Annotated in this window: 54 protein-coding genes (1 of these 54 only partly in view); 23 read left to right on the forward strand and 31 right to left on the reverse strand. The window is 50.0% G+C overall.

Annotated elements, in window-relative coordinates; all coding sequences use genetic code 11:
- Positions 1–31 precede the first annotated feature (31 nt).
- Positions 32–232, reverse strand: a complete 201-nt coding sequence (locus tag P2W84_RS01500; protein ID WP_276088327.1) for a hypothetical protein — start codon at positions 230–232, stop codon at positions 32–34.
- A gap of 22 nt (positions 233–254) precedes the next feature.
- Positions 255–449, reverse strand: a complete 195-nt coding sequence (locus tag P2W84_RS01505; RefSeq protein WP_276088328.1) for a hypothetical protein — start codon at positions 447–449, stop codon at positions 255–257.
- Positions 450–664: 215 nt separating this feature from the next.
- On the opposite strand from P2W84_RS01505, the gene P2W84_RS01510 reads away from it, so the two are divergent.
- On the forward strand, positions 665–3,427 hold the full coding sequence (locus tag P2W84_RS01510; protein ID WP_276088329.1) for a family 78 glycoside hydrolase catalytic domain: 2,763 nt from the start codon (positions 665–667) through the stop codon (positions 3,425–3,427).
- On the opposite strand, the gene P2W84_RS01515 is transcribed toward P2W84_RS01510, so the two are convergent.
- On the reverse strand, positions 3,420–3,935 hold the full coding sequence (locus tag P2W84_RS01515; RefSeq protein WP_276088330.1) for a GNAT family N-acetyltransferase: 516 nt from the start codon (positions 3,933–3,935) through the stop codon (positions 3,420–3,422). The genes P2W84_RS01510 and P2W84_RS01515 overlap by 8 nt on opposite strands.
- 304 nt (positions 3,936–4,239) lie before the next feature.
- On the opposite strand from P2W84_RS01515, the gene P2W84_RS01520 reads away from it, so the two are divergent.
- Positions 4,240–5,316, forward strand: a complete 1,077-nt coding sequence (locus P2W84_RS01520; protein WP_276088331.1) for an ionic transporter y4hA — start codon at positions 4,240–4,242, stop codon at positions 5,314–5,316.
- A gap of 45 nt (positions 5,317–5,361) precedes the next feature.
- Here the strand turns inward: P2W84_RS01520 and P2W84_RS01525 are convergent, their stop codons facing one another.
- Positions 5,362–10,011: a glycoside hydrolase family 44 protein gene (locus P2W84_RS01525; protein WP_276088332.1), complete on the reverse strand. Its 4,650-nt coding sequence runs from the start codon at positions 10,009–10,011 to the stop codon at positions 5,362–5,364.
- 182 nt (positions 10,012–10,193) lie between these two features.
- On the opposite strand from P2W84_RS01525, the gene P2W84_RS01530 reads away from it, so the two are divergent.
- A complete protein-coding gene (locus tag P2W84_RS01530; protein ID WP_276088333.1) occupies positions 10,194–11,258 on the forward strand; it encodes a histidine kinase in 1,065 nt (354 codons plus the stop codon).
- Positions 11,255–11,974, forward strand: coding sequence for a LytTR family DNA-binding domain-containing protein (locus tag P2W84_RS01535; protein ID WP_276088334.1), 720 nt, complete (start codon positions 11,255–11,257; stop codon positions 11,972–11,974). The genes P2W84_RS01530 and P2W84_RS01535 overlap by 4 nt, the downstream gene beginning before the upstream one ends.
- Here the strand turns inward: P2W84_RS01535 and porV are convergent, their stop codons facing one another.
- The 4 genes from porV to P2W84_RS01555 all read right to left on the reverse strand — a co-directional run bounded on the left by porV (position 11,975) and on the right by P2W84_RS01555 (position 13,912).
- On the reverse strand, positions 11,975–13,021 hold the full coding sequence (gene porV, locus P2W84_RS01540) for a type IX secretion system outer membrane channel protein PorV (RefSeq protein ID WP_276088335.1): 1,047 nt from the start codon (positions 13,019–13,021) through the stop codon (positions 11,975–11,977).
- 148 nt (positions 13,022–13,169) lie between these two features.
- Positions 13,170–13,391, reverse strand: a complete 222-nt coding sequence (locus P2W84_RS01545; protein ID WP_276088336.1) for a hypothetical protein — start codon at positions 13,389–13,391, stop codon at positions 13,170–13,172.
- Positions 13,370–13,633 carry a DUF2383 domain-containing protein gene (locus P2W84_RS01550; protein WP_276088337.1) on the reverse strand — a complete coding sequence of 88 codons (264 nt, stop codon included), beginning with the start codon at positions 13,631–13,633 and terminating at the stop codon, positions 13,370–13,372. Before P2W84_RS01550 ends, P2W84_RS01545 begins: the two co-directional genes overlap by 22 nt.
- Before the next feature lie 21 nt (positions 13,634–13,654).
- Positions 13,655–13,912: a hypothetical protein gene (locus tag P2W84_RS01555; protein ID WP_276088338.1), complete on the reverse strand. Its 258-nt coding sequence runs from the start codon at positions 13,910–13,912 to the stop codon at positions 13,655–13,657.
- A 137-nt stretch (positions 13,913–14,049) separates the two neighbouring features.
- On the opposite strand from P2W84_RS01555, the gene P2W84_RS01560 reads away from it, so the two are divergent.
- Positions 14,050–14,244, forward strand: coding sequence for a hypothetical protein (locus tag P2W84_RS01560; RefSeq protein ID WP_276088339.1), 195 nt, complete (start codon positions 14,050–14,052; stop codon positions 14,242–14,244).
- Here the strand turns inward: P2W84_RS01560 and P2W84_RS01565 are convergent.
- The 3 genes from P2W84_RS01565 to P2W84_RS01575 are packed head-to-tail and all read right to left on the reverse strand — an operon-like array spanning position 14,241 to position 16,691.
- A complete protein-coding gene (locus P2W84_RS01565; RefSeq protein WP_276088340.1) occupies positions 14,241–14,894 on the reverse strand; it encodes a YceH family protein in 654 nt (217 codons plus the stop codon). The two genes, P2W84_RS01560 and P2W84_RS01565, sit on opposite strands and share 4 nt — an antisense overlap.
- 11 nt (positions 14,895–14,905) lie before the next feature.
- Positions 14,906–15,907: an L-glyceraldehyde 3-phosphate reductase gene (mgrA, locus tag P2W84_RS01570; RefSeq protein WP_276088341.1), complete on the reverse strand. Its 1,002-nt coding sequence runs from the start codon at positions 15,905–15,907 to the stop codon at positions 14,906–14,908.
- Between the two features lie 13 nt (positions 15,908–15,920).
- Complete coding sequence (locus tag P2W84_RS01575; RefSeq protein ID WP_276088342.1) at positions 15,921–16,691, reverse strand: queuosine precursor transporter; 771 nt, start codon at positions 16,689–16,691, stop codon at positions 15,921–15,923.
- A 65-nt stretch (positions 16,692–16,756) separates the two neighbouring features.
- On the opposite strand from P2W84_RS01575, the gene P2W84_RS01580 reads away from it, so the two are divergent.
- Genes P2W84_RS01580 through P2W84_RS01605 form a run of 6 tightly spaced genes read left to right on the forward strand, consistent with a single transcriptional unit; the run spans position 16,757 to position 23,230 of the window.
- Complete coding sequence (locus tag P2W84_RS01580; RefSeq protein ID WP_276088343.1) at positions 16,757–17,902, forward strand: methionine aminotransferase; 1,146 nt, start codon at positions 16,757–16,759, stop codon at positions 17,900–17,902.
- Positions 17,903–17,923: 21 nt separating this feature from the next.
- Positions 17,924–18,727 carry a nitrilase family protein gene (locus P2W84_RS01585; RefSeq protein WP_276088344.1) on the forward strand — a complete coding sequence of 268 codons (804 nt, stop codon included), beginning with the start codon at positions 17,924–17,926 and terminating at the stop codon, positions 18,725–18,727.
- Positions 18,724–19,746, forward strand: a complete 1,023-nt coding sequence (locus P2W84_RS01590; protein WP_276088345.1) for a N(4)-(beta-N-acetylglucosaminyl)-L-asparaginase — start codon at positions 18,724–18,726, stop codon at positions 19,744–19,746. The genes P2W84_RS01585 and P2W84_RS01590 overlap by 4 nt, the downstream gene beginning before the upstream one ends.
- Before the next feature lie 18 nt (positions 19,747–19,764).
- On the forward strand, positions 19,765–20,505 hold the full coding sequence (locus tag P2W84_RS01595; protein WP_276088346.1) for a copper homeostasis protein CutC: 741 nt from the start codon (positions 19,765–19,767) through the stop codon (positions 20,503–20,505).
- A 42-nt stretch (positions 20,506–20,547) separates the two neighbouring features.
- A complete protein-coding gene (lepA, locus tag P2W84_RS01600; protein WP_276088347.1) occupies positions 20,548–22,335 on the forward strand; it encodes a translation elongation factor 4 in 1,788 nt (595 codons plus the stop codon).
- A gap of 13 nt (positions 22,336–22,348) precedes the next feature.
- Positions 22,349–23,230, forward strand: a complete 882-nt coding sequence (locus P2W84_RS01605) for a tetrahydrofolate dehydrogenase/cyclohydrolase catalytic domain-containing protein (RefSeq protein ID WP_276088348.1) — start codon at positions 22,349–22,351, stop codon at positions 23,228–23,230.
- A 21-nt stretch (positions 23,231–23,251) separates the two neighbouring features.
- Here P2W84_RS01605 and P2W84_RS01610 read toward each other — a convergent pair whose 3' ends face one another.
- Positions 23,252–23,581 carry a Rieske (2Fe-2S) protein gene (locus P2W84_RS01610; RefSeq protein ID WP_276088349.1) on the reverse strand — a complete coding sequence of 110 codons (330 nt, stop codon included), beginning with the start codon at positions 23,579–23,581 and terminating at the stop codon, positions 23,252–23,254.
- An 85-nt stretch (positions 23,582–23,666) separates the two neighbouring features.
- On the opposite strand from P2W84_RS01610, the gene P2W84_RS01615 reads away from it, so the two are divergent.
- Both P2W84_RS01615 and P2W84_RS01620 read left to right on the forward strand, forming a co-directional pair.
- Positions 23,667–24,290: a 7-carboxy-7-deazaguanine synthase QueE gene (locus tag P2W84_RS01615; protein ID WP_276088350.1), complete on the forward strand. Its 624-nt coding sequence runs from the start codon at positions 23,667–23,669 to the stop codon at positions 24,288–24,290.
- Between the two features lie 71 nt (positions 24,291–24,361).
- The gene (locus tag P2W84_RS01620) at positions 24,362–26,263 is read left to right on the forward strand and encodes an OmpA family protein (RefSeq protein WP_276088351.1); all 1,902 of its coding nucleotides are present in this window, start codon (positions 24,362–24,364) and stop codon (positions 26,261–26,263) included.
- Between the two features lie 10 nt (positions 26,264–26,273).
- Here the strand turns inward: P2W84_RS01620 and kdsA are convergent, their stop codons facing one another.
- Both kdsA and recQ read right to left on the reverse strand, forming a co-directional pair.
- On the reverse strand, positions 26,274–27,089 hold the full coding sequence (kdsA, locus tag P2W84_RS01625; protein WP_276088352.1) for a 3-deoxy-8-phosphooctulonate synthase: 816 nt from the start codon (positions 27,087–27,089) through the stop codon (positions 26,274–26,276).
- 24 nt (positions 27,090–27,113) lie between these two features.
- Positions 27,114–29,303, reverse strand: a complete 2,190-nt coding sequence (gene recQ / locus P2W84_RS01630) for a DNA helicase RecQ (protein WP_276088353.1) — start codon at positions 29,301–29,303, stop codon at positions 27,114–27,116.
- 90 nt (positions 29,304–29,393) lie between these two features.
- Between recQ and P2W84_RS01635 the strand changes: the two genes are divergently transcribed.
- Positions 29,394–30,359, forward strand: a complete 966-nt coding sequence (locus tag P2W84_RS01635; RefSeq protein WP_276088354.1) for a KpsF/GutQ family sugar-phosphate isomerase — start codon at positions 29,394–29,396, stop codon at positions 30,357–30,359.
- Positions 30,360–30,374: 15 nt separating this feature from the next.
- A complete protein-coding gene (locus tag P2W84_RS01640) occupies positions 30,375–31,466 on the forward strand; it encodes a mannose-1-phosphate guanylyltransferase (protein WP_276088355.1) in 1,092 nt (363 codons plus the stop codon).
- Between the two features lie 20 nt (positions 31,467–31,486).
- Here P2W84_RS01640 and rlmB read toward each other — a convergent pair whose 3' ends face one another.
- On the reverse strand, positions 31,487–32,254 hold the full coding sequence (rlmB, locus tag P2W84_RS01645) for a 23S rRNA (guanosine(2251)-2'-O)-methyltransferase RlmB (RefSeq protein ID WP_276089026.1): 768 nt from the start codon (positions 32,252–32,254) through the stop codon (positions 31,487–31,489).
- A 171-nt stretch (positions 32,255–32,425) separates the two neighbouring features.
- On the opposite strand from rlmB, the gene dnaB reads away from it, so the two are divergent.
- Complete coding sequence (dnaB, locus tag P2W84_RS01650; RefSeq protein WP_276088356.1) at positions 32,426–33,997, forward strand: replicative DNA helicase; 1,572 nt, start codon at positions 32,426–32,428, stop codon at positions 33,995–33,997.
- 5 nt (positions 33,998–34,002) lie between these two features.
- Here the strand turns inward: dnaB and chrA are convergent, their stop codons facing one another.
- Together chrA and P2W84_RS01660 are read right to left on the reverse strand one after the other, a co-directional pair.
- Positions 34,003–35,208, reverse strand: coding sequence for a chromate efflux transporter (gene chrA, locus P2W84_RS01655; RefSeq protein ID WP_276088357.1), 1,206 nt, complete (start codon positions 35,206–35,208; stop codon positions 34,003–34,005).
- A gap of 3 nt (positions 35,209–35,211) precedes the next feature.
- On the reverse strand, positions 35,212–35,547 hold the full coding sequence (locus tag P2W84_RS01660) for a tetratricopeptide repeat protein (RefSeq protein WP_276088358.1): 336 nt from the start codon (positions 35,545–35,547) through the stop codon (positions 35,212–35,214).
- A 54-nt stretch (positions 35,548–35,601) separates the two neighbouring features.
- On the opposite strand from P2W84_RS01660, the gene P2W84_RS01665 reads away from it, so the two are divergent.
- The 4 genes from P2W84_RS01665 to P2W84_RS01680 are packed head-to-tail and all read left to right on the forward strand — an operon-like array spanning position 35,602 to position 39,356.
- Positions 35,602–36,339 (forward strand): electron transfer flavoprotein subunit beta/FixA family protein, encoded by a 738-nt coding sequence (locus P2W84_RS01665; protein WP_276088359.1) that lies wholly within the window; start codon positions 35,602–35,604, stop codon positions 36,337–36,339.
- A 36-nt stretch (positions 36,340–36,375) separates the two neighbouring features.
- The gene (locus P2W84_RS01670) at positions 36,376–37,344 is read left to right on the forward strand and encodes an electron transfer flavoprotein subunit alpha/FixB family protein (protein ID WP_276088360.1); all 969 of its coding nucleotides are present in this window, start codon (positions 36,376–36,378) and stop codon (positions 37,342–37,344) included.
- Positions 37,344–37,961 carry a bifunctional nuclease family protein gene (locus P2W84_RS01675; RefSeq protein WP_276088361.1) on the forward strand — a complete coding sequence of 206 codons (618 nt, stop codon included), beginning with the start codon at positions 37,344–37,346 and terminating at the stop codon, positions 37,959–37,961. Before P2W84_RS01670 ends, P2W84_RS01675 begins: the two co-directional genes overlap by 1 nt.
- A 3-nt stretch (positions 37,962–37,964) precedes the next feature.
- On the forward strand, positions 37,965–39,356 hold the full coding sequence (locus tag P2W84_RS01680; protein WP_276088362.1) for a nucleoside permease: 1,392 nt from the start codon (positions 37,965–37,967) through the stop codon (positions 39,354–39,356).
- Positions 39,357–39,416: 60 nt separating this feature from the next.
- Here P2W84_RS01680 and P2W84_RS01685 read toward each other — a convergent pair whose 3' ends face one another.
- The 13 genes from P2W84_RS01685 to P2W84_RS01745 all read right to left on the reverse strand — a co-directional run bounded on the left by P2W84_RS01685 (position 39,417) and on the right by P2W84_RS01745 (position 52,814).
- Positions 39,417–40,703 (reverse strand): citrate synthase, encoded by a 1,287-nt coding sequence (locus P2W84_RS01685; protein ID WP_276088363.1) that lies wholly within the window; start codon positions 40,701–40,703, stop codon positions 39,417–39,419.
- A gap of 114 nt (positions 40,704–40,817) precedes the next feature.
- Entirely contained in the window at positions 40,818–41,381 is a 564-nt protein-coding gene (locus tag P2W84_RS01690; protein ID WP_276088364.1) for a DUF3347 domain-containing protein, read from the reverse strand.
- Positions 41,382–41,498: 117 nt separating this feature from the next.
- A complete protein-coding gene (locus P2W84_RS01695) occupies positions 41,499–42,008 on the reverse strand; it encodes an outer membrane beta-barrel protein (RefSeq protein WP_276088365.1) in 510 nt (169 codons plus the stop codon).
- Between the two features lie 54 nt (positions 42,009–42,062).
- Positions 42,063–42,992 carry a tRNA (adenosine(37)-N6)-dimethylallyltransferase MiaA gene (gene miaA / locus P2W84_RS01700; protein ID WP_276088366.1) on the reverse strand — a complete coding sequence of 310 codons (930 nt, stop codon included), beginning with the start codon at positions 42,990–42,992 and terminating at the stop codon, positions 42,063–42,065.
- 1 nt (position 42,993) lies between these two features.
- Complete coding sequence (locus P2W84_RS01705) at positions 42,994–43,869, reverse strand: hypothetical protein (RefSeq protein ID WP_276088367.1); 876 nt, start codon at positions 43,867–43,869, stop codon at positions 42,994–42,996.
- The gene (locus tag P2W84_RS01710; RefSeq protein ID WP_276088368.1) at positions 43,866–44,258 is read right to left on the reverse strand and encodes a hypothetical protein; all 393 of its coding nucleotides are present in this window, start codon (positions 44,256–44,258) and stop codon (positions 43,866–43,868) included. The genes P2W84_RS01705 and P2W84_RS01710 overlap by 4 nt, the downstream gene beginning before the upstream one ends.
- Before the next feature lie 32 nt (positions 44,259–44,290).
- Positions 44,291–45,406, reverse strand: a complete 1,116-nt coding sequence (locus tag P2W84_RS01715) for an MBL fold metallo-hydrolase (RefSeq protein ID WP_276088369.1) — start codon at positions 45,404–45,406, stop codon at positions 44,291–44,293.
- A 3-nt stretch (positions 45,407–45,409) separates the two neighbouring features.
- On the reverse strand, positions 45,410–47,281 hold the full coding sequence (locus P2W84_RS01720; protein ID WP_276088370.1) for a DNA topoisomerase 3: 1,872 nt from the start codon (positions 47,279–47,281) through the stop codon (positions 45,410–45,412).
- Positions 47,282–47,320: 39 nt separating this feature from the next.
- Positions 47,321–48,220 (reverse strand): histone deacetylase, encoded by a 900-nt coding sequence (locus tag P2W84_RS01725; RefSeq protein WP_276088371.1) that lies wholly within the window; start codon positions 48,218–48,220, stop codon positions 47,321–47,323.
- A gap of 19 nt (positions 48,221–48,239) precedes the next feature.
- Entirely contained in the window at positions 48,240–49,100 is an 861-nt protein-coding gene (locus P2W84_RS01730) for a bestrophin family ion channel (RefSeq protein WP_276088372.1), read from the reverse strand.
- Between the two features lie 45 nt (positions 49,101–49,145).
- Entirely contained in the window at positions 49,146–49,769 is a 624-nt protein-coding gene (locus tag P2W84_RS01735; RefSeq protein ID WP_276088373.1) for a DNA-3-methyladenine glycosylase, read from the reverse strand.
- A gap of 46 nt (positions 49,770–49,815) precedes the next feature.
- The gene (locus tag P2W84_RS01740) at positions 49,816–52,182 is read right to left on the reverse strand and encodes an ABC transporter permease (RefSeq protein WP_276088374.1); all 2,367 of its coding nucleotides are present in this window, start codon (positions 52,180–52,182) and stop codon (positions 49,816–49,818) included.
- 155 nt (positions 52,183–52,337) lie between these two features.
- Complete coding sequence (locus tag P2W84_RS01745; RefSeq protein ID WP_276089027.1) at positions 52,338–52,814, reverse strand: GAF domain-containing protein; 477 nt, start codon at positions 52,812–52,814, stop codon at positions 52,338–52,340.
- A 349-nt stretch (positions 52,815–53,163) separates the two neighbouring features.
- Here P2W84_RS01745 and P2W84_RS01750 point away from each other — a divergent pair, with 349 nt between their 5' ends.
- The 3 genes from P2W84_RS01750 to P2W84_RS01760 all read left to right on the forward strand — a co-directional run bounded on the left by P2W84_RS01750 (position 53,164) and on the right by P2W84_RS01760 (position 56,576).
- Complete coding sequence (locus P2W84_RS01750) at positions 53,164–55,347, forward strand: S46 family peptidase (RefSeq protein ID WP_276088375.1); 2,184 nt, start codon at positions 53,164–53,166, stop codon at positions 55,345–55,347.
- Positions 55,348–55,383: 36 nt separating this feature from the next.
- Positions 55,384–55,635 carry a hypothetical protein gene (locus P2W84_RS01755; protein ID WP_276088376.1) on the forward strand — a complete coding sequence of 84 codons (252 nt, stop codon included), beginning with the start codon at positions 55,384–55,386 and terminating at the stop codon, positions 55,633–55,635.
- Positions 55,636–55,982: 347 nt separating this feature from the next.
- Positions 55,983–56,576 carry a hypothetical protein gene (locus P2W84_RS01760; RefSeq protein WP_276088377.1) on the forward strand — a complete coding sequence of 198 codons (594 nt, stop codon included), beginning with the start codon at positions 55,983–55,985 and terminating at the stop codon, positions 56,574–56,576.
- A gap of 20 nt (positions 56,577–56,596) precedes the next feature.
- On the opposite strand, the gene P2W84_RS01765 is transcribed toward P2W84_RS01760, so the two are convergent.
- Positions 56,597–57,671: the 3' portion of a glycosyltransferase family 2 protein gene (locus P2W84_RS01765; protein ID WP_276088378.1), read on the reverse strand. It continues 92 nt past the right edge of the window; only the last 1,075 of its 1,167 coding nucleotides appear in the window; its start codon lies off the right edge, out of view; the stop codon is at positions 56,597–56,599.

Here is a 57,671-nt window from a genome sequence, read left to right on the forward strand (position 1 = left end):
GGGTGAGCCCCCTCCATTCTTCAGAGTCTGATTAGCAGCCCCCGCAACTGAAGTCCATATTGGAATCAATCGTCTTCCCGTTATCATCCCTCGTCTGAGTATAAGTATCAGAGCAATTGCTGATGTGGGTAGCAGATGTACATACGGTGTGTGTGCTGGCCAACCTTCCACCATTGATTTTGCACGATTTAAGATCAATTCTCTTTTCAAATAGGTTTTTGTTCGTTTTCATAAGATTTCTGGTTAATGTTTGCTTAAGGACAAGTGTAATCTGTACAGGTCTGGATAGTACTGCCACTATCGGTCTTGATGGTAGTTTTGGTGTCTGTACAGTTGTTGGTGTGGGTAGATGTAGAGGTTTCGGTATGTGTACCGGCAAGCCTTCCGCCAAACACCTGGGCGCATTTCAGGTCGATGCGCTTTTCAAATAGAGATTTGTTGTGTTTCATTTACATGAACTTGGTTACAATTCCGTCAACTTTCCCTGACGTTTGGGATGTTTTGTACCGCTGAGTTCAAGCGTAGACCATCAAAATTAGATGACCTTAGATCAACTAACAAATTTATTTCACAATTGTGTGATAAAATTTAAAATAGTCAGCTGTTCCGCATAAAAAACGTTTTTTATGTATTTTGCAGCTGTACACACCATTGACCTAACCAAATGAGACCAATCCTTTCTTTCCTTGCGCTGCTGATCTTTGTTGGCAATACCGCGCTTTGCGCAATATCCGCGATCCATTCCGGGGACAAAATTACTTTTCAGGTACCGGAAGCAGCGATCGGAAATCTTAAGTGCGACCAACTGGCCGAGCCTCTTGCAATCGACAACCCCGAGCCGGGACTCAGCTGGCAAATGACTGCTGAACTACCTGGCAAAAGACAGACAGCCTACCAAATCCTGGCAGCCAGCAGCCTCGAATTATTAAGACAGAACAAAGGCGATTACTGGAACAGTGGAAAGGTTCATTCCGCACGTTCGGTGCAGATCAGGTATCAGGGTAAGCCACTAGCTTCACGGACTAAACTTTACTGGAAAGTAATGGTATGGGATGAAAAGGACAAGCCGCTGGGATGGAGCTCTACGGCTTCCTGGTCTATGGGGTTGCTCAATGCCAGTGACTGGAAGGCAAAATGGATCGGGGCGACTCAGGAAGACCCCTATCCTGATTCCGCCATAACCTTTCCGGCACCGTATTTCCGTAAGGAATTCAGCACCAGCAAAAAGATAAGAAAGGCCATCGCCTATATCAGCGGGCTTGGTTTTTACGAACTGCGCATCAATGGAAAAAAGATAGGTGATCAGGTATTGGCACCCGCGGTGACCAACTATGACAAAAGGCCGCTGAAAAAATTGCTTTATCCTTATGACGACCAATCGGCGCAGCGGGTATTCTACAATTGCTTTGATGTAACAGTCGATTTATCCGGGGTTAATCCTGCAAAGGCAGGCACTTCTGCCAGGAACAACGTGATCGGTATTCTGCTTGGCAATGGCTGGTATAACCAGCGTGACCGCACCGTAGAAGGAAAAATGTGGTATGGACTACCCAGGCTTATCTTTCAGCTGGAGCTCACTTATACAGACGGAAGTAAACAGACCATCGTTTCAGATCCGACCTGGAAAACGACTACTGGCCCACTGCTGAAAGACGGCATCTTTTCAGGCGAAAGATACGATGCAAGGTTTGACCTGGGTGCGTGGGATAAGCCGGGCTACGTGGACAAGCAATGGCATCGGGCTGTACAGGTACGCCCTCCCTCAGGCAGACTGCAGGCACAGACCGCACCCTTTGATAAGGTTATCAGGATACTGCAACCTGTTTTTAAAGGACAGAAAGACTCCGTGTACCGCTATCACCTGAATGAAACGGTTTCCGGATGGGCGGTGATCAGGGTAAAAGGCCCGGCGGGAAGCAGCCTTAAGATCAGGTACATCAGTGAGGAAGGCGAAGATTACGGCCAGCAGGATGTTTATATCCTGAAGGGCGGAGCAACCGAAAGATGGAGTCCCAGGTTTACCTGGCACGCCTTCAGAAAGATTGAAATCATTGCAAAAGGGGTTAGCCTTGACCAGGGAAGCCTGGTGATTGAAGACGTACACACCGCAGCCGAAGGCAATGGTACCTTTGAATGCTCCAATCCCTTTTTTAACAAGATCTATTCGGCGTACCTCAGGACCCAGCGGGCAAATTTCCATGGGAGTCTCAGCAGTGATTGCCCGCACCGGGAAAGGCTGGGCTATACCGGCGACGGGCAGGTCATCATGGAAAGCTCTATGTACGCATTCGACCTGTTCGGGTTTTACCGGAAGTGGCTGGACGACATAGATGATGCTCGCAACCGGAAGACGGGTTTCGTAACCCACACTGCCCCCTTTGGTGGTGGTGGTGGCGGCCCGGCATGGGGCTCGGCCTACGTGATCATGCCCTGGCTTTATTTTAACTACTATGGCGACACTACCCTGCTTCAAAAGCATTACATGGGTATGAAGCAATGGGTAAACTACCTGGAGACCCGGACAAACGAAAAGGGCCTTGTCTATAAAGAAGAGCCCGATGGCTGGTGTCTCGGAGACTGGTGTACGCCTGCAGATATCAAGATTCCTGAGCCTTTAGTGAACACGGCCTATTTCTATCATGTGACCGATCTTATGGGTAAAATTGCAGCGGTACTGGGTAAGGCAGATGACCAGGCCAGGCTTGCGGCACTGGCAGCAAAGATCAGAGACAATTTCAATAAGGCTTATTATGACCCCGCAAAACACACTTACTGGGAAGGAAGGCAAGGGTCTGATGTGTTCGCCCTGGCTTTCGGACTGGTACCGGAAGCGGACTACGGCCTTGTCTTCAATTCCTTAGTGAAACACCTTGAAAACACAGGTTACCATTTCGATACCGGGATACTGGCCACCCCGCTCCTGTTGAAAGTACTTTCCGACAACGACAGGGACGATATAGCGTTCAGGCTGATGGATCAGCGGGATTTCCCTGGTTTCGGATACCTGCTTGACGATAAGAACAGTACACTGTGGGAATCCTGGAACGGTGACGGTTCTCATAGCCACCCCATGTTCGGCAGCGTCATAAAATGGTTTTTTTCGGGCCTTGGGGGGATACAGCCGGATGTCCGGCATGCAGGTATGCAGCATTTCACCATTGCTCCCAAAACCATTTCCAGCCTGGATTATTGCAGGTCGTCTTACCATAGCCTGTACGGAACGATCCGTTCAGAATGGAAAAGAGCGGCTGACGGAACACTACACATACTGGCATCCATCCCTGCAAATACGACTGCCACCTATGTCCTTCCTGCGGGATTAAAAACAGCAACAGACGAAGCAGGAAGGGCTATTCCTGTCAGTAATACGGACGGAAAAAGCACCATCAGGTTAATGCCGGGGATCCGTCAGCTGGTGCTCAGATAATCCGGCCCGTAAGCTCGAAGCAACGGAGCTCGCCCTGATCGGAACGAATGGAACCGGTAAAAGTGAACTGGAGTTTTCCAAGCAGGTGCTCTGAGCGGGCATTACCAGGGGAAACGATCGCATAGACTTTTTCCGGTGAAGATGCTGCAATATGTAACAGGAATGCCTGTGTGGCCTCAAGTGCATAACCATTGCCATAATGGTCCGGATGCAGCGCATATCCGATATCGGGAGCATCAAGGTAGTCGCGCTGAAGAAAGCTGAGGAGGCCCACAGGCTGACGACTCTCCAGGAGCCTGATGGCAAAGCAGCCGAGATCAGCTTCATTACCCGCGTTCAGCTTCTCGCGGATATAAGCCGCAGCCCGGTCAATGTCGCTGACATCGCGCGGGCCGATATGCCGCAGCCATCCTTCGGAATTGAGCAGCTCAAGGATAAAAGGCGCATCGCCGGGACCGAAATGGTCAATGTATAGTCTTGATGTACAAAGTGGTATCAGTTTTTTCATAAGATGAATTCCGGAAAAGGTAAATATAGCAAGACGCCACATCTGCCGGTATCAAAATATCATCAATTAGATTATTCCTACAAAGTAAAAAGCACCGCAAATAAAAAATTGTAACAAAAATTTGGTAGTTACATTTTAACCTCCTAGATTTGACCCTTGAGAGCGTTAATTTGAAACGGGGATTGGCCGCCTGGCTGAGCCCCGTTTCCTTTTTATCCCCTTTTCGCTTTTCCTTCAGGAGATTTCAACAAAACGGATCTGCCGTCTGTTCACTATATTTAACGCGGATCAAAAAATTGCAGACATGACACAACCCGGACTTCCTAAATGGACCATCATTGCCCCGATTGCTGCCTGGATATCTTTTGCCCTGCTCCAGTTTAATCTGGGAGACGCCTACAAGATCATCCTTGTATTTACACTGATCTCATCCGTATTGGCTGCCGTACACCACGCAGAGGTTGTTGCGCATTACGTCGGCGAGCCTTTCGGTACGCTTATACTTGCACTGGCCATTACCGTTATTGAAGTAGCGCTGATCGTTTCACTGATGCTTTCAGGTGGTGAGGAAACGCTATCCCTGGCCAGGGATACAGTGCTTGCCGCGGTGATGATCATCCTTACCGGAATTATAGGCCTGTGTATCTGTGCAGGAGCAGCCAGGTTTAAGGAACAGCGTTTTACCCTTCAGGGTACCGGGTCCGCACTGATCGCCCTGAACGCGATACTTGTCCTTACTCTTATACTTCCCAATTATACGACCAGTGAGCAGGGTCCGGTATACAGTTCCGGTCAGCTCATCTTTGTATCTGTGATCTCCCTGGTGATCTATGGTACATTTGTATTTGTACAATCCGTGCGGCACAGGGATTATTTCCTGCCGCAGGATGCAGAGAATGAGGAAAGCCATGCACCCCAGCCTTCGGGAAAGACCGCCTTATCCAGCCTGGTCTTGCTGGTGTTCTGCCTGGCCATCGTGGTGCTGCTCGCAAAGAAACTATCACCGGACATTGAAGGGATCGTGCTCAGGATCGGCGCACCAGAATCGCTTGTGGGCGTGATCATTGCGCTTGTTGTGTTACTTCCTGAAGGTATGGCTGCGTTTAAAGCAGCAAGAAAGAACAGGCTTCAGACCAGCCTAAACCTGGCACTGGGATCGGCGCTGGCCAGCATCGGCCTCACCATTCCCGCCGTAGCGGTAGTTTCAGTAATTACGGGACTTAAAATTACACTCGGTATAGACAGTAAGGCACTGGTATTGCTCATCCTGTCACAATTTACAGTGATGTGGGCGCTGGCGACCGGCAAGACCAATATCCTGCAGGGCGTAGTACTCATGGTCATCTTTTTTGCTTACCTGTTTACCATTATTGCACCATAAAAAAAGGACAGCCGCAGCTGTCCTTTTTTTATCTAATGGAACATCTTAGTATTCGTTTACCATAAGTTGTTTAGATACCGGTTCAGGGCCATCGGTATTCAGCAGGTATACGCCCTGTCTCAGGTTGGCCATGCTGATGCTCAGCTCACCCTTTGCATCCCTGATCACCGATCTCCAGATCACCTTTCCGAAGATGTCACGCAGGACTATATTCCTTGAAGCTGCCTTTTTAAATTCATATTTTATCCTGGTTTCTCCTCCTGTCATCACCGGGTTCGGATAAATGGTAAGCGGCGAAATGACCTGGCGCCCCTTTGACAGGCTCACCTCAAACAGGGTCTCACATCCGCTGGCCGCGTCTGTAACCTTCACGGAATAACGCCCGGGAGGAACATCATACAGATCCCTGGTAGTCGAACCCTCAGACCACTGGTAAATATAGACCCCACTTCCGCCACTGATGACCAGGCTGATCGCACCGTCAGCAGCAATGGCCCTGACCACCGGCGGGCTTGCCGTTCCGCCTACAGTTACCTTCTGGCTCCAGTTAAAGCCCTGGTCTGCCAGCACCTTAATGGTATAGGTACCTGGCTTAAGGTTGCTGAATTCAGGATGATTAAGACCTGAAGGATTGGCTTTACCATTGATGTAATAATTGGCCTGTGTCCTGGCATTTATATTGCTCACAACAATTCTGCCATTTGCAGCGCAGGCAGCATCAGTGGTCGCTACCTCTGCGTAAGGATTGAACACCACACCGGTAAACGAACTGGCGCAGCCGGTCGCTGCATCGGTTACGACAACAGAATATGTGCCGTCTGGAACCTCCCAGAGGTTTTGTGTCTCAGACCCATCGGACCATTTGTAAATATAGATCCCGCTGCCACCGGTAACCTTAAGATCAATGTTGTGCCCCCTGATCGTAGCCTTGATCACCGGTGCGGAAGCCGTTCCCGCGACCTTTACCTTCTGCTGGAAAACGTAACCTCCGTCAGCAGTGATCTTCAGCGTGTAGCTGCCAGGTTTCAGGTTTCTGAAGACCGGGTCAGATGCCCCCGCCGGATTAATTACATTGTTGAGATAACACCTGGTGTTCTTTAAGCCGGAAGGCAGGTTGACGACACTGATCACACCGTTGGCACCGCATGCCGCGTCGGTAACTTTCACTTCAGTTTTTCCCGTGCAGGCGAGTGCTTTCAGGGTAACTTCCTCCATGTACACAAAGTCATTCATCCCCGTAATGCGAATGGTATATTTTCCAGGCGCCAGACCGGAAAAGGAGGCATTACCTGCGCCTGCGGGGTTAACCGTCCCATTAATATAATAATTAAAGGGGCCTGCAGGCTCCGAGATGGAAGCCACGGTGATCTTCCCGGTATTGCCACACTGCGCATCGGTAGTCTCCAACCTTACATCGGCTACAGAACTGCCCGTTGCGGTAATGTCGTCGAGCCTGAAGTCAAGTTTGGTGGCACCCAGTTGATTGGACAACAGGCCAAAGCGTGTCATCTGGGTTGTATTCATGTCCTTATTGGTAAACAGGTCTTTCAGCGGGATCCTGACCAGCTGATACTGGCCTGTGTAACTGCTGATGTAGCCTCCGCCCTTCAGGCTCAGCGAAGGTGTGCTCTGAATATTGGCATCCTTCATGTAGACCTGCATATCGAAATGTGCCGACGGTGGGGTTACCTTAATATAGAACTCCAGATAGCGCTTTGCACTTAAGTCCATCAGTGCTGCGTTCTCTGTACCCTCGTTCCAGTCCCAGGTTGCAGCGGCGAATCCATTGTCCATCTGGTCCATGTGTACATTCATGCTGATGGGGCCTTCATTTCCTCCTGTGGATTCGACCGTCGCTACCGTATTCTTATTGGTCTCAATGTGTTTTCCGGTATTTTTGGTATCGCCGTCCCACAGCACCAGTTTTCCGGCAACCTCCTCTATTTTATAGGTTACATTTTTGTCTGAAGCATTCTCGGCAGCATCTGAGGCCGTTAATGTGATCTTCTTTGGCCCGTGGGACACACCTTGAGGAATGGTATAGGTATAGCTGAATTTACCTCCGGACCCGGTCATGACCTGCCGGTTTGGTCCTTTCAGTTCGGAAAGGTCCAGGCTCACTTCTTTCAGGTCTCCGTCCGGATCGCCCACGTCGGCATTTAGCGTCACCTTGGTTACGCCATCTGCATATCCGGAGTTCCTTGAAAGGCTGAAGCTGCTGATCACCGGTTCTTTATATGGATGAGAATAAGGCAAAGCCCTGATGTCATCTACCCATACGTCAAATCCCTTGCTCGCGGTATTCACAGAGAAATTGAACTGCCAGACCTGGTCCATCCTGATCTCCGAGCCAAGCGTCAGGTCGGATACGGGAATCTTTACCCGGGTATAACCGTCGGGATTAAATGAGGAAACATAACCTCCTGCTTTCAGGAAAACAGTGTTTGAGGTATTCAGCTGCGCCGACGCATCCCTGATACTGAACTCAATATCGGAAGTCGACGGTGCATTGGATTTGAGGTAAAATTCAATGTATCCGTAATCGCTCAGGTCCCGCGCATCTACAGGATTGTCGTTTTCCGAGAGTCTGAAGGTCATGACACTGTATTTGCTCGCTTCATGGATGAAGTGCATATACAGGCTGCCAGGGGCAACATTCCCGCCGGAAGTCCGCTTTTCAATTTTCATTGTCGCCGCCTGGCGATCTTCGCTGTCATAAAACCGGTCTCCTCTCCCTTTAGCAATGGCATCTCCGTCCCAGATTAAGGTTGAACTGGTTTTCTTGATGACCCGGTAATTCACCGTGGACTCGGTAGTCCGGTTGGTGGCATCAACCGCCGTAAGTTTGATGTCCTTAAGACCGGAGGTCGCTCCGTCGGGAACCGTATAATGCAGCGTATAAAGATGGCTGGCCGCATCTTTTAATTGTAAGACGGCTTTAACAGGTCCGCCTACGCCACTAAGGTCTGCGGTTACACTGCTGATGTTGTTATCGCCATCTGTAACTGTGGCATTAATATCAAAACTGGCCGTGCCATCTGAATATCCTGCCGCCGGATATACCGTTGCCGTCTCAAAATCCGGATAGATGGACAGGTCTTCCTCCGTGAGGAGAATATGGCACACGGTCAGCGCCGGTATGGTATACTCAAACTCATTATTTGTAATGACCCGGATGTTCTTCAGCTGCCGCATGGTTGTCCCTTTACCATCGAAGGCCCAGACACGTGCACTTCTGAAATGCCGGTCGCTGTTGACCTTGACCCTGGCAACTATGGTCTGGTCCTGGTTTTTGTTCATCGCGATCAGGTGGGTACGGCTTTCATCCGCAGATTCCACCGATGCGTGCACCGAGGAATTGGTAATGTCGCTGGTTTCCGAACTGATGGAAATGTCGCCGAATTTACCGCCCTTACCGTCATAATTCAGGTAGGCGTCGAAGCCGGACCGGATATATCCGTCCACACCGCCCCAGTAGGTAGCCAGGTAAAGCCCCTGCTTTCCGAATATACCCAGTGCATCTGCCTGTGCGATACCTCCGGAGGGGTGTCCGTAGCCCATATAGCTGTACTCGGTAATGGCCAGTTTCGTACCCGGATAATAGGTGTTGATCTGGCTTTTCATCTTAGGGATAAAGGGCAGGAACTGTTCGCGTTTCCAACCATCCTGACCGATCCAGGTATCTTCAACATAGGTCGAGTCCCATAGCGACCGGGTCATCTCCATCCGGGCGGCGTTTGTCGCATAGTCCGTGCTGTTGTTAAATGGGCTGACCCCATCGTTCCGGCCCTGTGGGTACCAATGCACATCCAGTACATCCAGGAGGCGCTTGCCTACCTGGGGATCTGCCGCCTTTTCCTTCATTTTGGCCAGGTAGTAGTTTAGGAAGGTAGGGTATTTTCCCTGGTTCACTTCATCCCAGTCGGGCGCAAACTGCAAGGTCTCAAACTCTGCCACGCCCCAGGAAGCCGGGCCAAAGACCTCTGCCGTCGGGTCCATTTCCTTGATCCGGCCCGCCAGTTCGAAGGACCTGTCCATCAGGTACTTCACAGGAGTATGCTCCGGTCCCCATAACCGGGGATGCGAATCGAACCATATACCCGGTTCATTATCCAGTGCATAGCCCTTTACACCGGTAGCCGTATTGCTCTTACCAAAATTGGCAATGAGGAAATTAATCTCCTCATCTGTATAGACGGTCTTGTCATTCAGATTGGGCGTAAGGCTAAAGGGCCCGGGTTTCCGGTAAACTATGGAATTCCAGCGGCTCGAGGGTGCGATCTGGGCGGAGTCAACCCTGCCGTTCTTATCTGCCGTAACATATTTGGCCATAGGCAGCGTAACGAGGGAATAAGCGCCCTGCCGAACAGACGTCTCCTGAAAGAATTTTAAAGCTGCCCCCGGTTCGTTATAACGATCCTCAGGTACCCCCTGCTGCCAGGGCACATAGTTATCACTTTCATTGTACCAGTCACGCCCGGCATTGGAAGCATTATTCTCCCAGTTGTAGTTTGTGATTCGGTTCCCGCCCAGACGTTTGGCCCTGGCATGCGGATAATTGTCGTTGGTTCCATAGATCAGCGGGCTGATGGCTTTTCTGTTTTTCTTTGCGTCGATCGTAAAATTGACGGGGATCTGTGCGACAGCACCTATGCTGCCGAGCAGCAACATAAAGACAGCGTAGCGTTTTATCATGATATTCGTTGGTTACAGTCCGCAAAGCTGCCGGCAGCAGGTTGTAATCGGAAATATCTGCGACACAGCGCACAGATTAGCAAACAGATATCCATCCCTGCCACACCAACGCAGTTTATCTACGAAAATTAACCGTTTATCGACGAAAGGCCTTTTAGTAAGCAATCTGGTTATATTTGTGCATGCGGGTGAAGGTTCACGTTCTCTTCTGGGTGCTTTGCACACTTGTGCTAACCATGGTTTACCGGATCGGTATTCCCGACTATCTGGTGTCCTTTAAGGTCATTATGATGTTCATGCCCGTTTATATTTTTTATTTCTATATCACGGCCTATTTTGTCATTCCCAGGTACCTGTTCACCAGGAAATACGTGAAATTCGCCCTGGCGTTTCTAACCTGCATGCTCATCAGTGTTACGGCGTTCCGGCTGATTGAGATCTGCTTTGCAGACCCATACATCTATCAGTTTATCCTGAAAAATGATCCCGGATTTGTATGGCACAAGCTGGAAGGAAGTTTTACAACGCAGTTATTAAAACCCGCCTATATTGTTTCCGCATTCGAGCAGAGTAACATCATCATCTGGATCGCCATCTCACTGAAGTTCTATAAGATGTGGCATGAAAAGCGCCAGGTTGCCCTGCAGGCAGAGCTCAACTTCCTGAAGGGCCAGATCCATCCGCACTTTCTTTTCAATACGCTCAATAATCTTTACGCGCTTACGCTGAAGCAATCAGGACAGGCATCATCGGTCGTGCTCGGCCTTTCCGATATCCTCCGCTATATGCTTTATGAATGCCGGACGGAGGCTGTTGCCCTTTTAAGGGACGTAGAGATCCTGGAAAGTTATGCGAGCCTGGAAAAGATCAGGTATGAAGACCGGCTTGACCTGACCATGAGCATTACGGGTAACCTGAACAACTATCTTATCGCTCCGCTGCTGATGCTTCCCCTGGTCGAAAACGCTTTCAAACACGGCATCAGTGAAATGATGACAGATGCCTGGATCAACATTGACCTGCAGGTGAAGGCATCGAAGCTGACATTAAAGGTATCTAACAGCAAACCTCCTCAAATCTACCGGGACGATGCGGGGCATTATGGCAAGATCGGATTGAAAAATGTAAGGAAACGACTGGAACTTTTATATCCGGATGCCCATAAGCTGAATGTATACGATGAGGAAGATATGTTTGTGACTATATTGGAACTGAAACTGAACAACCACTTAAAGACATCAGAATGAAGATAAAAACGCTGATCGTTGACGATGAACCACACGCCATTGAAGTAATAGAACAATATGTGCAGCATTTCCCGGAGCTAGAGATCGTTGCAAAATGTACCAATGCGATACAGGCTTTTCAGTTACTGCAGCAAAGTAAGGTTGACCTGATGTTCCTGGATATTAAAATGCCCGGACTGATCGGCACGGACCTGATCAGGAGCCTGAAACATCCGCCAAAGGTAGTCTTTACCACTGCCTACCAGGAATACGCACTGGAGGGGTTCGATCTCAATGCAGTGGACTATCTGCTCAAACCAGTATCGTTTAACCGTTTCCTGAAAGCCGTAGACAAGGTATTTGAACTTTACAAGATCAATCCGGACAAAACCGTGGTTGCCGGACAGCCGTCAAAAGCCAGCGATCATGTGTTCCTTTACCTCCGCGTGGAACGTAAAATGGTGAAGATCAATGTTGACGATATTTACTGGATTGAAAGCCTGAAAGACTATGTTAAGGTCGTACTGAAGGAAAAAGTACTGATCAGCAAGCAAAAGATCAGTCTGCTGAAGGAACTGCTGCCAGAGGATAACTTTTTACAGATTCACCGTTCTTTTATCGTAGCCATCGATAAGATAGATAGTTATAATGCCTATTCCATTGAGTTACTGGGCAAGGAACTGCCGATCGGCAGGAATTACAAGGCAGAATCACATAAGAAGCTGAAAGCAATGTAATCAGTCCTTCCGACCTGCTATATAAAAACTTAATGTAAACCGCAATGTATTGGCCAGTGCATTACTTCTGCTGCCAGCCAGATAAGAAACGTCAAACCTGAAGTTGCCATACTTCAGCCCGGCTCCGGTACTGAAATAACGGTTTTCGCCCTTCAGCGGGTTCTGGTAATGATAGCCACCCCTTAAGAAAAAATCGTCTGCGTAGCTGTATTCTGCCCCAGCCGAAAAGGAGATTTCTTTAAGTTCCTCGGAAAACCCACCAGGGGCATCGCTGAATGAGCTGAAAATCCCGGACACTACGGACTGGTCTTTTTGCGGGTAAGCGGGCACAAGCAATTTACTGATATCTGCCGCCAGGGTAAACTTGCCGGACGGACTGGTATAAAACGTATTGGCGACACCCAATCTGAGATTAGCGGGAAGAAAGTACTTTTCTGCAGTACTGCTGGTATAACCGATCTTAGGACCAAGATTGGAGATATGCATACCAAATGCCAGTTCAGCGTCGTAGCCCAGAATAACCGTCCCTTGTTTATAGTACGCTGATACATCAGCTGCAAAAGTACGTACGGGGCCTGACTGGGATGCCCGTGACGGCGCTATGGTCCCCGACTGGATATAACGCAGTGAAGCACCTAGTGCAAAACCTGTCCCGAAGCTCCGCGCAATGGTAAGGTCAGCGGAAAACTCACCGGGATTAAAGGTACCCATACCCTGTCCAGATTCATCGCTCAGGTCTACCTCCCCCAGCCCGAAATACTTAACTGAAGCGCCGGCAACATATTGATCATTCAATCGATGATAACCACTCATTGAAGCAATATTGATATCTTTTGAATAGTTGCTGAGCCAGGGAATATAGGAAAGTGCCAGGGCCGATCTTTGTCCGGCAAATGCAAGCTTGGCGGCATTCATAAAGGCAGAGCTGACATCACCTGGTGTGGCTACACCCGTTTCCGCCATGGCCGCACTGCGTGCATCTGGGATAATGTTCAGGAATGGCACGGCTGTTTGCTGTGCAGATACAGCGCCTGTACAGCTTGCCATTAATAACATGGAGATTAATTTTTTCCGCCCGGACATGTGCTTCTTCTGAGCTGCAAAACTACCGGGTATCTGTGCCAAATACCAGTATTTGATCTATAAGACGCAGTTATGGCGACAGAAAGAGGTTTATAAAGGACAAAATGCAGAATTAGCCTTCCCTTTGCCCGATCTGCTGATACCAGGCCTGTATTTCACGGAGGGCATCGGCTATACCCGCACGCTGTGTTTTCAGCAGGTCAAGGTGATCGGCATGGGTAAGCGGGTCAACCAGCAACTGATCGTATTTATCCAGCGCTTCCTGTTCACCAGTCGCCACAGAACTCAATATGGCCAGGTCTTCATTACCACTCAACGCCTGCCTGATTTCCATCCAGCCCCGGTGCAGGGCGCCCAGCACTCCCCTTTTTCATTTTCCGAACTACCTCCGTGCTGCTGTATGTGTTCTTTGAGCTCCATTGCGTACCCGGCCCTCTGGGCAGAATACTTCAGGAATATCCCTTTCAGTTCGATAGTGTCGGTATGCGCACTTGCGGCCTCATAACCTTCCTTCCCATCATTGAGGATATTGACCAGTCCTTTGAGTTCACTGATGATGGTTGTGTCATTTTCCATGGTATTCTTGCGGGTTAACCGTTATCTCCTAATGATCCTTTCCCTGTCATCTTCCTTACTGTCCCTTTCATTGCCAAGATCTGGTGAGGGCACACTGGTATCGTTGATATAATCAGTATTCGTGATGTCCTTCTGCTGATCGTTCATATTCTCCACAGGCGGTTGCTTACTGCTGTCCTGCTTTTCAGTAGCACTGTTAAAACGGGGCATATTTAAATCCTGGGGCCTGTCGACAGGATAATTCTCCGTTCCCGGCTTTGGTGTTTTTTTTTGTTCCATAATTTCAAAACATCCCTTCAGGTGAAAAGTTTTAGCGGGCCCTACAGCCATAGCTTTGTCAAATACCCCAGGATGCTTGCAGTATCTTTGAAATAAGGATTACTTTTGACCATATTATTCAAATAGTCAACAGATAAATGAAAACAGCATTATCTCCGATACTGCCCCTGCTGCTCCTTTTCGCTGCATGTAACGAGCCTAAAATGAGGCTCAGGGTACCAGACAATAATGCCGGGACCACAACTTCTCAGGAAACTGTCGTGACGGCAGATACGCTGAAGGTAAAGAGTACGGCAAAGAAAGACAAGTCGATCCTTGCCGTAAAAGACTAACCCATCAGCTCTTTAAGTAGTTTTCCGAACTCTTCTTTCAGCTTTGCCAGTTCTTCTTCGACAACGGCTAACCGCTGTTCGACGTCACTTGCGGGCCTGGTGTAGCCCTCATCCTCCTGGTCTTCCTGCGAAAGGTCAGGCATGCCTGAAAGCAAGTGTGCATACCTGGCTTCCTTCTGACCGGCCCGCCTGGGAAGCTGTACGACATAAGGAAATTCAGGGGCCGCCAGTTTTTCAAGTACATCCTGTACTTCTTCCAGTGAATCAAACTCATAGAGCCTGCCCGAATTGGTGTTCAGTTCTCCGGGAGTCTGTGCGCCCCTGAGCATAAGCAGACAGATCACGGCCACTTCTGCGGGCAGTACCGGATAGACAATGGCAAAGTTATGCTTGTATTTTATGGCCCGGCTGGAGCCACCGGTAGCGGTAGAGACCAGGCCCTTGCGCTTAAGGGTGTCCAGGGTGAGGGTAACCGTCTGGTCATCGTACTGGACTACCGGCTTTCTTGATGTCTTCTGATTACAGGCCACCGTTATGGCATTGATGGTCATCGGGTAGTATTCCGGCGTGGTCCTGGCCTTCTCCATCAGCACGCCCAATACCCGGGTTTCCTCGGCGGTCAGTGACGGTAATGCTTTTTGTTCTTCCATTTTTGTGATGGCTATATCGCTCCTGAATTCAGTATCTGTTCTATTTGTTCCAGCTCTTCTGTACTGAAACTTGTATTGTCCAGGCATTTCAGCGAGTCGGCCAGTTGTTCAGGCCTGCTGGCACCTACAAGCACTGAGGTGATCCGGCGGTCACGCAATATCCAGGACAAAGCCATTTGCGCCAGTTTCTGGCCGCGGCTTTCCGCAAGTGCATTTAAGCGGTTGATCTGGGCGATCCGCTCAGGAGTGACCTGATCTGCCTGCAGGAAACCATGAGACTTGGCTGCCCTGGAGTCTGCCGGTATGCCTTTGAGGTATTTATCTGTCAGCAGACCCTGGGCCAGCGGCGAGAATGGAATACAGCCTACCCCTTCCTGATCAAGCAGGTCGAGCAAGCCGTTTTCTACCCAGCGCTCATACATCGAGTATTTGGGCTGATGGATCAGGCAGGGTGTTCCCAGTTCTTTCAGGATACTGATGGCCCTGGCTGCTTCCTCGGGCTGATAATTGGATATCCCTGCATAAAGCGCCTTTCCCTGTCGAACGATCAGGTCAAGCGCAGCCATGGTTTCCTCCAGTGGCGTATGCGGATCTGGCCGGTGATGGTAAAAGATGTCCACATAATCGAGTTCCATACGCTTAAGGCTCTGGTCCAGGCTGGAAACCAGGTACTTCTTTGAACCCCAGTCGCCGTACGGACCTTCCCACATGGTATAACCCGCTTTTGATGAAATGATCATTTCATCCCGGTAGCCACGGAAATCACGTTTCAGCAATTTACCGAAGTTTTCCTCAGCCGATCCCGGTGGCGGGCCGTAATTATTTGCAAGATCAAAATGGGTGATGCCGCTGTCAAACGCAAGTTTCAGAATGTTGGCGCTGTTTTCCAACTGGTCTACATGGCCAAAGTTGTGCCACAGGCCAAGTGAAACAGCCGGCAGCTTGATGCCACTATTTCCGCAGCGACGGTATTCCATATGCTGGTACCGCGAAGTTGAAGGTATATAAGACATATAAAGTATTAGGTTATTTAATGCTGGCCATCTGTATCATGCGCTGTGCCAGGTCTTTGCCAAGATAGCTGTCGATAATGCCATGTACCAGGTAAAGGATCGGTGTCATGAGGATGGCCACAATGAATTTGTAAGTATAATTGACCAGGCCGATGGCTGCGACCATCTGCCAGCTCCAGTGATATTGCGGATTAAGGTAAAAAGCAATGAAAATGACCACAAAGCTGTCGATGCACTGAGAAACGAGTGTGGAACCGGTGGCGCGGAGCCAGAGCGCTCGTTCACCGGTGATCTTCTTGATGCGGTGAAAGATAAGCACATCGGCGACCTGACCGGTAATGAAGGCAACAATGGAACCTACAATAATCCACATACCCTGTCCGAAGACACCTGCAAATGCATTGTTCATATTGATGGGCGCCCCGTTGATTTCCTGGTTGATCCAGAAATCTGACGGCGTAAGCTGCATGGCACCACCCACGACAAGAAAGGCATATGAGATCAGCACAGCGGTGAGCAAAGACAGGTAACGTACTTGTCTGACCCCGAAATATTCATTAATGATATCTGTCATAATGAAGATAATAGGCCAGGTGAGCACACCTGCGGACATGTTAAAGGAAAGGTTGGGCACGCCCAGTAAACTGATATCAAACTTCCTGATACCCAGTGTACCTTCTACAGTGAATATCTTAACGCCGATGAATTCGGACAAGATGGCATTGGCAACAAAAAAACTACCCAGCACAAGCAGCAGCCTGCTTTCTTTCGTTTTAAAAGTCATAGCAGCTGAAATTATTAAAATATTCTGATATAACCGGATAATTATTATTTCTATTTTCGTCGTTAATGATCACTATGCTATCCAAATTACCCGGAGTTGCCACCACTATTTTCACCGTAATGTCCAGACTGGCCGAAGACCATCAGGCCATCAACCTGTCTCAGGGCTTCCCCGATTATGACTGCGACCCTTTGCTGGTTGAGGCCGTTTCGGATGCTATGCGCAGCGGGGCCAATCAGTACGCACCGATGACCGGTTTACCGGTGCTAAGGGAGCTCATTGCAGAGAAGACAAAACGTCTGTACGGCGCGCACTACCACCCGGAAAAGGAAGTTACCATTACCGCGGGAGGTACCCAGGCCATATTTACTGCGCTCAGTTCCTGTATCGGCCCCGGTGACGAGGTAATCATTTTTGAACCAGCCTATGACAGCTACGCACCTGCGGTCAGGTTACTGGGCGGACTGGTAAAACCCTATGAGCTGACACCCCCCGATTATCAGATCGACTGGGATATGGTCAAGAAGCTGTTTTCGGTCAACACCAAGATGATCATCCTCAACAGTCCGCAAAATCCGACCGGATGTATCTTGTCGAAAGAAGATGCCGCGCAACTGATACGGCTGACCATGGGCACAGATATACTTATTCTAAGTGACGAAGTCTATGAGCACCTGATCTATGACGGGCAGCAGCACCACAGCATGGCGCTGTACCCCGAACTTCGTGAAAGAAGCTTCATTGTGGCCTCCTTCGGTAAACTGCTGCACACTACCGGCTGGAAGCTCGGTTACTGCCTGGCACCTGAGCAACTGATGAGGGAATTCCGGAAGGTACATCAGTTCAATGTATTCAGTGTGAATACGCCCATGCAGGCCGGAATCGCAGCATATCTTAAAGACCCTTCCGTATACGCGGGACTTTCCGGATTTTTCCAGCAAAAGAGAGATTTGTTCAGGGCTATGCTTGCGGAAACCAGGTTTAAATTGCTACCTTGCCAGGGGTCTTACTTCCAGTGTGTAAGTTATGGCCACCTGAATGAACTGAAAGACAAGGAAATGGCTACCATACTGGTGAAGGAACACGGAGTGGCCAGCATACCGGTTTCGGCCTTTTATACGAAGGGTACAGACCATCAGGTATTGCGTTTTTGTTTTGCTAAAAAGCAAGAAACACTGGAAAAGGCCGTTGAAAGATTAATGAAATTTTAATTATCCTTTTAATCTGATTGTATGGAACAGCCGAACTACCTGAACATCAGCAACCTCAAGATCACTATATTTCAGGCTTACCTGTTCTGGGAAAATACAGACAAGAATTTACAGAACCTGGGCCTGAGGTTGTCTATGGGCATCAAGGAAAAGACCGATCTGATCATACTGCCCGAAATGTTCAATACCGGGTTCAGCATGAATGCAGAAGGGCTCGCTGAAGAGATGAATGGAAAGACCATGCAGTGGATGCAGGATACGGCACGCAAATACGATTGTGTAGTTACAGGAAGTCTAATCATCCGTGAAGATGGCCATTTCTATAACAGGATGATCTGGATGCTTCCTGATGGCACTTACAGTACTTACGACAAACGCCACCTCTTTGGCCTTGGCGGTGAAGACAAAGTTTATACTGCAGGGAAAGATAAAGTCACCGTAGACCTCAGGGGCTGGAAGATCAGGCTGGGTATCTGCTATGACCTTCGTTTCCCGGTATGGCTGCGAAACCAGGATAATGAATACGATCTGCTGCTGCTCATCGCCAGCTGGCCGGATAAACGCTCGGCGCACTGGAATGCACTGATCCCGGCAAGAGCAATTGAGAACCAGAGCTACGTCATCGGGGCCAATCGCGTCGGGCATGATGGCAAGGAAGTGTACCACAGCGGACATTCCCAATGCATTGACCCAATGGGAAAAACAATATATTATAAACCTGAAGACGAAGACCTTTATACCTTCAGCATCAATTATGAAGAACTGGTAAGGACCAGACGGAGCTTTCCCTTCCTGAAGGATGCCGACCAATTTGAACTCAAATGATCAACCGTAGAAAATTCATTAAAACCGGGACTGCCTCTGCCGCTCTTCTGGCCGTAGGCGGCAGCAGCGTATCGGGCACCGTATTGTCCCGAGCAGGGTCTCCTATCGTCATTTCTACCTGGGATTTCGGCATTCCGGCCAACCAGGAAGCCTGGAAAGTACTTTCGGCGGGCGGACGTGCACTGGATGCCGTTGAAAAAGGTGTACGTATACCCGAGGGCAATCCCCTCATACAGACCGTGGGTTATGGCGGTCTCCCGGACCGGGACGGCCACGTGACCCTGGATGCCTGTATCATGGACGAATCAGGCAATTGTGGTTCCGTAGCGGGAATAGAATACATTAAGCACCCGATCTCTGTAGCCAGACTGGTCATGGAGAGAACGCCGCATGTCATGCTGGTCGGCGAAGGTGCGCTGCAATTTGCCCTGGAGAACGGGTTTCAAAAGGAAAATCTGCTGACGCAGGAAAGTGAAAAAGCCTGGAAGGAATGGCTGAAAACTGCGAAGTACGAACCAGTGATGAACATTGAGAACAGGCTATACGATAAGGCTGCGCCAAGACAGCTGCCGGGAAACCAGTATAACCACGATACGATCGGTATGCTCGCCCTGGATGCCAGTGGAAATCTTTCCGGTGCCTGCACCACAAGCGGTATGGCCTATAAGCTTCACGGCCGCGTAGGCGACAGCCCGATCATTGGTGCGGGGCTCTATGTAGATAACGAAGTTGGCGGGGCTACTTCCACTGGTGTGGGTGAAGAAGTCATCCGCAATGTCGGCAGCTTCCTGGTCGTCGAGCTGATGCGCCAGGGCTATAGCCCAGAGGCGGCGTGTAAGGAAGCAGTAATGCGCATCATCAGGAAGAAACCCGAAACCGCAAAAAAGATACAGGTAGGCTTTCTGGCCTTGAACAAAAAGGGCGAATACGGAGCTTATGCGATACAGAAGGGATTTAGCTATGCAGTCTGCAATGCCAGACGGAGCGACCTGCTGATTGACGGAAAAAGCCATTATTAGAACTGAAACGAGAGAGATATGATCACGATGGAAGTTTGTGCAAATTCGCTGCGTTCTGCCTTTGCGGCGCAGGAAGGTGGTGCGGTACGTGTAGAATTATGCGACAACCTGCCGGAAGGCGGCACCACACCCAGTTATGCACAGATCAAGATGGCCGTAAAATCGCTCCGCATCCAGGTCTATCCGATCATCAGGCCCAGAGGTGGTGATTTCCTTTACAATGAGCTTGAGTTTGAACTCATGAAGGAAGATGTGCGTGTATGCAGGGAGCTTGGCTGCCAGGGCATCGTGATCGGCATCCTGAAAGCAGACGGATCTGTAGACAGTGAGCGTTGTGCAGAACTCATTGGTCTTGCCGGAAATATGGGTGTGACCTTTCACAGGGCATTCGACATGAGCAGCGATCTGAACAAAGCCCTTGAGGACATCATCGACCTGGGCTGCGAAAGAATACTCAGCTCAGGCGGCGAAGCTTCCGCATGGAAAGGTTCGGCAGTACTCTACGACCTGGTAAAACAGGCAGCAGGCCGTATCAGCATTATGCCGGGAGCGGGTATTTCGACCGGCAATATCAAGGAGATCATCAGCCATACCGGTTCTACCGAATTTCATGCCTCAGCACGAAGTGCAGTTCAAAGCGCCATGAAGTTCAGAAATCCCAGGCTCAGCATGGGCAGCCTTGCAGACGAGTTCAGCTATGACCTGACGGACCCGCGGATCGTCCGCGAGCTCATCACTCTTGCGAACGACACCAAATAATTCCCGAAAATAATCCGCTCAAAGTCTTATCTTTGGCCGAAAATGAAGAATATACGTAATTTCTGCATAATTGCACATATTGACCACGGTAAGAGTACCCTTGCAGACCGTCTGCTGGAGTACACCAAGACCATTTCCCAGCGGGAGGCGCAGGCCCAGCTGCTGGACAATATGGACCTGGAACGCGAACGGGGCATTACCATAAAAAGCCACGCCATTCAGATGAACTATACATTGAACGGCGAGCAATATGTACTTAACCTCATCGATACGCCGGGACACGTCGACTTTTCCTATGAAGTCTCCCGTTCTATTGCGGCCTGCGAAGGCGCATTACTGATCGTGGATGCCTCACAGGGTATACAAGCCCAGACCATCTCTAATCTTTACCTGGCCCTGGAACACGATCTGGAGATCATTCCGATCCTGAACAAAATGGACCTCCCCGGTGCCATGCCGGAGGAAGTTAAAGACCAGATCATTGACCTGATCGGCTGCAAACGGGAAGAGATCATTCCTGCTTCGGGCAAGACCGGAATGGGTGTACCGGAGATTCTACAGGCGATTACAGAACGCATCCCTGCTCCTGCAGGAAACCCTGAAGCTCCGCTGCAGGCGCTGATCTTCGACTCTGTGTTCAACTCTTTCAGGGGCATTATCGCTTATTATAAAGTGACCAATGGCGAAATACGTAAGGGCGATAAAGTGAAGTTCATCAATACCGGCAAGGAATACCTTGCTGACGAAGTAGGTGTGCTGAAGCTGGACATGCTCCCTAAGGATGTCGTCAGGACCGGTGACGTGGGTTATATCATTTCAGGTATTAAAGAAGCTAGAGAAGTAAAAGTAGGCGATACCATTACCAATGTGGCCCGTCCTTCTCTTGAAGCCATACAGGGTTTTGAAGAGGTAAAACCCATGGTATTTGCCGGTATCTACCCGGTAGATACCGAAGATTACGAGGAGTTGCGCGAAAGCATGCACAAGTTGCAACTGAACGATGCCTCTATCGTATTTGAGCCCGAGAGTTCTGCAGCGCTTGGCTTCGGCTTCCGTTGCGGCTTCCTGGGCATGCTGCACATGGAGATCATCCAGGAACGTCTGGAGCGCGAGTTTGACATGACGGTAATTACCACCGTTCCGAACGTGTCTTACAAGGCCTATAGTACAAAGGGCGACGAAATCATTGTGAACAACCCTTCGGACATGCCCGATCCAAGCAAGATGGAATATGTAGAGGAGCCTTACATCAAGGCAAACATCATTACCAAAGCCGAGTTTACAGGCCCGGTAATGAGTCTTTGCATCCAGAAGCGCGGTGTGATCGTCAACCAGTCTTACCTTACTTCCGACCGGGTAGAACTAGTCTTCGAAATGCCCATGGGCGAGATCGTATTCGATTTCTATGACAAGCTGAAAACCATTTCAAAAGGCTATGCCTCTTTTGACTACCATCCTATCGGTTACCGCAGGTCTGATCTGGTAAAACTGGACATCAGGTTAAATGACGAGCCTGTAGACGCATTAAGTTCGCTGATCCACCGCAGCAATGCTTATGATTTCGGCAAAAAGATCTGTGAAAAGCTGAAGGAACTGCTGCCCCGTCAGCAATTTGAGATCAAGATACAGGCTTCCATCGGGGCTAAAGTAATTGCCAGGGAAACCATCAGCGCCCTGCGCAAGGACGTAACCGCAAAATGTTACGGTGGCGATATCTCCCGTAAGCGTAAACTCCTTGAAAAACAGAAAAAAGGTAAAAAACGTATGCGCCAGGTGGGTAACGTAGAGATCCCGCAAACTGCATTTATGGCCGTATTGAAGTTAGATTAACCAAATTATTATCATGCAATTGTTAGACGGAAAATTCGTATCAGAGAAGATAAAACAGGATATTGCTGCTGAAGCGGCTGAATTTCTTACGTCATCCGGCAGAAAACCCCATTTAGTGGCTATCCTGGTGGGTAACGACGGCGGAAGTGAAACCTATGTGGCCAGCAAGATGAAAAACTGTGAAAAGGTAGGCTTTCAGTCCTCTCTGATCAGGTACGATAATTCCGTGACCGAGGCTGAACTGCTGGCCAAGGTAGAGGAGATCAATAATGATACAGGTGTAGACGGCCTGATCGTACAATTACCGCTTCCCAAGCACATCGATCCGGAGAAGGTCACCGAAAAAATAGACTACCGCAAAGATGTGGACGGCTTTCATCCCGTCAACCTCGGCCGTATGATGCGCAACCTGCCCTGCTTTATCCCTGCCACCCCTTATGGTATTATGCTGATGCTTCAGGCTTACGGCATAGATACCGCAGGAAAGCACTGCGTAGTTGTAGGCCGCAGCAATATTGTGGGCAGTCCGATGAGCATACTGATGGGCCGCAATGCCAATCCCGGCAACTGCACAGTAACGCTGACCCACAGCAAAACCATAAACCTGAAGGAAATGTGCCTGCAGGCAGATATCCTCATTGCGGCTATCGGACGTAAAAACTACATCACCGCAGATATGGTAAAACCGGGGGCTATTGTCATTGATGTAGGCATGAACAGGGAAACTTCAGCGACGACTAAATCAGGCTATAAACTTTATGGGGACGTAGACTTTGAACATGTAGCACCAATAGCTTCCTGGATCACTCCTGTTCCCGGCGGGGTTGGCCTGATGACCATTGTAGGCCTGCTCAAAAATACTTTAGCTTCGGCAAAGGGCGAAATTTACGCTTAGCCATATTCAGCAATTTTCCGGTTATCCGAACAGACGCTTCAGAAAACCTTCCCTGAGACCTATGTAAACCCCGTCAGTCCGCTGTTCTACGGGATAGATATGGACATAGTCGCCCTGTCCTGATGCGCCCCGGCCGGTTTGCAGGTTATATTCCCAGCGATGTACAGGACAGATCAAATGACCATTTTTACACCAGCCTCCGCTTAAGGTGCCCCCGGCATGCGGGCAGGTATTCTGTGTAGCGAACAGCTGCTCCTGGTGCCTGATCAGGCAAATCTTCCTGCCGCCTGCGCTTACCTGCATGACAAACTCCCCGTCCGGAAGCGGCTTATCTATTTTGTGCCATTTCATTGATCTTCATCGGCTGGTCATTAAAAACACCCAAGATAGGGATTTGACTGGTCCTTGCATTATTTTATTTAAATTTGCGCCGCATATGGCACATCAGATACCGGAAGACGGCACATTGCTCCCCCTGATGGAGGAGTTTTATACGATACAGGGAGAAGGTTTCAATACCGGAAAGGCTGCTTACTTTATCCGCCTGGGCGGATGTGACGTCGGATGTCATTGGTGTGATGTTAAGGAGAGCTGGGACGCGGAACTCCACCCGCTGACCCCTGCAGACCACATTGCAGAAAAAGCCGCCTCTTATCCGGGAAAGGCTGTTGTGATCACAGGTGGCGAACCGCTGATCTATAACCTTGGCTACCTGACTGCCAGGCTCCGGGAACGGAATATACAGACCTTTATTGAAACTTCAGGCGCCTACCCGCTTTCGGGTACCTGGGACTGGATCTGTCTGTCACCAAAAAAGTTCAAGGCCCCCAGACCCGATATCGCTCCCTTTGCCAACGAACTCAAAGTAATCGTTTTTAACAAAAGCGACTTCGAATGGGCGGAAAAATATGCAGAAATGGTATCACCGGGGTGCAAACTCTACCTGCAGCCAGAGTGGTCCAAATCCAGGGCTGTAACTCCGCTGATCATTGACTATGTCATGGCCAATCCCAAATGGGAGATATCCCTGCAAACCCATAAATTCCTGAACATCCCCTGATTCCCGGTTAATTTCCGTAAATAGTTTCTATTTCTCACTATATTTAACCTGCATGGTTAATATCAGTGTCCATGAAGAAACTCATCTATCTGTTACTTGCATTTTGCGCAACCTGGACAACTGTCAGTGCGCAGACTTCGGCCATTAAAAAGGCGCAGGGCAGCTTTAACAAGGCGCAGACCTACCTGCGCAATGACCAGCTTAAGGAAGCAGCGGAAGCACTGGACGAAACGGTTAAAGCCGATCCTGCTTTTCAATATGCATATATCCAGCTTGGCGATATCCACAGAAGGCTGAAAGCCTTTGCACAGGCCAAATCTGCCTATCAAAATGCCATAAACCTAAACCCTGAAGGCGATCCCAGGATGTTTTACGGAATGGCTGAAGCATGCATCTTCACAGGCAGTTATCCCGAAGCACTGGAAAATACCAACCGGTTTCTGTCGAAGTACAAAGGTAAAGACCCGGATTTCCTGAAGAAGGCAGAAAAATACCGGAAAGATAGTGAGTTTGCTGTTTTGGCGATAAAATCCCCCTTACCTTATGAGCCGGTAAACCTTGGTCCGGACATCAATTCGGCATACCGCGAATATTTTCCCTCACTGACCGCAGATGGAGCACAAATGATCTTCAGCCGTACCGTCGATGGCAATGAAGACTTTTTTACTTCATTTAAAAAAAATGGTACCTGGGACAAACCGGTGCCCTTAAGCGACCAGATCAATACCAGTAAATTCAACGAAGGCGCACAGTCCCTGTCTGCAGACGGCAAATACCTGTTCTTTACCGGCTGTAACCGACCGGACGGTCTTGGTCGCTGTGACATCTATGTAAGCCAGAAAACGGCTAAAGGCTGGGGCGAGCCTTTTAACCTTGGGACACCATTGAATAGTGTCTACTGGGACGCTCAACCCTCTGTAAGTCCTGACGGAAATACCTTATACTTTGTAAGTAACCGGCCAGGAGGACTTGGCGGCTATGACATCTGGAAAAGCACGCTCAAAAGCGACGGTTACTGGGATCAGCCGGTAAACCTGGGGCCAGAGATCAATACCCCAGGTGATGAACAGACCCCATTCCTGCATCCCGATGGCCATACGCTTTATTTCTCTTCAGACGGCTGGCCGGGCATGGGTAACAAAGACATCTTTCTGAGCCGCCTGGACAACTCCGGTAAATGGGGAAAACCGGTAAACCTTGGCTATCCGATCAATACCTTCAACGAGGAGACAGGGCTTATTGTCAGTCCAGAAGGCACGGATGCCTTCTTTTCTTCAAACCTGAAGGGCGGTTACGGAGACCTGGATATTTACAGTTTCAAAATGCCGGAGACCATCAGGCCGGTTCCCATTGTTTATGTAAAGGGCACAATTAAAGACAAGACAAGCAGGCAGCCGCTTGAAGCAGATATCCGGATCAGCAATCTAAATACAAAGACAACGGTTTATCAGAACTTCACAGATGCAAGCGATGGCAGCTTCCTCGCCGTAATGCCTACCGGTGCTGCCTATGCCTTTAACGCAGTGGCCCCGGGCTATCTTTTTTACTCGGAAAACTACCCGCTAAGCTCGGCAGGCAGCCGGGAAAAACCATCCATCCTGGAAATCTATCTTGAAAAACTGAAGCCCGGCAGCAACGTCATCATGAAGAATATATTTTTTGACACCAATGCCTATCAGTTGCTGCCTTATTCAGAATCAGAATTAGACATTCTGATCAGTTTATTGAAGCAAAACCCCGGCCTGCGCATTGAAATACAAGGACATACGGACAACGTGGGTAAAGAAGAAGACAACCGCAAACTTTCCATGATGCGGGCAAGATCCGTCTACGAATACCTCATTGCCAGGAAAATCCTCCCCGACAGGCTTACTTACAAAGGCCTTGGGGAAAGCGTACCCGTCGCTACAAACGATACCGAGGCCGGCAGGAAGCTGAACCGCAGGACTTCATTCGTCGTAACCGGTATTTAACCGGAAGTAATTAAATCACGGCCTGCCTGATGCGTACCAGTCTGGTCAGTAAATCTTCCAGCAGATCCAGGTGCAGCATATTTGCACCGTCCGACTTCGCATTGGCAGGGTCCGGATGGGTTTCAATGAACAGGCCATCTGCGCCTACCGCGATCGCAGCCTTCGCAATGGTTGCGATCAGTTCGGGCTTACCTCCTGTAACACCGCTGCTCTGGTTAGGCTGCTGCAGTGAATGGGTACAGTCCATCACTACGGGCACATTGAAATTCTGCATTTCAGGCAGCCCCCTGTAATCAACGATCAGGTCCTGATACCCAAAGGTATTTCCTCTGTCGGTCAGGATCACCCTGTCATTACCCGCCTCAACAATTTTCTCAACCGCGAACTTCATAGAACCCGCAGAAAGGAACTGGCCTTTCTTTACGTTGACCACCTTGCCTGTCTTCGCCGCTGCAATAAGCAGGTCAGTTTGCCTGCAGAGAAACGCGGGTATCTGTAACACATCCACATAAGCCGCCGCCATTTCCGCCTCCCCGCTTTCATGAATATCCGTCACCGTAGGCACCCCGAAAGTAGTGCCTACCTTTTCCAGTATCTTCAGTGCTATTTCATCACCGATGCCGGTAAAGGAACTCCCTTTCGAACGGTTGGCCTTCCGGTAAGAGCCCTTGAAAATATAGGGTATATTCAGTTTGTCAGTGATCGCTACGATCTTCTCTGCAATGCGCAGCGCGATCTCCTCGCCTTCAATCGCACATGGACCGGCCATCAGAAAGAAATTGCCGGAATCCCGGTGCCTCAGTTTATCTATAGAAAAATTGATCATGATTATCAGTTTAAAAACCGCCCGTCAATTACCCAGCTCGGACATAAATTTAATACGCATCAGCTGGATCTCCTCTCTCGAATAATCCGCTTCTCCCAGCTCCTTCAGTGCCTCATCAATGGAATCGCTTTCAGCAGACTGAAAGTAATCGAACACCTCATCCTGTCTGTCCTCGTCGATCATTTCATCTACAAAATAGGTCAGGTTCAGTTTCGTGCCTGAATTGACAATCGCTTCCACTTCCTTAAGGATGTCGTCATAGGTAATGCCCTTAGATCTCGCAATATCCTCCAGCCCGATCTTGCGGTCTATATTCTGGATAATGGACACCTTCAGCTGCGATTTATTGGCCTGGGTCTTCACGATCAGGTCAATCGGACGCTCAATGTCATTGTCTTCCACATACTTCTTGATGAGTTCCAGGAAAGGTCCCCCGAATTTCACCGCTTTGCCATTCCCTACTCCCGAGATTTGCTTCAGTTCATCATTGGTAATCGGATAATGCGTACACATCTCCTCCAGCGAGGGGTCCTGAAAGACCACAAAGGGAGGTACCCCCTTTTGCTTTGCGATCTTCTTCCTGAGGTCCTTCAGCAATTGCAACAATTGCGTATCCAGGGCGCCAGGTCCCTGCTTTACATCATCCTGGTCGTCTTCATTGCCGTTTTCAATGGGTTCATTCAGTACAAACTTCAGGTTATAAGGACTCTCCAGGAATTCCCTGCCTGCATTGGTCAGTCCCAGCAGGCCATAATTATCGATGTCCTTATACAGGAAGTTATTCAATACTGCCTGACGGATCAGCGAACGCCAGTAGTTTTCGCCCTCCACTGCGCCAAAGCCAAATTCAGACAACTTCCCGTGCTCATAAGCTACGGTTTGCGCCGTCTCCAGGCCAAGCACGACATTAAGTACGTGAGTATCGTCAAATTTCTCCCCCAGCTTCTGTACCAGCCGCAACAACAAGTTCAGCGAGTCCTCCGCCTCAAACTGCTTCTTTGGTTTGCGACAGTTATCACACATGGAATTACAGCCCGTCTCATTAAAGTTTTCACCGAAATAATGCAGTATCTGTTTCCTCCTGCACACTGCGGACTCCGCATAATCGATCACCTCCTTCAGTATCTGTGTACCGATCTCCCTTTCTGAAACCGGCTTATCCTTCATGAATTTGGCCAGCTTATCGATATCCTTCTGGGTATAGAAAGCGATACAGGTACCTTCACCTCCATCCCGTCCGGCCCGGCCCGTTTCCTGGTAATATCCTTCCATACTTTTGGGTACATCATGGTGGATCACAAACCGTACATCCGGTTTGTCTATACCCATACCAAAGGCAATGGTCGCCACGATCACCTCCACATCCTCCATCAGGAACTTGTCCTGTGTTTCTGCACGTACCTTCGGTTCCAGTCCGGCGTGATAAGGCAAGGCCTTGATCCCGTTCAGGTTCAGCGTATCTGCTACTTCCTCTACCTTTTTCCGGCTGAGACAATAGATGATCCCCGATTTTCCGGTATTTGACTTGATATACCTGATGATCTCCTTAATTACATCCCGCTTCGGGCGGATCTCATAAAACAGGTTTGGGCGGTTAAATGACGACTTAAACAGGGTGGCATCTGTCATCTGCAGGTTCTTAATGATGTCCTGCTGCACCTTAGGCGTAGCAGTAGCCGTAAGCGCAATGATCGGGATCTCACTGCCCAGGCCATGGATCACCTGTCTGATCTTCCGGTATTCCGGCCGGAAATCATGGCCCCATTCCGAGATACAATGCGCTTCATCAACTGCTACAAAAGAGATTTTAATCAGTTTGAGAAATTCAAGATTGTCCTGTTTGGACAAGGACTCGGGCGCCACATACAGCAGCTTGGTCTGTCCGCTGAGCAGGTCTGTCTTTACCTGATTGATTTCAGATTTATTGAGTGACGAGTTCAGGAAATGGGCAATACTGTCGTTACCCCCGAAGGCCCTGAGCTGGTCCACCTGGTTTTTCATCAGGGCGATCAGCGGCGATATCACGATCGCGGTACCCGCTTCCATCAATGCCGGTAACTGATAGCAAATGGATTTTCCCCCGCCTGTTGGCATGATGACAAACGTATTCCTCTTTTCAAGAATGTTCGTAATGATGGCTTCCTGGTCCCCCTTAAAGTTATCAAACCCGAAAAAAGTTTGCAGGTTGTCAAACAACGACTTTTTCACATCCATTTTGTGTATAAAATATTCAGTGCTGTTTTTTACTTCAAAATAACATAATTTTGCAGAATTACAATGCATCAATATACTAAATAATTCTATTTGAAAAGTAAAAAATCGATCATAGACACCGCCCTCCGCACCCTTCGGTTGGAAGCTGAGGCCATCAATGGCCTGGCCGGCAAAATAAATGACGACTTTGTCCGGATCGTGGAACTGATCATTGCAAACAAGGGCAGAGTGATCGTAACGGGCATTGGAAAAAGCGCCATCATCGCCCAGAAAATCGTAGCTACTTTCAACAGCACCGGCACGCCGGCCAGTTTTATGCATGCAGCAGATGCTGTCCATGGCGACCTGGGCATGATCCAGAAGGACGACATCGTCATCTGCATATCTAAAAGCGGTAATACACCGGAGATCAAACTGCTTTCCCCACTGCTCAAACAGTCCGGCAACATCATGATCGGCATGGTCGGACAACCCGACTCCGACCTGGGGAGACAGGCAGATTATATTCTGAATACCCATGTGGAAAAAGAGGCCTGCCCGCACAACCTGGCCCCGACCACCAGCACTACGGCTCAGTTGGCCATGGGCGACGCACTCGCTGTCTGCCTGCTCAATGCCCGCAATTTCAACGAAGCCGATTTCGCACGTTATCATCCGGGCGGTTCACTGGGAAGACGGCTCTATCTGAAGGCCGGCGATATCGCACTCAGAAACCAGAAGCCGGGCATCCACCCCGACGCCTCTGTAAAAGATGTCATTGTAGAGATCAGTCAAAACCGTTTAGGCGCAGTTGTTGTTATTGAGCACGATATTATCCTCGGGATAATTACCGATGGTGACATTAGACGAATGCTGGAAAAATATACTAACTTGACCGACATCAAAGCGAGCGACCTGATGAGTGCCAGGCCAAAGACCGTAGACCGGGAAATGCTGGCCGCAGAGGCCCTGGAACTGATTAAAGCCAATAACATCACCCAGCTTCCGGTGACAGAGGGCGGCAGGTATTTTGGTATGATACATTTACACGACCTTCTTCAGGAAGGGATAATATAAAAGGACTGATCAAATATGAACAAGAACAATTATGCGCTGATCATGGCCGGAGGAGTCGGCAGCCGTTTCTGGCCAGTGAGCAGAACAGAATTCCCGAAACAATTCATCGATTTCTTTGGAGTAGGTAAAACACTCATTCAGAGTACCTATGAACGCTTTTTAAAGATATGCCCTCCTGAAAACATCTTTATCGTCACCAACGAGATCTATACCGATATTATCAAAGAGCAGCTTCCTGCCATCAGTGATAACCAGATCCTTGCGGAGCCCATCATGCGGAATACCGCACCCTGTATTTCTTACGGATCAATGAAGATTGCCCAGCTCAATCCTGATGCGACCATCGTGGTCGCTCCTTCCGACCATACCATTACCAACCAGGACGCCTTTGTTGAGGCTATCGAACATTCACTGCAGGCCGCTGCACAAAATGACGTACTGATTACCCTGGGGATCAAGCCCAGCCGTCCGGATACCGGCTATGGTTATATCCAGTATACAGACAATACGCTTAAATCCGATCACCTGATCCATAAGGTCAAGACCTTTACGGAAAAACCAAACCTGGAACTGGCCAAGTCTTTCCTGCAGAGCGGCGATTTTCTCTGGAACGCGGGTATATTCATCTGGTCTGCCAGATCGATCAACAAAGCTTTTCAAAAGCATCTGCCTGATATGCATGAGATCTTCTACCAGGGCAACTCTGTATTCAATACCACATTGGAACAGGAATTTATCGGCGCTGCCTATCAGCAATGCACCAATATTTCGATAGACTTCGGTATCATGGAAAAGGCAGAAAACGTTTACGTCCTGCCTGCCGATTTCGGATGGTCGGACCTGGGCACATGGGCGTCGATCTATGACCTGGCAGAGCACGACTATGTCGGCAATGCGGTGATACCTTCAGAAAAAGTGATGATGTTCAATTCTTCGAACTGTATGGTCAATGTTCCTAAAGACAAGCTGGTGATTCTGCAGGACCTGCATGACTATATTGTCGTAGAGGCCAGCAATACCCTGCTCATCTGCCCGCGTTCTTCAGAACAAAGCATTAAGCAGATCGTAGCCGACGTAAAATCAAAATTCGGCACCCAGTACATCTGAGAGAAAGGCTGTGATTTCTTCTACCGGATCCTTTGTCTGATCGCTTCATACAAGATTACCCCGGCTGAAACCGATACATTCAGTGAACTGATGTCTCCGACCATCGGGATTTTCGCCAGATGGTTCGCCATCCGCATGATCTCATTGGAAATACCCTCGTCCTCCGCGCCCATGACGATCGCTGTAGGCAGTGTGTAATCCGGCGCATAGATCAGATCATCCGTCTTTTCTGTACAGGCAACGATCTGCAAACCACATTCCTGCAGGAAAAGGGCCGTCTTGTGCAAATTATGGTGTCTGCAGACCGGGATGGAAAACAAAGCCCCTGCGGAAGTCTTGATGGCATCCGCGTTGATCTGGGCAGAATTCTTTACCGGCACGACAATCGCATGCACCCCTGCACAAGCTGCCGTACGGGCGATCGCCCCCATATTTCTGACATCAGTTACCCCGTCCAGCACCAGGATCAGCGGCGTCTCGCCTCTTTCATAGATGACGGGGATTATATCTTCTACCCGCTGGTAGGTGATTGGTGAAATGACCGCGATGGCACCTTGATGGTTTTTCTGGGTCATCCTGTTCAGCTTCTCCACAGGTACATGGTTCACAGGGATGTCCGTATCCTTCAGCATTGCCTTCAATTCAAGGATCAGGGGCCCGGCAAGCCCCCGCTGAATGTAAATACTCTCTACATCCCTACCCGCCCTGATCGCCTCTATAACGGCCCTGATGCCAAATATAAACTCGTTCGATTCCCTTTGCCGCTGCGGCCTTCTGGTGTGTTCCATCATCATTAATCTGAGCGGTAAAATTAACCCAAAAACCCGAGGTTATCCACATCACGCTGTTGGAAAATTTACCAAAAACATGAAAACAAATCCGGTTCGCCGATAACCTTACCTGAAACATGTTCATAAAGATTATAAAAGACGACCCGATTTTTACCTAATTTTGTTGACATGAGTTTTGAAAACGGAAATCAGGGACAAGAAAGAACAAGCTTCAGCGCGCGCAAGAACAGACTGGCAAATACAATGACCACCGCAGGCAAAATACCGCCTCAGGCCACTGATCTTGAAGAAGCCGTACTAGGTGCGCTGATGCTGGAAAAAGATGCCCTTTCTACCGTAATCGATATCCTCAAGCCTGAAATGTTCTATCATGAAGGGCACAAAAAGATATTTGAGGCGATCCAGGGGCTTTTTCAGAAATCCAAGCCGGTCGACATCCTGACCGTCACCTCAGAACTACGTACCTTGGGCCAGCTGGAGCTGATCGGCGGCGCCTTCTATATCACCAACCTGACCAACCGTGTCGCCTCAGCAGCCAATATCGAGTTTCACGCACGCATCATTTCCCAGAAATACATCCAGCGGGAGCTGATTCGTATTTCGTCCGAGATCATCACCAGTGCCTACGAGGACACCACTGATATCTTCGACCTGCTTGACCATGCGGAGAAAAACCTTTTCGACATCGCCCAGAACAACCTGAGACGCGATACCCAGAAAATGGATGAGATCATCAAGCAGTCTCTGGCCACGCTCGAAGAACTGCGCAGCAAGACCGATGGCCTTACAGGGGTACCATCCGGTTTTACTGACCTTGACCGGATCACCGGCGGCTGGCAGGCCTCCGACCTGGTGATCATCGCGGCACGTCCGGCAATGGGTAAGACCGCCTTCGTGCTCAGTTGCGCCCGCAATGCCGCCGTAGACTTTAAAAGGGCAGTCGTGGTCTTCTCTCTCGAGATGTCTTCCGTACAGCTCGTCAACCGTCTCATTTCCGGGGAGACCGAGATCGAACAGGAAAAGATCCGCAAGGGCAACCTGGCCGAATGGGAATGGCAGCAGCTCCACAGCAAGATCGGCAGGCTTACCGAAGCCCCGCTCCTGATCGACGATACCCCCGCCCTGAACATCTTTGAGTTCCGTGCCAAATGCCGCAGGTTGAAAGCGCAGTACGATCTGCAGCTGATCATCATCGACTACCTGCAGCTCATGCACGGTAAGGGTGAAGGTGGCGGCGGCAACCGGGAGCAGGAGATCGGCAGCATTTCCAGGGCGCTGAAATCCGTTGCCAAGGAACTTAACGTACCGGTACTTGCCCTGTCCCAGCTGAGCCGTGCGGTGGAAAGCCGGCCAGGCGCCAACGGCAAAAGGCCCATGCTCTCCGATTTGCGTGAATCCGGTTCCATCGAGCAGGATGCCGATATGGTACTGTTCCTTTACCGGCCGGAATATTACGGCATCACCGAAGACGAACAGGGCCGCTCACAGGCCGGCGTCGGCGAAGTCATTATTGCCAAGCACAGGAACGGTGAGACCGGTATCGTCCCGCTGCGCTTTATCGGAAAGTATGTGAAGTTCACCGACCTTGAAGACAATTTCTCTGCACCAGGCGGTTCATTCGGGATAGACAGCCCCGGAGCCGGCATGATGCCGTCCCAGAATTTCGACCGGCCCGCCGGTAACGTCATCATCAAGCCGTCCCGCATGGATGACATCAACGACGAAGACGCGCCGTTCTAAGTTCATCACACGAAATAACCCAGTAAGATCCCTGCGACCACGATCACAGGCGGGCTGATCCTGGTAAAATTCAGGACCAGGAACGTAACCACCATAATGCCTATGGACATCAGGTTCAGCCCCACCGGCAGCAGCAGCAGGATAAACGCCGCAATGATAAAGCCTACGCTCACGGCATTGATCCCTGAAAGGGAATTTTTGATCCTCGTCAGCTTTTTCAGGTCCTCCCAGAAAGGCACAATGAACAGTACAAGGATCAGCCCCGGTAAATTAATGCCCAGAACAGCGACCGCGCCGCCCAGCGCCTGGCCCCAGACCCCATAGCCAAAATTTTTCATACTCAGCGCCCCGATGTAGCTCGTAAAGGAAAATGTAGGCCCGGGCAAAGCCTGCTGCAGGGCAAAACCAGAGAGAAATCCGGAAGCATGCAAATACTGCTTCATCTGTACAAACTCGGTGAACATGAGCGGCACCAGGACCTGCCCGCCACCAAAGATAAAGATCCCGTTGCGGTAAAAGTTTTCAAACAGCCTGATCGGCAAACTGAAAGGCGATGTCCTGTTGATCACGGCACCCAGCAGCGCCAGGAACAACAGCACACCAAAGAAATAGACCAGTTTCTTCCTGTTGATATTGGCAAACAGCTTTCCCCTCAATTCCGTTTCCTCCCTCGGGGATTCCAGGGAAGAAGAAACCATACCTCCCATCAGAATGGCAAGTGGGAAAACATAAGCGTTCCTCAACACCAGTGTACAGATCACCGCAGCGACCGCCAGAAATACCGACAACTGCGATACCAGGACCCGCTTTGACAGGTTATAGGCACCGAAGGCGACAATACCCAGGGCCACCGGCTGCATATACTCCAATACCTCAATGAATTTTTCCTTATGGTCCAATCTTGCATAGCTTATCGCCGCAAAGGTCATTGCCGCAGCGGATGGCAGTATCCAGATCAGGAAAGTAACGATGGACAACCGCAGCCCGCCTACCTTATAGGCAATGCCGACCAGTGTTTGCGTAGATGCCGGACCAGGCAGCAACTGAGCCAGTGCATTCAGTTCAAGCAATTCCTCTTCACTCACATACCGGTTGTTCCTGACAAAATACTTCAGCAACAGTCCCAGGTGTGCCTGCGCCCCTCCAAAGGCTGTAAACGTAAAGATGATCACGTCCCTGAGAAAAAGCAGCTGTTTCTTCCTGCCGTGCATGGCTCAGTCGTCTTCGTAATCCAATCCTGCAGCACTGTTATAGGCACCCTGAAGTTCAGAAAGAGCATGCATATCGCGTTTTTCGCGGGCTGCCGCCATTCCCTGCTGATAAATACCGATGGCCTCCTCCTTATCGCCGGTCTTTTCCAGCAGCTTGCCCAGGTGATAATAAGTGCCCACATAAGCAGGGTGTTGCTCAACCAGTTTCCGGTAGTAGGCAAAAGCCTGTTCAACCTCTCCCGAAGTATTGTATTCCGTAGCGATGGCATACAGTACAAAAGGGTCATTCGGGTCGCTTTCCAAAAACTCCAGTAACTTGATCAATCGGGTATTTTGCATTTTTTTAACCTGCTTTTTTAATTAGATTTGCAAAAAGACTTAATAATATTATACATGAAAATATTAGTTTGTATCAGTAACGTGCCCGACACAACCACAAAAATAACCTTTACCGGCGATAATACCCAATTCAATACCGCCGGTGTCCAATATATCGTCAATCCTTATGATGAAATCGCGCTTTCACGTGCCATCGAGCTCTGCGAAGGCGGTAAAGGTACCGTTACTGTGATCAATGTCGGAGAAAGCCAGACCGAGCCCACCATCCGCAAGGCCCTGGCCATCGGTGCTGACGAAGCCGTAAGGATCAATGCTGCACCGAGAGATGCTTATTTTACCGCATACCAGATCGCTGAATATGCCAAGACCGCAGATTTTGACATGATCCTTTGCGGACGCGAATCCATTGATTATAACGGAGCCCAGGTAGCCGCCATGATCGGAGAGTTCCTTGGCATCCCATCCATATCGATCATCAAGAAACTGGAGTATGACGGCAGCACAGCGACACTGGAACGCGAGATCGAAGGCGGAAAGGAAGTGATCTCCGTTTCCGGAAAATTCGTGGCCAGCTGTTCCGAAGGCACCGCAGAGCCTAAGATCCCCAACATGCGTGGCATTATGAGCGCCCGTACCAAACCGCTTTCCGTAGCCGATGCGAAGGAAATTGAGCAACTCAGCAGCATCCTGCACTTCGAGACGCCGCCGCCGCGCGGCACGGTGAAGCTTGTTCCTGCCGAAGAGACCGCAAAGCTGGTCGACCTGCTGCACAATGAAGCAAAAGTGATCTAAGGTACCCTGTCTATTCTTTAACATTAAAAACAACGTATGTCAGTCCTAGTATATGTAGAACAAGTAGAAGGAAAGTTCAAGAAATCTGTTTTTGAGGCCGTTTCCTACGCCAAAGCCGTCGCAGACCAGCAAAATACCAACCTTACAGCAATATCCATCGGCAACGTCGCAGAAAGCGAGCTCAAAACACTCGGTCAGTACGGTGCATCCAGAGTACTGAACGTGGGCAGCGAACAGCTTCAGCAGTTCGTTAACCAGGCCTATGCTTCCGTCATCGCAGAGGCGGCCCAAAAAGAAGGTGCCGCAATCGTGGTACTCTCCAATTCCTTCTCAGGCAAGGGCCTGGCACCGCGCATCGCCGTGAAGCTCAGGGCGGGCCTTGCCGACGGCGTTACCAGTCTTCCGAAAACAGACAATGGCTTCACCGTAACCAGGACAGCTTTCTCGGGAAAGGCCTTCGCTACCGTATCCCTGACCTCAGCAGTGAAAGTCATTTCCCTTAGTCCCAATGCTTTCGGTGTAAAGGAATCCCCGGCAGACGCCATCATTGAAAACTTCACGCCGGACGTAAAAGAAAGTGACTTCTCCGCAGTAGTGAAAGATATTGTGCGGGCAACCGATAAAGTATCCCTGCCCGATGCAGAGATCGTCGTTTCCGGCGGACGCGGCCTGAAAGGTCCTGAGAACTGGGGCATGATCGAGGAACTTGCAGCCCTTTTAGGTGCAGCGACGGCCTGTTCAAAACCTGTATCTGACGCAGACTGGAGGCCCCATTCCGAGCACGTAGGCCAGACCGGTATCGCCATCAGCCCCAACCTGTATATCGCCATAGGCATATCCGGTGCCATACAGCACCTTGCAGGCGTCAGTTCATCAAAGGTGATCGTAGTGATCAATAAAGACCCAGAAGCACCATTCTTCAAGGTAGCCGATTACGGCATCGTAGGCGATGCCTTTGAAGTAGTCCCCAAGTTAATCGAGGCAGTAAAGGCACATAAGGCTTAATGAAAAAAGTTAAACTGGACATCGTTGGCTTATCCTACAGCCAGACCCAATCCGGGGCATATGCACTGGTGCTGGGTGAAGTAAACGGAAGGAGAAGACTGCCTATCATCATTGGCGCCTTCGAAGCGCAGGCCATTGCCATCGAGATCGAAAAGATGACCCCAAGCCGCCCGCTCACACATGATCTTTTTAAGACCTTTGCTCAAAGTTACCATATTGAAATACAGGAGGTCCTGATTTATAACCTTGTTGAAGGCGTATTCTTTGCCAAACTGATCTGCACCGACGGGAATACGACCCAGGAGATCGATGCCCGTACTTCGGACGCCATTGCGCTCGCCGTACGCTTCAACTCTGCCATTTACACCTACGAATTCATCCTGTCCTCTGCAGGCATCGTCATTGAAGGTAACGACTTTCTTTTCCTGGAGAACATAGACAACATCACCAAGGAGCAGGGATCGGAAGACATTTCCACCAATATACCGGGTGGCTCCAACTACAGATCACTCAGTCTGGAAGAACTCAATCAAAAGCTTCAGGAAGCCATCGCTGAAGAGGCTTACGAAAAGGCTGCAAGGATAAGGGACGAGATCAGTAAGCGCAACTCAGCCTGACGCATGAACAACCTGAAGATCCGTCTGACACTGATGAGCTTTCTCCAGTTCTTTGTCTGGGGGGCCTGGCTGCTCACCATCGCCAATTACTGGTTCGGTACCCGGCAGTGGGACGGCACCCAGTTCGGGGCGGTATTCGCCACCATGGGCTTCGCTTCCCTGGTCATGCCTACGCTCACCGGTATCATTGCCGACAAATGGGTAAACGCAGAAATCCTTTACGGCATTCTGCACATCCTGTATGCCGCAGTATTGTTCTATTTGCCGGAAGTATCCAGTCCCGAGACCTTTTTCTGGGTCATGCTGCTGGCCATGTGCTTTTATATGCCGACCATATCGCTCAGCAACTCCATTTCCTACACCACACTTAAGCTTGGCCAGCTCGATGTCATTAAAACCTTCCCGCCCATCCGGGTATGGGGCACCGTAGGCTTCATCGTTGCCATGTGGATCACCAACCTTACCGGCAATAAAGCTACAGCCTATCAGTTCTATATTGCAGGTGCGGCAGCACTTACACTGGGTATTTACGCCATGACCCTTCCCAAATGCAGGCCGCAGAAACACATCGAAGAACAGAGATCCTTTGCAAAGCTACTGGGACTTGAAGCCTTCAAACTCTTTGCCGATTATAAAATGGCCCTGTTCTTCATCTTCTCCATGTTCCTGGGTGGCGCGCTGCAACTGACGAATGCCTACGGCGACGTATTCCTGGATGAGTTCAAACTCTTCCCGCAATACGCCGATTCCTTCGTCATCAGGTATTCTACCATCATCATGTCCATTTCGCAGGTCTCGGAAACCCTCTTTATTCTTGCCATCCCCTTCTTTCTCAAACATTTTGGCATCAAGAAAGTCATCGTCATCGCGATGTTTGCATGGGTACTCCGTTTCGGGCTTTTTGCTTATGGAAATCCGGCAGACAATCTCTGGATGATCGTCCTGTCCTGTATTGTTTATGGGATGGCCTTCGACTTCTTCAACATTTCCGGCTCGCTGTTCGTTGAGACATCGACCACGCCCAAGACACGCTCATCTGCACAGGGACTTTTCATGATGATGACCAATGGCTTTGGGGCAGTGTTCGGGAGCCTCATATCGGGCTGGATGATTGACCGTTACTTCACCAGGAACTACACGGATATCCAATCCCTGGCCTCATCCATACATACCGAAGCCAGCAACGGACATCTACTTGAATTTCTTAAAAACCGGGGTATCACCGTACTGCAGAATGGTAACCTGAGCAGGGCCATCGACGTCAAAGACTGGCATGACATCTGGATATCATTTACCATTTACGCACTGCTCATTACCATAAGTTTCGCTGTACTCTTCAGGCATAAGCACAACCGTGCGGAACAGGAAGCGATCGACGCGATCAGCCACAGTTAAAATAAAAAAAAAGCCGGAACGATGTTCCGGCTTTTTCAATATATGTCATTCGGATTCTGATCAGCGCTTGTCAATGCTGACAAACTCCCTTTCCGTATAACCGGTATAGATCTGGCGCGGACGACCGATAGGCTCCTTGTTCTCATGCATCTCCTTCCATTGGGCAATCCATCCCGGAAGACGTCCCAGGGCAAACAACACCGTAAACATATCTGTAGGAAAGCCCAGCGCCCTGTAAATAATACCGGAATAGAAATCCACATTCGGATAAAGCTTACGCTCAATGAAGTACGGGTCATTCAATGCAGCCTCTTCCAGTTTCTTCGCGATCTCCAATACCGGATCATCAATACCCAATTTAGCCAGAATGTCGTCGCAGGCCTTCTTAATGATCTTTGCCCTCGGGTCAAAGTTCTTATATACCCTGTGTCCGAAGCCCATCATGCGGAAAGGATCATTTTTGTCTTTAGCCTTATTGATCCATTTCTCAGTATCACCACCATCTTCCTTGATCCGCTCCAGCATCTCGATCACCGCCTGGTTCGCACCGCCGTGCAGCGGCCCCCATAAGGCTGCTATACCTGCAGAAACTGAGGCATAAAGGTTACAGTCCGAAGAACCCACCATCCTCACCGTAGAGGCAGAACAATTTTGCTCATGATCTGCATGCAGGATCAGCAATGTATTCATCGCACTGACCACCACAGGATCGATCTCGATCTCCTCCGTACGCTGTCCGAAGATCATATTCAGAAAATTGCTTACGTAGTCATATTTGTTCTTAGGGTAGATCCACGGATGTCCCAGGGATTTTTTATAGATGAAAGATACGATCGTCGGGAATTTAGCAAGCAGCTTGATTACCGTCATATCCCTGGTTTCAGCCGATGCATTTGCGTTCAGCGATTCAGGATAAAAAGTAGATAAGGAACATACCAGTGAGGCCAGCTGCGCCATAGGATGTGATTTGGAAGGATAACCGTCCAGGAACTTCTTCATGTCCTCATGGATCAGCGTATGCTTGCTGATCTCCGCCTGAAACCCTTCCAGCTGTGTCCCGGAAGGCAGTTCGCCATAGATCAGCAGATAGGCTACCTCAAGGAAGGTCGACTTCTCAGCCAATTCCTCGATCGGATAACCGCGGTACTTCAGCACACCCTTCTCCCCGTTAAGGAAAGTGATGGCACTTTTAGTAGAGCCTGTATTTTTATAACCGAAATCAAGGGTGACGTGACCTGTCAAGTCCCTCAGTTTGGAAATATCAATGGCCTTTTCTCCTTCCGTACCTGTAATCACGGGGAACTCATAAACTTTCCCCCCAATCTTAATTTCTGCGATCTCTGACATATATCTTTATAAAATTAATACTAACAAAACTAATCAATCCGTTTCAATCCCGAACCTATGCCAGCATAACAAAGCTGTTAAATTATCATTAAAAAGGTCAGGATTAAGTAAGATTTACAGGGACTTGCCCGCTTTGATCTCCTCGACGACAGCACCGCACTCCAGCATCTCGTCACCATAATAGGGGTTCAGTACCTTTCGTTCTGAAGCCAGCCAGTCACCACCCTCACCATTGTTGGCCATTGGGCAATGCTGAACAAAAACTTCACCCTTTTTCAGTGGGGCATGCTTGAACAGCGCGATCAGATCAGTGCTTACCGCAGTAAAATCCTTGCGCTGTGCAGCAAGGTCTTTTGCAGCAGCTATCCGTTCGGCTACCAAAGCTGTATTTTCACAGCCTTCCCTGTTGCGCAGGCTGGAAGATAAAGCACCCGCAGCCTTAGCCGCCTCTTCCTTCTTAGAAGCTACCAGCGCGTTCTTCAATGTTGTATAATCAGCATAGATCTGTTGCTCTACTGGTTTCTCAAATTCAACCCCGGTTCTTGCAGAAGTATCCGCAGCGGCCGATGACAAGGTATCCGCCTTACCTTCAGTTTTATTGTCCGTACTGTTACAGGCTGCCGCAACAAGCATTACCATTCCCAGTACGCATTTTTTTGCCAGTTTATATTCGATCATAGCTATTTGGTGATTTGTGATCCTATAGAAGTGGGGAAAATAGCAATTAATTTCCATAAAAACGGAAAAAGCCTTTGAAAAATCAAAGGCTTTTTAATAAAATATTAGGTCCCAGGTTTATAACCTGAAGCCATAAGCTACACGAAGTGCCACTTGGCCCAGCGAGCCGCCGCTGAACTCAGCACCTTCATAACGCAGGCCGATATCCAGCCCGTTATCAAAACCGTAACCTACGCCGGGAGCCCACAGAAACGCAGTCTTAGAACCCGACTTGGTACCAAAACCCGCACCCAGTTCACCTGACAGGTAAACACTTTCTGCAAGGAATACCTTAGCGCCTGCCTTTACAGGGATCATGCCATAGCTTCCACCGCCAAATTCATCTTTTACAGACCAGTTGTTATAACCGGCAGAAAGCAGACCAGAAACGTTTGAACTGAAATCCTTTTGCAGGCGAAGGTCTCCACCTATCACAAAGCTGTATCCATCCGTGGTAGGAACACCGGCGTTGACCCCTACGCCCAGTCTCAGCGCTTTGGAATCCGTAGATTGGGCATTTGCATTCGTTGAGAAAAATAAAGCTACCGCAGCTGCTGCAGAGGCGATAAGTTTAGTTGACTTTTTCATTATTAGTGTTTTTTTAAGGTTAAGCGGACCAGATTCCCGGCCCATGCCACAACATTACAAATCACATGCCAACGCAGCCATCACCTTTTCAAATATCCCCTCATGTCCATCTTCCGTATCGAACCACCTGATTTTCACCCCATCTTTTTCCATCTTCCTGAAGAAGGTCATCTGCCGTTTTGCAAACTGGCAGATCGCCGTACCCAGTTGTGTTAAAAGCCGGGCATCGTCCAGCTCCCCGAACAGGTAAGCCGTCACATATTTATATTCCAGACCATAAAATTCAAGTGCCTCACGTGGTACTCCGCTGTCCAGCAGCCCCTGTACTTCTTCAATAAGCCCCTCTTCCAGGCGCTTCTCAAGCCTTTCCAATATCCTTGCCCTTCTGAAAGTCACTTCAGACCTTAGTCCCACAACATAAGGGGCAAATATAGGACGTTCCGCCGGTGCTAGTCCATGAAGTCGCAGGTACTCGGCTACTTCTACGGCCCGCACCAGTCTCTTATGCGACGAAAGGTCTGCATGCGCCCTCCATATTTCAGGATAAACAGCGAGACGTCCGCGTAAAGCCTCTATGTCTTCTCCCGACAGCTCCTGCCTCAGTTCCTCATCTACAGGCACAGCAGTCAGTTCATGGCGCTGCAGGATGCTGTGTATATACATCCCGGTGCCCCCGCAGAGCACCGGTAACGCTCCCCGCGCCCTGATCTCCGCATAAACCCTGTAAAAATCCTCTTTAAACTCATGGACATTATAGCGCTGTCCCGCCTCCCTGATGTCTATAAGATGGTAAGGCACAACCTTTCCTGCCACGGTATACTCCTTCAGGTCTTTTCCCGTACCGATATCCATGCCTTTAAACAGCTGCCTGCTGTCGGCACTCAATATTTCGCCTCCAAGTACAGCGGCAAGCCTGGCAGCCAGTCTTGTCTTGCCAGAAGCCGTAGGCCCCAGAACGACCAGCAATGGATTTTCTTTATTCATCTCAGCACAGCTTGTCCAAGTATAAGATATATTTAAGATTTCCGGTATTAAAAACCCGGATAGGCTCAGCATTTACTTTTTCTGTTCCCAAGGGCAGTTGTTCCCTGTAATGCCGTTTCATCCCCCCATCCAGCCATGCCCAGGCCGGAGAAGTTACTCCTGTCAGTACAAAACCCGATTTCCTGTATGCAGCACCAGAAGACCAGTCCCGGTCCGCGTAAGTCATCACATCATCCGGATGGTGTTCCCGGATAAAATGCTTCAGTAATCTTGTAAAGCCCCCTGCAACTGAATATCCGCTCCTGCTGGCAAACCGCACCAGTTCAGCAGAACGGTAACCCGGCCTGCCGCGCCTCATTTTTCTGAGCGGACCGAAGCAGGCCACAGCCACCGGTATACCTTCCTGTACCAGCGCCAGCCGGTATTTCGATCCCGCCGCACCCATCAGGTGGTGCTGTTCCATAAAAGCCCCCGCAACCTTTCTGTCCACTTGTTCTACCTTCAGCTTCCGCCCGTGCAGCCGCTCATTCAATCCCAAAAGGGCACGTATCCTGCCCAGCACCTGTGCGGGCCGGCAAAGCCAGACATCTTCCCACAAATGCAGCAACTGAATGCCGCGCAATGCGTAATCTTGCTGGAGCCCAAGTAACGCCTCCGGCCCGGTCAGGCCTGCCTGAACGATATCGACCAGGTTCACCGCTAATCCGGCATGCTCAAAAAATACGATGTTATACAGCAGGTCTTTCTGGAAGGCATTCGCATCCGTTGAAATATCCGAAACAGGGGAAACACTACTATAGGCTCCCTGCAAAACCCTGAAAGGCAAATGAAGATCATGAAAACCCTGCAGCACTTCCTGCTTCCACGACAGCGTCACACCCAGCTCTTTTCCTTATATATCCTGAAGCCTTCGGCAAGCGCATCCTCAATCTTGGAAAGCAGCTCGGCATCCAGCTTCTTAATGTGAAAACAGGATTTTCCCTTCAGCAATTTCAATAGCCCGGGGTCAAACTGCAGCTTGGGATCAGGTTGCTGCTGCTCGTAAACAGGCATAAAATGAAACCCAACATGTCCTTTTTGGATCAATACACTCGCAAAAAACACCTCATTGCGTTTTTTACCTTCGATTACCACGTTTTTATTGCTCCACAGATCATATTCCTGCTCACTGTTCACACGGTTGTCAAAACCCATCACCGCATAGGGCTGCAGCGATGCCCTGATGGTCTGGAATATTTCAACGAAGTCTGTTTTGGTCTCGATCATAGCAGTAAGTTTATTCAAAAACAGTCAGTAATTTATATTGTTTGCGGATCAGTTTTCCGCAGGTCCTCCCACCAGCGCCGCTGGGGAAAAGGCGCGCCTAAAATAACAGGTGCTCCCATCAACGGCGTCACCAGCGGCAGTTGTTTTTCAGCAGCACAGGCCGCCGCCCGCCTGACCGGCTCGTCCCAGTCGTGCATGGCCAGCGTAAACTTGCCCCAGTGAACCGGCATCAGTGCCTTTGCCCGCAGGTCAAGTGCCGCCCGCACCGTTTCTTCGGGAAACATGTGAATGTGCGGCCAGTAAGCATTGTATTGCCCGCATTCCAGCACGGCGAGGTCAAATGGGCCATACACTTCCCCCGCAGCCGCAAAATGCGTGTCGTATCCCGAATCCCCGCCCAGGTAAAGTGTATAACCGGCCGCCTCCAGCACAAAGGCCGACCAGGCCGTTTGATTACGCTTGAACTTCCGGCCGGAGAAATGTCTGGCTGGCAAGGCCGTAAAACCCAGTCCGTCCAGGTCAAGGCTTTCATACCAGGCAAGTTCGGTGATCCGTTCTGCAGGTATATTCCATTTTTCCAGGTGCACGCCAACGCCCAGCGACACAATGAACCGCCGGGCCTTCCCTTTTAACTGCAGGAGCGTACGGTAATCCATATGGTCGTAATGATCATGCGTGATCAGTACGACATCGAGCTCAGGGAGCGCCTCCGGAACCATAAAATCCGTTCCCGGATAATTACTTGTACCCAGAAAGGAAAAAGGCGATGTCCGTGTACTAAACACCGGGTCAATCAGTATATTCCTGTTCACGCCGCCTTCGCCCACCTGCACCAGGTAAGACGAATGTCCGAACCAGGTCAGTTTTACCCCTTCTACTGGCGAAAAATCCGGCTGCTCAACAGGAACCGGACCCGGCGGCTTACGGTCTGCATTTTTCTTTAGCATCCCGCGGATCATATCCAGGTAGCTTACCTCGGGTGGCTTCACCGGGGTGTAGGACAGGTTGTTCAGCGCGCCGTCTGCATAGTTGGGCTGAGACTCGATCCGCTGCCGGCGCCTGCCGGATGGCGTACCGCCAAATGCCGGCAACCGGAAAGTCCCGAATATCAGGACCAGCAACAACACGATAAATATTAAAACATACATAGCTTAGTTTTTTATAACACCATTTTCCGGGGCAAGCGCTTCCGTAGGACTTAACTTCTCCGCCAGCGCCACCCCAGCATTCAGCAATTCATTGGTAATCAACCGGGTATACTCGGTGATCTCCGTTTTAAACTCCGTCACCGACGCCCCCGACCGGATCTCTTCCAGCCGCTTCTCCCACTGGCCTGTCAGTTCTGCCTGGGCAATCTTATGGTCCTTCACCACCTCGTATACTGCCAGTCCCCTCGGTGTCGGCACCAGGTTCCGTTTTTCCCTTGATATATACTCCCGGTTCAGCAGCGTCTCAATGATCGCTGCCCGTGTTGCCGGTGTACCCAGCCCGCTATCCTTCATCGCGTCACGCAACTCCTCGTCCTCTATGTCCTTTCCGCAGGTTTCCAATGCCTTCAACAACGAAGCCTCATTGTACATCGCCTTTGGCTTCGTCTGTTTCTCCAGTAGGGCCTTCTTCTGTACAGGCAGCAGTTCCTCTGCCTTCAGTTTAGGCAGAGACGGGTTCTCTTCATCCTTTTTATCTTCTTCCTTGTCATTGAATACCGCACGCCAGCCCGGACGCTGCACCACCGTTCCGTTCGCCTGAAACACCGTGCCCGCCTCCAGCGTAACCTTCGTGATCTCCTTGACGCAATCCTCATGAAAAGCTTCCAGCATCCTTCCCGCCACCATATCATAGATCGCCTGATGGTTCCCGCTCAAATGAAAAGCCGGCTCACCCGTAGGCAGAACCGCATGGTGGTCTGTAACCTTCTTCGCATTCACGCTCCTCTTGTTCAGCTTCGCCGTCATCAGGAACGCTGCCTGCCGCCCGAAAACAGGATGGTCCTTCAGCTTTTCGATCAGTCCCGGAATGCCCGCAAACACATCGTCCCCAATATAACGGCTACCCGTACGCGGATAGGTCACCAGCTTGCTTTCATAGAGTTGCTGCAAAATGTTCAGCGTCTGTTCTGCCGTTAGCCCCTTACGCTTGTTCGCCTCCTGCTGCAAACTGCTCAGGTCATGCAGCAGTGGCGGCGGTTCCTTTCTCGGCTTCGCTTCTACCGCCAGCACTTTTGCCCCGGTGGCCACGCCAGATTCCACGTCTCCGACTTTTGCGAAATCCGCCTCTGCATCCGCTTTCTTGTCGTAACTGCTGACCGAGATCGCACGGAACAGCTGTCCCTCCTTGTCCAGCTGTATCGCCAGCTGGTAATAAGTCTTCGGCACGAAATTCCTGATCTCCAGGTAGCGTGCACAGATCATCGCCAGCGTTGGTGTCTGCACCCTGCCCAGCGAGAGTACTGAACGGTTGCCCGCAGAGATACTCAGTGCCTGCGTTGCGTTCATGCCCACCAGCCAGTCCGATTCCGAACGGCAATGCGCCGAATTGAATAAGGTGTCATAATCCGTTCCCGGCTTCAGGTTGCGGAAGCCCTCCTTGATCGCCTCGTCCGTCTGCGACGAGATCCACAGCCTGCGGAACGGCTTTTTACACTTCAGGAAATAGTAAATATACCGGAAGATCAGTTCGCCCTCCCGCCCGGCATCCGTCGCCACGATGATCTCCGTCGCCTCCTCAAACAAATTCTTAATGATGTCCAGTTGCTTCCGGATCCCCGGGTCTTCCACCAGACCGTCCTTTGTCTTTACCTTGCGGATGCCCAGCTTAAATTTCGGTGGCAGCATAGGCAAGTGCTGCCTGCGCCAGCCGATGTAGCCATATTCCTGGGGCGGGGCCAGTTGCAGCAAATGGCCAAATGCCCAGGTAAAAGAATAACCCTTGCCCTCAATATACCCGTCCTTTCGTGTAGTCGCCCCGAATACCTTGGCCAGTTCCCTCGCTACAGAGGGCTTTTCCGCTATAACTACTTTCATAACAAGCTAAGCACCTTTCTCAATTCCAGCATCTGTGATTTAGTCAAAAATATCAAATCCAATCTTAAACGTTGCACAATGCGCATCTACAATATCCCTGATCTCCGCTGAATATCCGCCCCCCATACTGACCTGTACCGGGACACCCAGTCTTTTACAAAACCGGAATACCATACGGTCACGCTCCGCACAGCCCCGCTTGCTCAACGCAAGCTTACCCAGACGATCACTTTCCAGGACATCCACACCTGAAAGATAAAACACAAAGTCCGGGCGTTGCTCCTGCAAAACCGGCAGGACCCTTTCCAGTCTGTCCAGATATTCATCATCCCCGCAATCATCATCCAGCCCGATATCCAGATCCGACCTTTCCTTCCGGAACGGAAAATTCTTATCGCCGTGCATCGAAAAGGTAAACACCCTGGGCTCGGACGAAAATATCTCTGCCGTACCATTGCCCTGGTGCACGTCCAGGTCGACGATGAGCACCCGCTTCGCCAGCCCCTTTTTCAGCAGGTATGCCGCTGCCACCGCCTGGTCGTTCAGCAAACAAAAGCCCTCGCCCCAATTGCTGCCCGCATGGTGCGTACCGCCCGCTACATTGAATGCCAGGCCATTTTCCAGCGCCGATACGGCCCCGTCTATGGTCCCCTGCACGATCCGCAGCTCCCTTTCGAGCAAACGCGCATCCAGCGCAAAACCGGTACGCCGCTGTTCCCTCGGCGGAAGCGAAAGATCCCTCAGCTGCTCCCAGTAGGACCGTTCGTGCGCCAGCAATACTGTCTCCTCGCTCACCCGCTCCGGAGCGAACAAATTCCCGGGCGTGATCAGCCCCTCATGCAGCAGCTGCTCTGGAAGCAGCTCATATTTCAGCATGGGAAAACGGTGGCCCTCCGGCAGGGGGTGCACATATACAGGATGCCAGGCGATCTTGATCATGGATTACTTTTCTGAAGCGCTAGTTCAGCAATTCCCCCACATGTTTCTCGATGTTATTGCAGATCTCATCTACAGGCAGGTCATTTGCATCCAGCCCGAACGGGTTCTCGATCTCCTCCGCGATCAGCTCGAGACTCGCCAGCACGTACAGGATGAACGGTACGATCGGCACCACAAAATAGCCCAGACTGAATACCCATCCAAAAGGCAGCGTGATCACATATATAAAGATGAACTTCTTGATAAAGGCACTGTAGGAATATGGGATCGGTGTTCTCTTGATCCGCTCGCAGCCCCCGCAGATATCCGTCAGTTGCTGCACGTCGCCGTTCAGGATGATCAGCTGCTCCTGGCTGATCTCTCCGGAAGCCTGCAGGTCGAACACTCTTGAGGAAATACTCGCTGCAACCTGGTTCGGAATGTGCTTTCCGCCATCTACCTCGATCAGCAGGCTGTTCTTCCCGAAGTACTGCTTTTCCCTGAGGTGTTCTTTCAGTGCGAAGGCATATTTGGGTATCGCGTAATTGAAAAAGGTATTGTGTTCCTCCGCCAGCTTCAGCGATCTGATCTTGATCGCAAAATTACGGCTGACATTCGTGAGTGAGCCCAGCAGCCTGCGGCCTTCCCACCAGCGGTCATAGGAAGTATTGGTACGGAACACCAGCAGTAAGGAGATCACAAAACCCAGCAGGTTGTGCATCATGCTCACGTTCTTCAGGTAGTTCGATTCCCCCAGCTTCAGAAAATTCAGTTCCAGGTAGGCAATCGCCGCGGAAAATATACCGACACTGATCATCAGCGGCCATAGTTTCCTGATGGTGTCGGCTTTATGGACATGAAAGATAAAGTTGATCCAGTCTTTAGGATTGTAATTGATCATAAGTTGCGGGGCATTAGCCAATGTTCAGCCTCAAAAATAGGATTTTTATCGGTTTGGCTTGCTCACAAAACGGTTGCCTTTTACATAATAACGCCAGGGAAGCAGTGCATGATCGCCTGCATAGGCAACCCCGATCCTCGGACCTGCCATAACCTGTTCTTCAGTGAAACGGATGCCGCGGTCTTCGATCCAGATCTCCTCTCCCCAAAGTTCCTTTGCGTTCGTTCCGCGGTTAATGCCCAATGCCTGCGCCAGCGCTCCCGGTCCTGCAGTCAGGTTTGGCTTCAGGGCCGCCATCTTACGCCGCGTCAGCATAATATCCAGGCCATCCACTGGCTCCAGTCCGCGCACCAGCACCGCATGGGGTATACCCTCCGGAGCAGTCACCACATTGAATAAATGATGGATACCGTAGCACAGATACACATAGCTGGTACCCCCAGGTCCATACATGGTCTTCGTCCGCTCCGTAAAACGCCCGCCATAAGCATGAGAAGCTTTGTCCTCCACACCCTTATAGGCCTCGGTTTCAACAATAATGCCACCGGTAAGCGCTCCGTCGATACAGGTCATCAGGAGTCTGCCCAGCAAAGCCGCTGCCAGCGCATTCACATCCTGGTCCTGGTAAAAAGAAAAAGGCAGCTTGCTGCCCCCAGATAATTCAGACATCTCGCAAATCTGCGAAAATATCCGGCCCCGACCAAAACCTGGTCCTTTACTCCGTTTTTAAAGACACAACAGGATCTGCCGATGCCGCCTTGTATACCTGGAAGGATACCGTCACCAGTGCGATCAACACGGCCAGCAGTCCGCCGGTGGCAAAAAACCACCAGTGAAGTTCGATACGATAGGCAAAGGAAGACAACCAGTGCATACATAGTACATAAGCCAGCGGCATTGCGATCAGCACCGATATCAGTACCGGCCGGAGAAATGCGCCTGACAACAGGTACATCAGGTTAAGATTACTCGCTCCCAATACTTTCCTGATGCCGATCTCCTTAAAGCGCTTTTCTGCAGCAAAGGCAGCCAGGCCGAAAAGCCCCAGACAGCAGAGCAGGATCGTCAGTACAGCAAAATACCGCGACAGGGCTGCCATACGGCGTTCGGCCATATACTGCCGTTCAAAATCCTGGTCCAGGAACTTGTAATCCAGCGAATAACCCGGATTATAACGCTGATTGAACGTACGCAGCGCATCTAATACCGCATCCAGCCTGCCCGGTGCGACACGCAGCATCACGCGGTTCGCATTTGCGGGTTTGCAGCGGATGAACATGGGGCCTACCTTTTTATGCATGGACTCGAAATGGAAATCGGCCAGAACCCCGATGATCTGCATCTCCCTGCCCCACAAAGTAAACACCTTGCCCACCGGATCCTTCAGACGCATCGCCCTGATCCCGGCTTCATTGATAATGACTGCCGAAGTATCTGAACCGAAACGCTCAGAAAAGCTTCTTCCCAACACCATTTTCATCCCCAGCGTTTCGATCAGTCCCGGCGTCACATCAGCCCGTTGAAAACGGATCTCCTCCTGCTGGTTACGGCCTTCCCAGTTAAACGAACCCGTTGTGTAGCTCAGGTCACCCAGCAGCTCCCGGTCTATCCCCCCCGCACCCAGTACCCCATCTGTTCGCCTTACCGCCTCAAGCACGAAAGGCACAGTGCTTTTGAACCTGCCCTCGGTTTCAAAATAAACGACATTTTCCTTTTTGAAACCCTGGCTACCAGTCTGCACATACCTGATCTGACGATAGACCACCAGTACCGCGATGATCAGTACACCAGAAACCACGAACTGGAACACCACCAGGCCCTGCCGCAACCATAAGGAAACGGTACTGAACTGCAGCTTGCCCTTAAGCGCCGTAACCGGCTTCATTCCTGAAAGATATACCGCCGGGTAAAAACCGGCCACCAGACCAGTAACCATGGTAAGCAGTGTCAGCATACCCATCAGGCGGAACCCAAAATCCAGCGACAACTCCTTTTGGGTGATCCTGTTAAAGGCGGGCAGCAGGAGTTCGACCGCCAGCAGGGAGATAAACAGCGCAATGAAACTCAGCAGTACCGATTCCGCCAGGTATTGCCAGATCAGTTTTTTTCGAGGGACGCCCAACACCTTTTTGACCCCGATCTCCTTCATCCTTCCCGAAGCACTCGCAGTAGACAGATTGGTAAAATTGATACAGGCCGTCAGCAGGATCAACACGGCGACAACACCAAAAAGGCGCACCTGGCTGATCCTCCCGCCAACCACCTTTCCATTCTCCAGTTCATTATAAAGATAAGCGTCCCCGTAGGGGCGCACAAACAGCGTATAATTGCTCCGCTGCTTCGTTTTCAGAAAATCTCTGATCTTCACATTGAACTTCACGGGGTCTTCGTCCTGGTTCAGAACAACATAAGTTAAGGGGCCATAATTTCCCCAATGCCTGTAGGTTGAATTTCCGGCGTCCAGCAGCACATCTGCCGAAATCAGGAAGTCAAACCGTTCTGAAGACTGTGCCGGAACATCTCTGAACACCCCGGATACCTGCGCCCGGTTTTCCATTTGCAACTCGGCATTGCTCCAAACCATTACCTTGCCGATCACGTCGGTGGTATTAAACAGCTTCATGGCCAGGCTTTCGGAAATAACCGCAGACTTAGTACCTTTCAGTACCTGTTCAAGGTCGCCCGAAAGCAGCGGGTAGGAAAACACGCTGAAGAATTCCGCACCGGCAAATTTGCCGGATGCCGCTACGTTGGGATATTCGCCTCCACCGACTTTGCTGTGTCCGAGCCAGTATCCGGGTGAAGTCACCACCGCTTTTTTCACCTCGGGAAACTCGGTTGCCAGAGCCTCTGCAAGAATACCAGGAGTACCGTCCACCGTGTTTACCGCATCGCTTAAATACTCATTCTGCATCACCTGGTAAATGTCCTGTTGGTGAAAACGGTCTGTCTGCAGTTCACTCGAAGCCCAGAGATAGATGAGCACCGCACAGGTAAGCCCGCTGCTTAAACCTGCCAGGTTGATCAGGAAAGCGCCTTTATGTTTTTTAAAGTTTCTGAAACTTAGCCGGAGGTATCGCATAATATCATTTTAGATCGTTCGTTTACCTTTACGGCCAAAGCAGATGCCAGTCTCGTAAAACCCCTTGTATGGTGCATCTGCTCACAGAAGCCAGCGCTTAGTGTACGGATACGGACACCTGATGTTCCTTTGCGGACAATGTTACCTTCAGGCCATCAAAGCCTGATCAGGTTCACGATTTCCTGCAGGTAAAGCGCATCGACTTCGTCAAAATGAGCAAGATATTCACTGTCGACATCCAGAACCCCTACGACTTCTCCATCTTTGAATACTGGCAGTACAATCTCCGATCTCGATGCCGAAGCGCAGGCAATATGCCCTGGAAAGGCATCTACGTCAGGTACAATCACTTTTGCCGCTTTTGCCCAGGCTGTACCACAGACGCCTTTGCCCCTGGCAATACGCGTGCAGGCCACAGGCCCCTGGAAGGGCCCGAGTACCAGCTCACCTTCTTTTACCAGGTAAAAACCCACCCAGAACCAGCCAAACTGTTCTTTCAATGCAGCAGCGACATTACCCAGGTTGGCTACCAGATCGGTTTCTCCTTCGAGTAATGCCCCGATTTGCGGAATCAGGGATTGGTATTGTCTTGCCTTATCAGTTTCCTTCGAGATCACCAGGTCTTCTGCCATTTTGCTATCCGTTTGTTGTGTTCCGTTCCTGTTTTCAAAAATACAAATTTCAAATAGAGTCTTTGCCATTCCAGATTCAGGTTTTACTTATGACACGCCATTTCCTGAGCGTCTTTGTCTGATTTCTGAACTGTTTTTCATCTGGTATTGGACTGGTCACCATCTGGTCGAAGCAGTTTAAACCAGTTTCAGCGCGGTTTGACCTCAGTCTTCAATCAGTTTTTAGCGGGTACTTACCCTGAGCAATCGACAAGAAAAAGGGGCCTTCAGGATAGAGGGCCGGGCAAGAAAAAAGGGTTCAACCAGCCCAAAAATTAAAATGACTAAATTTGCAGCAAACCAATTTTTTATGAGACGTAACCTTTTTGTTTTTTCCGCCGCGTTTTGCCTGTTATTGCTGACATTGGTTCAGTCTGCCTGGAAGCCCTGGGAAGAGGGCATGTTCCCCCTCAGCGAAGTCCATAAACTCGATTTGCAGAAAGCCGGCCTGAAGATCAGCACCCGCGAAGTTTATAATCCAAGAGGTACCAGTCTTATCGACGCACTCGTGAATGTGGGCGGGTGCACTGGCTCGTTTGTTTCTGCGGAGGGGCTCATCATCAGTAACCATCATTGTGCCTTCAGCGCTGTGCAACTGGCCAGTACACCGGAGAACGACTACCTGAACAAGGGATTTGTAGCCCGGAACCGGGAAGAGGAAATTGAGGCCAGGGGGCTTACCTGCCGGATCACCGACAGTTACGAGGATGTTTCTGCAAGGGTACTGAATGCGGTAGCGCAGGTCAGCGATCCTGCTTCACGACTCAAACTGATCAATGACGTAACGAAGAACATTGTTGCCGAGGCCGAAAAGAATGACCCGACGATTAAGGCAGAGGTTTCGGAAATGTTCATTGGAAAGAGCTATGTACTGTTCCGCTATAAGACCATACAGGACGTACGCCTGGTCTATGTGCCCAACCGGCAGATCGGCGAATTCGGAGGCGAAACTGACAACTGGGTATGGCCGCGCCATACGGGCGATTTTTCCTTTATGCGGGCCTATGTGGCACCCGACGGGTCTTCGGCTAAATACGCGAAGGAAAACGTGCCCTACAAACCTAAAAAATTCCTGCGTGTCAATCCAAAGGGGACCAGCGAAGAGGATTTCGTGTTCATACTGGGTTATCCCGGCAAAACATTCAGGCACCGTCCTGCGCAATTTGTGGCTTACCAGGAGAAATCGGTATTGCCGTACATTGCCGGTCTGTATGAGTTCCAGAACGGAGTGATGGAAAAAGCAGGGGCGGCAGACAAGACGACGGAACTGAAGCTGGCCACGCGCATCAAACGTAATGCGAATGTGATGAAGAACTACCAGGGCAAGCTACAGGGTTTGAAGCGCATGGACCTGGTGGCCAAAAAGAAACAGGAAGACGCCGGCCTGGCCAGATACATTAACGGAAATGCTGCACTTAAAGCGAAGTACGGGACGCTGATGGCCGATATTGACAATCTGTACAAACTCATCAACAGCGATGCCGACCGGGACATCTGGCTGACGCAGATCTACAGTTCGACCAGTTTGCTTCAGGTGGCAAGAAACATCAATACATTTAAGACCGCGCTGACGGCTAAACCCGCAGCAGAAAAGCAGGCCTTCTTCGATGAACAACTGCCGAAGCTGAAAAGCACACTGGAAAGCAACTATGAGTCATACGATCTGGAAACGGACAAAGCGATCTTCAAGCGTATGCTGGAAGATGCTTCGGCCTTTAACCTGACGCAACGGGTAGATGCCGCGGCCAGGATCAGCAACCGGGGGTCTACGGTAAAGGATGTGGTAGACCGTTATGTGGAGACGACGCTGGGCATCAGCAAGCTGAATAACCCGTCATACGTATACAGTACCCTGCTCGCTTCACCAAAATCGGTAGAAAACTATACCGACGGGATCTTATTGTTTGAGCAGGACATTGCCCGGCAGGTTGCCGAACTGAAAACAGAAAAGGACCGGCGTGAGGGTTTGCTGAATAAGCTCATGGGCGATTACGTGAACGTACGGGAAAAGTTCCTGCAAAAGAATTTTGTGCCGGATGCCAACAGCACATTGCGCCTGACCTACGGACATGTGCGCGGATACCGTCCGGCAGATGCAACCTATATGCGTCCTTACACGAGTATCAAAGGAATTATCCAGAAAGGTGCAGGAGGCCATCCTGACTTCGCCTATCCCGAACAGATCAGGACTCTCTGGGAAGCAAAAGATTTCGGGGCCTATGCAAAGAAGGACCTGGCGGATGTGCCGGTGGCCTTCCTCTACAATATGGATACAACCGGAGGCAATTCGGGCTCTCCGGTACTGAATGCTTTTGGTGAACTGGTGGGTGTAAACTTCGACCGGGCATACGGAGCAACGATCAACGATTACGCCTGGAACGAGAGCTACAGCCGGTCAATCGGAGTAGACATCCGGTATGTACTCTGGGTAGCAGAAAAGATAGACAAGGCTGATTTCCTGATCCGGGAAATGGGCGTGAAAAATACGTTGTAGATTAATTTAAAATTAAAACCAAAAAACAGATAATACATGAGAGTTGTTGCTGAACTGCCGCACCCCGAATGCAAGATCACGATCTTCAGCATGAATCAGAAGTACATCGTTAAGTTTGAACAGGGCACCTTGGAACAAAGCTATAAATTGTCTGAACTGGACCTGAGCGGGGGTGGCGTAAACGATGTGTTTGAAATTCTGGACGAGGAGTTTATCGCTACCGTAATAGCCAGGTTCAGCGGTATGCGTAGCGATTTCTCAGCTGCTTACAAGAGACATCAGTATTAATTGAGATAAGCTACATAATATACTGTAATACATAAGTTTTAATTTCAAAAAAACATAAAACCAAACAAAATTCCGTGATGGGTGCTATTTAAACATGGGGGTTGGATTTCAAAATGTTGCATGATAAAAACATTTTATTTATATAATTCGAGATAAATACATTGAATAGCAATGAGTTAAATTATACCATAAAATATTATTTTGCTCCTTTAACGCGCCAAATAAATGAATGGTCAAACGTATGGATGCAGAAAAAACCGGTGTATTGAATACCGTAATTTAAATAAGATTCTCCATATTTTTTCGTTACTTAGGCAAGTATTAAAAAACACCATTCGACAATCCGCATGAACAAGGCTTACATTCGTACTACCCTCCTACCCTGTTTATTTTTTGCATTTCCGGTACTGACCATAGCCGTTGCTTCCTGCAATAAAGTAGATGAATCTATACAGCGCGATGTAACCATTCGTCCCGATACCGTGGTCTTTACCATACCTGTTATCAGCACACTCAACAGCGGTTCAATTGCCGGTGATTTTCCTGTAACGATAAATGTGGAGCAAAAAATAAAGGATGCAACAAAGGGTGAATTCGGAGCCGGAAACCTCACTGACCTGCGCATTGCTTCCTTTAAAATGGAACTGACAATTGGGGCGGCAGATACGCCTGACGTGAACAATAACCTGGGTAATTTTGAAGCGATAAGTGTGGAGATCAAGGCTGACCCCTACAAGGCGACGATTGCCAAAACCGATGCAAATTCTGCTTCAAACATCAGGACGGTAACCATCGGAGGCGGCGTCAATTCTCCCGATCTGAATACCCTGCTGCAGAAAGGCAGCTTCCGCTACGACATCCGGGTAAAGGCCCGTAAAGAGACCACCAAAACCATTGAGGCAAGGGTACTGCCGGTGTTCACTGCGACAGTCAAAAAGTAGTCTCAGAGATCGGAAAATCCTTACTTTCTGACCGCCTTTTCCCAGATTACAGATTGTCTGCCGGAAAAGTAGCGGACGATCCCGGCCAGGACGGCATAGTTCATCACGCAGAAATAGTAAGGCACAAACAACACCTTCACACGCAGCTTGCGCGCTTCCAAAAGCTTTCCCAGATAGGCGGAAACGTAGAAAAATACCTGGCCGGCAAGCAAGATGGTATACAAGGGGCCGGCACCCTGCACTACGATCGCGATGTTGAGCAGCAGTGCCAGGATCATGAGCAAGGGTGTAACGGTCCAGCGGAGTACGCGATGACTGATGTATTGAAAGGAAAGTACGGGAAAACGAAAGGGATTAAGCAGGGCTTTCATCCAGATAACGGACTGTATGCCTCCTGCGGCAATCCTGACCTTGCGCTTCAGCTCTTCGGTGATGTTGGCTGAGGTATCTTCCTGCGCATAGGCCTCAGGCTCGTAAACAATCACATAACCTTTTTCGGCAATGCGCATGGAGATCATAAAATCGTCGAGCACACTGTTGAGCGGGACGGGTTCGTATAAGTCTTTACGGATACTGAAGAGCTCTCCTGCCGCGCCGACCACGGAATAAAGTTCCGAATCCAAGGCTTTGAGCCTGGACTCATATTTCCAGTAAAAACCCTCCCCTGCAGTTGCATCTGCAGTATTATCAATGATCACCCGCTTTTCACCGGCCACTGCACCTACTTTAGGGTCGCCATAGTGACGGCAGATGTAAAGCAGCGCGTCAGCATTAAGGAAGGTATTGGCATCGGTAAAAACAATGACATCGGTATCGACTCCGGCTATGGCGCGGTGCACTGCAGCGATCTTGCCTTTACGTTCCGGTGAATGGAGCAGGGTGATCTCCGGGTACCGGGCAACAATGTCCGGGCCCTCATCGGTAGAACCATCCGTTACAAACATCAGCCGCAGACGGTCCTTTGGGTAATTCAGGGCCAGGGTATTGGCGATCTTCTCTTCCAGGAGCCCTGCTTCGTTATAGGCAGCTACAATTAAGGTACAGGAAGGCATTTCCTCATAACTGAGCTGTCTGCGTTTTTTACTACCAAAAAAA

This window comes from Pedobacter sp. JY14-1 (assembly GCF_029269825.1).
Classification (GTDB): domain Bacteria; phylum Bacteroidota; class Bacteroidia; order Sphingobacteriales; family Sphingobacteriaceae; genus Pedobacter.

What these genes read in the sequence shown, in the direction of transcription:
- P2W84_RS01500 (WP_276088327.1), bottom strand. Translation starts at nt 232, where the DNA reads ATGAAAACGAACAAAAACCTATTTGAAAAGAGAATTGATCTTAAATCG.
- P2W84_RS01505 (WP_276088328.1), bottom strand. Translation starts at nt 449, where the DNA reads ATGAAACACAACAAATCTCTATTTGAAAAGCGCATCGACCTGAAATGC.
- P2W84_RS01510 (WP_276088329.1), top strand. Translation starts at nt 665, where the DNA reads ATGAGACCAATCCTTTCTTTCCTTGCGCTGCTGATCTTTGTTGGCAAT.
- P2W84_RS01515 (WP_276088330.1), bottom strand. Translation starts at nt 3,935, where the DNA reads ATGAAAAAACTGATACCACTTTGTACATCAAGACTATACATTGACCAT.
- P2W84_RS01520 (WP_276088331.1), top strand. Translation starts at nt 4,240, where the DNA reads ATGACACAACCCGGACTTCCTAAATGGACCATCATTGCCCCGATTGCT.
- P2W84_RS01525 (WP_276088332.1), bottom strand. Translation starts at nt 10,011, where the DNA reads ATGATAAAACGCTACGCTGTCTTTATGTTGCTGCTCGGCAGCATAGGT.
- P2W84_RS01530 (WP_276088333.1), top strand. Translation starts at nt 10,194, where the DNA reads ATGCGGGTGAAGGTTCACGTTCTCTTCTGGGTGCTTTGCACACTTGTG.
- P2W84_RS01535 (WP_276088334.1), top strand. Translation starts at nt 11,255, where the DNA reads ATGAAGATAAAAACGCTGATCGTTGACGATGAACCACACGCCATTGAA.
- porV (WP_276088335.1), bottom strand. Translation starts at nt 13,021, where the DNA reads ATGGCAAGCTGTACAGGCGCTGTATCTGCACAGCAAACAGCCGTGCCA.
- P2W84_RS01545 (WP_276088336.1), bottom strand. Translation starts at nt 13,391, where the DNA reads ATGGAAATCAGGCAGGCGTTGAGTGGTAATGAAGACCTGGCCATATTG.
- P2W84_RS01550 (WP_276088337.1), bottom strand. Translation starts at nt 13,633, where the DNA reads ATGGAAAATGACACAACCATCATCAGTGAACTCAAAGGACTGGTCAAT.
- P2W84_RS01555 (WP_276088338.1), bottom strand. Translation starts at nt 13,912, where the DNA reads ATGGAACAAAAAAAAACACCAAAGCCGGGAACGGAGAATTATCCTGTC.
- P2W84_RS01560 (WP_276088339.1), top strand. Translation starts at nt 14,050, where the DNA reads ATGAAAACAGCATTATCTCCGATACTGCCCCTGCTGCTCCTTTTCGCT.
- P2W84_RS01565 (WP_276088340.1), bottom strand. Translation starts at nt 14,894, where the DNA reads ATGGAAGAACAAAAAGCATTACCGTCACTGACCGCCGAGGAAACCCGG.
- mgrA (WP_276088341.1), bottom strand. Translation starts at nt 15,907, where the DNA reads ATGTCTTATATACCTTCAACTTCGCGGTACCAGCATATGGAATACCGT.
- P2W84_RS01575 (WP_276088342.1), bottom strand. Translation starts at nt 16,691, where the DNA reads ATGACTTTTAAAACGAAAGAAAGCAGGCTGCTGCTTGTGCTGGGTAGT.
- P2W84_RS01580 (WP_276088343.1), top strand. Translation starts at nt 16,757, where the DNA reads ATGATCACTATGCTATCCAAATTACCCGGAGTTGCCACCACTATTTTC.
- P2W84_RS01585 (WP_276088344.1), top strand. Translation starts at nt 17,924, where the DNA reads ATGGAACAGCCGAACTACCTGAACATCAGCAACCTCAAGATCACTATA.
- P2W84_RS01590 (WP_276088345.1), top strand. Translation starts at nt 18,724, where the DNA reads ATGATCAACCGTAGAAAATTCATTAAAACCGGGACTGCCTCTGCCGCT.
- P2W84_RS01595 (WP_276088346.1), top strand. Translation starts at nt 19,765, where the DNA reads ATGATCACGATGGAAGTTTGTGCAAATTCGCTGCGTTCTGCCTTTGCG.
- lepA (WP_276088347.1), top strand. Translation starts at nt 20,548, where the DNA reads ATGAAGAATATACGTAATTTCTGCATAATTGCACATATTGACCACGGT.
- P2W84_RS01605 (WP_276088348.1), top strand. Translation starts at nt 22,349, where the DNA reads ATGCAATTGTTAGACGGAAAATTCGTATCAGAGAAGATAAAACAGGAT.
- P2W84_RS01610 (WP_276088349.1), bottom strand. Translation starts at nt 23,581, where the DNA reads ATGAAATGGCACAAAATAGATAAGCCGCTTCCGGACGGGGAGTTTGTC.
- P2W84_RS01615 (WP_276088350.1), top strand. Translation starts at nt 23,667, where the DNA reads ATGGCACATCAGATACCGGAAGACGGCACATTGCTCCCCCTGATGGAG.
- P2W84_RS01620 (WP_276088351.1), top strand. Translation starts at nt 24,362, where the DNA reads ATGAAGAAACTCATCTATCTGTTACTTGCATTTTGCGCAACCTGGACA.
- kdsA (WP_276088352.1), bottom strand. Translation starts at nt 27,089, where the DNA reads ATGATCAATTTTTCTATAGATAAACTGAGGCACCGGGATTCCGGCAAT.
- recQ (WP_276088353.1), bottom strand. Translation starts at nt 29,303, where the DNA reads ATGGATGTGAAAAAGTCGTTGTTTGACAACCTGCAAACTTTTTTCGGG.
- P2W84_RS01640 (WP_276088355.1), top strand. Translation starts at nt 30,375, where the DNA reads ATGAACAAGAACAATTATGCGCTGATCATGGCCGGAGGAGTCGGCAGC.
- rlmB (WP_276089026.1), bottom strand. Translation starts at nt 32,254, where the DNA reads ATGGAACACACCAGAAGGCCGCAGCGGCAAAGGGAATCGAACGAGTTT.
- dnaB (WP_276088356.1), top strand. Translation starts at nt 32,426, where the DNA reads ATGAGTTTTGAAAACGGAAATCAGGGACAAGAAAGAACAAGCTTCAGC.
- chrA (WP_276088357.1), bottom strand. Translation starts at nt 35,208, where the DNA reads ATGCACGGCAGGAAGAAACAGCTGCTTTTTCTCAGGGACGTGATCATC.
- P2W84_RS01660 (WP_276088358.1), bottom strand. Translation starts at nt 35,547, where the DNA reads ATGCAAAATACCCGATTGATCAAGTTACTGGAGTTTTTGGAAAGCGAC.
- P2W84_RS01665 (WP_276088359.1), top strand. Translation starts at nt 35,602, where the DNA reads ATGAAAATATTAGTTTGTATCAGTAACGTGCCCGACACAACCACAAAA.
- P2W84_RS01670 (WP_276088360.1), top strand. Translation starts at nt 36,376, where the DNA reads ATGTCAGTCCTAGTATATGTAGAACAAGTAGAAGGAAAGTTCAAGAAA.
- P2W84_RS01675 (WP_276088361.1), top strand. Translation starts at nt 37,344, where the DNA reads ATGAAAAAAGTTAAACTGGACATCGTTGGCTTATCCTACAGCCAGACC.
- P2W84_RS01680 (WP_276088362.1), top strand. Translation starts at nt 37,965, where the DNA reads ATGAACAACCTGAAGATCCGTCTGACACTGATGAGCTTTCTCCAGTTC.
- P2W84_RS01685 (WP_276088363.1), bottom strand. Translation starts at nt 40,703, where the DNA reads ATGTCAGAGATCGCAGAAATTAAGATTGGGGGGAAAGTTTATGAGTTC.
- P2W84_RS01690 (WP_276088364.1), bottom strand. Translation starts at nt 41,381, where the DNA reads ATGATCGAATATAAACTGGCAAAAAAATGCGTACTGGGAATGGTAATG.
- P2W84_RS01695 (WP_276088365.1), bottom strand. Translation starts at nt 42,008, where the DNA reads ATGAAAAAGTCAACTAAACTTATCGCCTCTGCAGCAGCTGCGGTAGCT.
- miaA (WP_276088366.1), bottom strand. Translation starts at nt 42,992, where the DNA reads ATGAATAAAGAAAATCCATTGCTGGTCGTTCTGGGGCCTACGGCTTCT.
- P2W84_RS01710 (WP_276088368.1), bottom strand. Translation starts at nt 44,258, where the DNA reads ATGATCGAGACCAAAACAGACTTCGTTGAAATATTCCAGACCATCAGG.
- P2W84_RS01715 (WP_276088369.1), bottom strand. Translation starts at nt 45,406, where the DNA reads ATGTATGTTTTAATATTTATCGTGTTGTTGCTGGTCCTGATATTCGGG.
- P2W84_RS01720 (WP_276088370.1), bottom strand. Translation starts at nt 47,281, where the DNA reads ATGAAAGTAGTTATAGCGGAAAAGCCCTCTGTAGCGAGGGAACTGGCC.
- P2W84_RS01725 (WP_276088371.1), bottom strand. Translation starts at nt 48,220, where the DNA reads ATGATCAAGATCGCCTGGCATCCTGTATATGTGCACCCCCTGCCGGAG.
- P2W84_RS01730 (WP_276088372.1), bottom strand. Translation starts at nt 49,100, where the DNA reads ATGATCAATTACAATCCTAAAGACTGGATCAACTTTATCTTTCATGTC.
- P2W84_RS01735 (WP_276088373.1), bottom strand. Translation starts at nt 49,769, where the DNA reads ATGTCTGAATTATCTGGGGGCAGCAAGCTGCCTTTTTCTTTTTACCAG.
- P2W84_RS01740 (WP_276088374.1), bottom strand. Translation starts at nt 52,182, where the DNA reads ATGCGATACCTCCGGCTAAGTTTCAGAAACTTTAAAAAACATAAAGGC.
- P2W84_RS01745 (WP_276089027.1), bottom strand. Translation starts at nt 52,814, where the DNA reads ATGGCAGAAGACCTGGTGATCTCGAAGGAAACTGATAAGGCAAGACAA.
- P2W84_RS01750 (WP_276088375.1), top strand. Translation starts at nt 53,164, where the DNA reads ATGAGACGTAACCTTTTTGTTTTTTCCGCCGCGTTTTGCCTGTTATTG.
- P2W84_RS01755 (WP_276088376.1), top strand. Translation starts at nt 55,384, where the DNA reads ATGAGAGTTGTTGCTGAACTGCCGCACCCCGAATGCAAGATCACGATC.
- P2W84_RS01760 (WP_276088377.1), top strand. Translation starts at nt 55,983, where the DNA reads ATGAACAAGGCTTACATTCGTACTACCCTCCTACCCTGTTTATTTTTT.